This is a genomic window from Streptomyces sp. NPDC057438 (assembly GCF_042802995.1).
GTDB lineage: Bacteria > Actinomycetota > Actinomycetes > Streptomycetales > Streptomycetaceae > Streptomyces.
In genome coordinates this window covers 52,696-110,366 of sequence record NZ_JBHVDD010000013.1, presented here as the reverse complement: position 1 = coordinate 110,366, position 57,671 = coordinate 52,696, and the positions used below count along the sequence as shown (strand labels likewise).

50 protein-coding genes (1 of these 50 running past the window's edge) are annotated in these 57,671 nt (G+C 70.6%); 26 read left to right on the top strand and 24 right to left on the bottom strand.

The genetic code is table 11. The features are described 5' to 3' along the window. From ACFU5F_RS10860 to ACFU5F_RS10845, 4 genes are all read right to left on the bottom strand, one after another. Positions 1-431: the beginning of an FG-GAP repeat protein gene (locus ACFU5F_RS10860; RefSeq protein WP_383884998.1), read on the bottom strand. It extends 958 nt beyond the left edge of the window; the window shows 431 of its 1,389 coding nt (coding positions 1-431); it begins with the start codon at positions 429-431; its stop codon lies off the left edge, out of view. Between the two features lie 47 nt (positions 432-478). Then, entirely contained in the window at positions 479-1,903 is a 1,425-nt protein-coding gene (locus ACFU5F_RS10855; RefSeq protein WP_383884996.1) for an FG-GAP repeat protein, read from the bottom strand. A gap of 103 nt (positions 1,904-2,006) precedes the next feature. Next, the gene (locus ACFU5F_RS10850) at positions 2,007-3,485 is read right to left on the bottom strand and encodes an FG-GAP repeat protein (RefSeq protein WP_383884993.1); all 1,479 of its coding nucleotides are present in this window, start codon (positions 3,483-3,485) and stop codon (positions 2,007-2,009) included. Positions 3,486-3,661: 176 nt separating this feature from the next. Continuing rightward, positions 3,662-5,143 (bottom strand): FG-GAP and VCBS repeat-containing protein, encoded by a 1,482-nt coding sequence (locus ACFU5F_RS10845; protein ID WP_383884990.1) that lies wholly within the window; start codon positions 5,141-5,143, stop codon positions 3,662-3,664. Between the two features lie 289 nt (positions 5,144-5,432). Between ACFU5F_RS10845 and ACFU5F_RS10840 the strand changes: the two genes are divergently transcribed. Continuing rightward, the gene (locus ACFU5F_RS10840; RefSeq protein WP_383884987.1) at positions 5,433-6,308 is read left to right on the top strand and encodes a DUF6281 family protein; all 876 of its coding nucleotides are present in this window, start codon (positions 5,433-5,435) and stop codon (positions 6,306-6,308) included. A 141-nt stretch (positions 6,309-6,449) separates the two neighbouring features. Here the strand turns inward: ACFU5F_RS10840 and ACFU5F_RS10835 are convergent, their stop codons facing one another. Next, a complete protein-coding gene (locus ACFU5F_RS10835; protein WP_383884984.1) occupies positions 6,450-8,732 on the bottom strand; it encodes a heterodisulfide reductase-related iron-sulfur binding cluster in 2,283 nt (760 codons plus the stop codon). A gap of 300 nt (positions 8,733-9,032) precedes the next feature. Between ACFU5F_RS10835 and ACFU5F_RS10830 the strand changes: the two genes are divergently transcribed. From ACFU5F_RS10830 to ACFU5F_RS10810, 5 genes are all read left to right on the top strand, one after another. Beyond that, entirely contained in the window at positions 9,033-10,223 is a 1,191-nt protein-coding gene (locus ACFU5F_RS10830; protein ID WP_383884982.1) for an MraY family glycosyltransferase, read from the top strand. Between the two features lie 367 nt (positions 10,224-10,590). Beyond that, positions 10,591-12,444 (top strand): molecular chaperone DnaK, encoded by a 1,854-nt coding sequence (dnaK, locus tag ACFU5F_RS10825; RefSeq protein ID WP_005483619.1) that lies wholly within the window; start codon positions 10,591-10,593, stop codon positions 12,442-12,444. Then, positions 12,441-13,124: a nucleotide exchange factor GrpE gene (grpE, locus tag ACFU5F_RS10820; protein WP_383884978.1), complete on the top strand. Its 684-nt coding sequence runs from the start codon at positions 12,441-12,443 to the stop codon at positions 13,122-13,124. Before dnaK ends, grpE begins: the two co-directional genes overlap by 4 nt. Positions 13,125-13,166: 42 nt before the next feature. Beyond that, entirely contained in the window at positions 13,167-14,345 is a 1,179-nt protein-coding gene (gene dnaJ / locus ACFU5F_RS10815) for a molecular chaperone DnaJ (RefSeq protein ID WP_059083796.1), read from the top strand. 5 nt (positions 14,346-14,350) lie between these two features. Next, positions 14,351-14,821 (top strand): heat shock protein transcriptional repressor HspR, encoded by a 471-nt coding sequence (locus ACFU5F_RS10810; RefSeq protein ID WP_383885046.1) that lies wholly within the window; start codon positions 14,351-14,353, stop codon positions 14,819-14,821. 120 nt (positions 14,822-14,941) lie between these two features. Here ACFU5F_RS10810 and ACFU5F_RS10805 read toward each other — a convergent pair whose 3' ends face one another. Then, positions 14,942-17,701, bottom strand: a complete 2,760-nt coding sequence (locus ACFU5F_RS10805) for a hypothetical protein (RefSeq protein ID WP_383884974.1) — start codon at positions 17,699-17,701, stop codon at positions 14,942-14,944. 61 nt (positions 17,702-17,762) lie between these two features. Here ACFU5F_RS10805 and ACFU5F_RS10800 point away from each other — a divergent pair, with 61 nt between their 5' ends. Beyond that, positions 17,763-18,335 (top strand): hypothetical protein, encoded by a 573-nt coding sequence (locus ACFU5F_RS10800; RefSeq protein ID WP_383884970.1) that lies wholly within the window; start codon positions 17,763-17,765, stop codon positions 18,333-18,335. On the opposite strand, the gene ACFU5F_RS10795 is transcribed toward ACFU5F_RS10800, so the two are convergent. Further along, a complete protein-coding gene (locus ACFU5F_RS10795; protein WP_383884968.1) occupies positions 18,336-18,617 on the bottom strand; it encodes a GntR family transcriptional regulator in 282 nt (93 codons plus the stop codon). 460 nt (positions 18,618-19,077) lie between these two features. Here ACFU5F_RS10795 and ACFU5F_RS10790 point away from each other — a divergent pair, with 460 nt between their 5' ends. After that, positions 19,078-19,335 carry a hypothetical protein gene (locus tag ACFU5F_RS10790; RefSeq protein ID WP_383884965.1) on the top strand — a complete coding sequence of 86 codons (258 nt, stop codon included), beginning with the start codon at positions 19,078-19,080 and terminating at the stop codon, positions 19,333-19,335. A 210-nt stretch (positions 19,336-19,545) separates the two neighbouring features. Further along, positions 19,546-20,370: a hypothetical protein gene (locus ACFU5F_RS10785; RefSeq protein ID WP_383884962.1), complete on the top strand. Its 825-nt coding sequence runs from the start codon at positions 19,546-19,548 to the stop codon at positions 20,368-20,370. 50 nt (positions 20,371-20,420) lie between these two features. Here ACFU5F_RS10785 and ACFU5F_RS10780 read toward each other — a convergent pair whose 3' ends face one another. The 12 genes from ACFU5F_RS10780 to ACFU5F_RS10725 form a co-directional block, all read right to left on the bottom strand. Then, positions 20,421-20,690 (bottom strand): hypothetical protein, encoded by a 270-nt coding sequence (locus ACFU5F_RS10780; RefSeq protein WP_275457027.1) that lies wholly within the window; start codon positions 20,688-20,690, stop codon positions 20,421-20,423. Positions 20,691-20,718: 28 nt separating this feature from the next. Beyond that, positions 20,719-22,353, bottom strand: coding sequence for a WhiB family transcriptional regulator (locus ACFU5F_RS10775; RefSeq protein ID WP_383884959.1), 1,635 nt, complete (start codon positions 22,351-22,353; stop codon positions 20,719-20,721). A 133-nt stretch (positions 22,354-22,486) separates the two neighbouring features. Beyond that, positions 22,487-23,137, bottom strand: coding sequence for a hypothetical protein (locus tag ACFU5F_RS10770; protein ID WP_383884956.1), 651 nt, complete (start codon positions 23,135-23,137; stop codon positions 22,487-22,489). Positions 23,138-23,145: 8 nt separating this feature from the next. After that, the gene (locus ACFU5F_RS10765; RefSeq protein ID WP_383884953.1) at positions 23,146-24,360 is read right to left on the bottom strand and encodes a hypothetical protein; all 1,215 of its coding nucleotides are present in this window, start codon (positions 24,358-24,360) and stop codon (positions 23,146-23,148) included. Further along, positions 24,357-24,968 carry a hypothetical protein gene (locus tag ACFU5F_RS10760; RefSeq protein ID WP_383884950.1) on the bottom strand — a complete coding sequence of 204 codons (612 nt, stop codon included), beginning with the start codon at positions 24,966-24,968 and terminating at the stop codon, positions 24,357-24,359. Before ACFU5F_RS10760 ends, ACFU5F_RS10765 begins: the two co-directional genes overlap by 4 nt. A gap of 37 nt (positions 24,969-25,005) precedes the next feature. Continuing rightward, the gene (locus ACFU5F_RS10755) at positions 25,006-25,626 is read right to left on the bottom strand and encodes a hypothetical protein (protein ID WP_383884947.1); all 621 of its coding nucleotides are present in this window, start codon (positions 25,624-25,626) and stop codon (positions 25,006-25,008) included. 51 nt (positions 25,627-25,677) lie between these two features. Further along, positions 25,678-27,861, bottom strand: coding sequence for a hypothetical protein (locus tag ACFU5F_RS10750; RefSeq protein ID WP_383884944.1), 2,184 nt, complete (start codon positions 27,859-27,861; stop codon positions 25,678-25,680). 19 nt (positions 27,862-27,880) lie between these two features. Next, entirely contained in the window at positions 27,881-28,495 is a 615-nt protein-coding gene (locus ACFU5F_RS10745) for a hypothetical protein (RefSeq protein ID WP_383884941.1), read from the bottom strand. 59 nt (positions 28,496-28,554) lie between these two features. Continuing rightward, positions 28,555-31,551: an ATP-binding protein gene (locus ACFU5F_RS10740; protein ID WP_383884938.1), complete on the bottom strand. Its 2,997-nt coding sequence runs from the start codon at positions 31,549-31,551 to the stop codon at positions 28,555-28,557. Between the two features lie 75 nt (positions 31,552-31,626). Continuing rightward, positions 31,627-32,109 (bottom strand): hypothetical protein, encoded by a 483-nt coding sequence (locus tag ACFU5F_RS10735; RefSeq protein ID WP_383884934.1) that lies wholly within the window; start codon positions 32,107-32,109, stop codon positions 31,627-31,629. A 48-nt stretch (positions 32,110-32,157) separates the two neighbouring features. Continuing rightward, complete coding sequence (locus tag ACFU5F_RS10730) at positions 32,158-32,424, bottom strand: TrbC/VirB2 family protein (RefSeq protein ID WP_383884931.1); 267 nt, start codon at positions 32,422-32,424, stop codon at positions 32,158-32,160. Between the two features lie 59 nt (positions 32,425-32,483). Then, the gene (locus tag ACFU5F_RS10725; RefSeq protein WP_383884928.1) at positions 32,484-34,235 is read right to left on the bottom strand and encodes a conjugal transfer protein; all 1,752 of its coding nucleotides are present in this window, start codon (positions 34,233-34,235) and stop codon (positions 32,484-32,486) included. Positions 34,236-34,556: 321 nt separating this feature from the next. Between ACFU5F_RS10725 and ACFU5F_RS10720 the strand changes: the two genes are divergently transcribed. The 12 genes from ACFU5F_RS10720 (at position 34,557) to ACFU5F_RS10665 (ending at position 46,573) form a co-directional block, all read left to right on the top strand. Further along, complete coding sequence (locus ACFU5F_RS10720) at positions 34,557-35,162, top strand: hypothetical protein (RefSeq protein WP_383884925.1); 606 nt, start codon at positions 34,557-34,559, stop codon at positions 35,160-35,162. A 55-nt stretch (positions 35,163-35,217) separates the two neighbouring features. After that, positions 35,218-35,577 (top strand): DUF4913 domain-containing protein, encoded by a 360-nt coding sequence (locus ACFU5F_RS10715; protein ID WP_383884922.1) that lies wholly within the window; start codon positions 35,218-35,220, stop codon positions 35,575-35,577. Between the two features lie 294 nt (positions 35,578-35,871). Beyond that, positions 35,872-36,561, top strand: coding sequence for a hypothetical protein (locus ACFU5F_RS10710; RefSeq protein WP_383884919.1), 690 nt, complete (start codon positions 35,872-35,874; stop codon positions 36,559-36,561). Between the two features lie 6 nt (positions 36,562-36,567). After that, positions 36,568-38,655, top strand: coding sequence for a peptidoglycan DD-metalloendopeptidase family protein (locus ACFU5F_RS10705; protein WP_383884916.1), 2,088 nt, complete (start codon positions 36,568-36,570; stop codon positions 38,653-38,655). A gap of 56 nt (positions 38,656-38,711) precedes the next feature. Then, a complete protein-coding gene (locus tag ACFU5F_RS10700; protein WP_383884913.1) occupies positions 38,712-40,145 on the top strand; it encodes a PQQ-binding-like beta-propeller repeat protein in 1,434 nt (477 codons plus the stop codon). A 70-nt stretch (positions 40,146-40,215) separates the two neighbouring features. Beyond that, a complete protein-coding gene (locus tag ACFU5F_RS10695; RefSeq protein ID WP_383884910.1) occupies positions 40,216-41,946 on the top strand; it encodes a type IV secretory system conjugative DNA transfer family protein in 1,731 nt (576 codons plus the stop codon). Next, positions 41,946-42,200, top strand: a complete 255-nt coding sequence (locus tag ACFU5F_RS10690) for a hypothetical protein (protein ID WP_383884907.1) — start codon at positions 41,946-41,948, stop codon at positions 42,198-42,200. Before ACFU5F_RS10695 ends, ACFU5F_RS10690 begins: the two co-directional genes overlap by 1 nt. Positions 42,201-42,249: 49 nt before the next feature. After that, positions 42,250-42,384 (top strand): hypothetical protein, encoded by a 135-nt coding sequence (locus ACFU5F_RS10685; protein ID WP_383884904.1) that lies wholly within the window; start codon positions 42,250-42,252, stop codon positions 42,382-42,384. 64 nt (positions 42,385-42,448) lie between these two features. Then, positions 42,449-42,952, top strand: coding sequence for a hypothetical protein (locus tag ACFU5F_RS10680; protein ID WP_383884901.1), 504 nt, complete (start codon positions 42,449-42,451; stop codon positions 42,950-42,952). A gap of 276 nt (positions 42,953-43,228) precedes the next feature. Continuing rightward, complete coding sequence (locus tag ACFU5F_RS10675; protein WP_383884899.1) at positions 43,229-43,576, top strand: hypothetical protein; 348 nt, start codon at positions 43,229-43,231, stop codon at positions 43,574-43,576. After that, positions 43,573-44,868: a zeta toxin family protein gene (locus tag ACFU5F_RS10670; RefSeq protein ID WP_383884896.1), complete on the top strand. Its 1,296-nt coding sequence runs from the start codon at positions 43,573-43,575 to the stop codon at positions 44,866-44,868. The genes ACFU5F_RS10675 and ACFU5F_RS10670 overlap by 4 nt, the downstream gene beginning before the upstream one ends. Before the next feature lie 547 nt (positions 44,869-45,415). After that, positions 45,416-46,573: a sugar ABC transporter substrate-binding protein gene (locus tag ACFU5F_RS10665; protein WP_383884893.1), complete on the top strand. Its 1,158-nt coding sequence runs from the start codon at positions 45,416-45,418 to the stop codon at positions 46,571-46,573. A 67-nt stretch (positions 46,574-46,640) separates the two neighbouring features. Here ACFU5F_RS10665 and ACFU5F_RS10660 read toward each other — a convergent pair whose 3' ends face one another. Genes ACFU5F_RS10660 through ACFU5F_RS10650 form a run of 3 tightly spaced genes read right to left on the bottom strand, consistent with a single transcriptional unit; the run spans position 46,641 to position 49,998 of the window. Next, positions 46,641-47,510: a transglutaminase N-terminal domain-containing protein gene (locus ACFU5F_RS10660; RefSeq protein ID WP_383885043.1), complete on the bottom strand. Its 870-nt coding sequence runs from the start codon at positions 47,508-47,510 to the stop codon at positions 46,641-46,643. Positions 47,511-47,515: 5 nt separating this feature from the next. Then, the gene (locus ACFU5F_RS10655) at positions 47,516-48,451 is read right to left on the bottom strand and encodes an alpha-E domain-containing protein (protein WP_318812633.1); all 936 of its coding nucleotides are present in this window, start codon (positions 48,449-48,451) and stop codon (positions 47,516-47,518) included. Then, positions 48,448-49,998 carry a circularly permuted type 2 ATP-grasp protein gene (locus ACFU5F_RS10650; RefSeq protein ID WP_383884890.1) on the bottom strand — a complete coding sequence of 517 codons (1,551 nt, stop codon included), beginning with the start codon at positions 49,996-49,998 and terminating at the stop codon, positions 48,448-48,450. Before ACFU5F_RS10650 ends, ACFU5F_RS10655 begins: the two co-directional genes overlap by 4 nt. Positions 49,999-50,289: 291 nt before the next feature. On the opposite strand from ACFU5F_RS10650, the gene ACFU5F_RS10645 reads away from it, so the two are divergent. The 3 genes from ACFU5F_RS10645 (at position 50,290) to ACFU5F_RS10635 (ending at position 53,690) form a co-directional block, all read left to right on the top strand. Next, positions 50,290-50,676, top strand: coding sequence for a hypothetical protein (locus ACFU5F_RS10645; RefSeq protein WP_383884887.1), 387 nt, complete (start codon positions 50,290-50,292; stop codon positions 50,674-50,676). 159 nt (positions 50,677-50,835) lie between these two features. Beyond that, the gene (locus ACFU5F_RS10640; RefSeq protein ID WP_383884884.1) at positions 50,836-51,522 is read left to right on the top strand and encodes an ABC transporter ATP-binding protein; all 687 of its coding nucleotides are present in this window, start codon (positions 50,836-50,838) and stop codon (positions 51,520-51,522) included. Next, the gene (locus ACFU5F_RS10635; protein WP_383884881.1) at positions 51,519-53,690 is read left to right on the top strand and encodes a hypothetical protein; all 2,172 of its coding nucleotides are present in this window, start codon (positions 51,519-51,521) and stop codon (positions 53,688-53,690) included. Before ACFU5F_RS10640 ends, ACFU5F_RS10635 begins: the two co-directional genes overlap by 4 nt. A gap of 62 nt (positions 53,691-53,752) precedes the next feature. Here ACFU5F_RS10635 and ACFU5F_RS10630 read toward each other — a convergent pair whose 3' ends face one another. After that, positions 53,753-54,538 carry a LuxR C-terminal-related transcriptional regulator gene (locus ACFU5F_RS10630; RefSeq protein ID WP_383884878.1) on the bottom strand — a complete coding sequence of 262 codons (786 nt, stop codon included), beginning with the start codon at positions 54,536-54,538 and terminating at the stop codon, positions 53,753-53,755. Positions 54,539-54,795: 257 nt separating this feature from the next. Between ACFU5F_RS10630 and ACFU5F_RS10625 the strand changes: the two genes are divergently transcribed. Continuing rightward, positions 54,796-55,842, top strand: a complete 1,047-nt coding sequence (locus ACFU5F_RS10625) for a LuxR C-terminal-related transcriptional regulator (RefSeq protein ID WP_383884875.1) — start codon at positions 54,796-54,798, stop codon at positions 55,840-55,842. Positions 55,843-55,864: 22 nt separating this feature from the next. Here ACFU5F_RS10625 and ACFU5F_RS10620 read toward each other — a convergent pair whose 3' ends face one another. Beyond that, on the bottom strand, positions 55,865-56,818 hold the full coding sequence (locus ACFU5F_RS10620) for a helix-turn-helix transcriptional regulator (protein ID WP_383884874.1): 954 nt from the start codon (positions 56,816-56,818) through the stop codon (positions 55,865-55,867). A 375-nt stretch (positions 56,819-57,193) separates the two neighbouring features. Here ACFU5F_RS10620 and ACFU5F_RS10615 point away from each other — a divergent pair, with 375 nt between their 5' ends. Beyond that, complete coding sequence (locus ACFU5F_RS10615) at positions 57,194-57,529, top strand: hypothetical protein (RefSeq protein WP_013001918.1); 336 nt, start codon at positions 57,194-57,196, stop codon at positions 57,527-57,529. The last annotated feature ends 142 nt before the right edge of the window (positions 57,530-57,671 follow it).

Sequence of the window (57,671 nt, the reverse complement as noted above, 5' to 3'; positions counted from 1 at the left end):
AGGCCTTTCTCGCCGCCCCAGAGGATGGTGACGGTGCCCTTGTTCTTGTACGTGCCGACGTTCTCGCCGTTGGCGGAGACGGCGAGGTCGCCGTAGCCGTCCTTGTCGAAGTCCGCCGCCGTGCGGATCTCCCCGAAGAAGTCGTCCGTCTCGTCGGCGCCGGGGACGCCCGCGCTCGCCTGGTCGACGAACTGGGTCTTCGTACCGGGTCCGTCGGCCGTGCCGAAGGTGACGAGGACGCCGCCGCCTTTGCTGAAGCGGGTGTCGGTGCCGTGCGAGAAGACCGCGGTGTCGCGGTGACCGTCGCCGTTGAAGTCGTCCGCGTACTTCGCGGGCGCGGCGGAGGCGGGGCCCGCGGAGAGGGAGAGGGCGAGGGGGGTCACGGTGGCCGCCACGAGCGTCGCGGCCATCGTGGCACTACGGAAGCGCATGCATGTCCTTCGAAGTGGAAGAGAGAGGGGAGGGCGAAGGGGCGGGGCTACTGGGCGAGCTGCACGCCGAAGCTGTACGCGGTCTCCTCGAGCCCGACGTTCGCCGCCGTGATGCTCCTGGCGCCCTTGGTGCTCAGGCCGGAGGCCGTGCCCGTGAGGACGAGGAGCGCGCCCCGGATGTTCTCGCCGGGGGCCGCGACGACCAGTTCGGCCCTGCCGTCGCGGTTCAGGTCGATCAGGCGGACGGCGCCGCCGAAGGCGTCCTGGGTCTCGGGGGTGCCGGGGACGCCCGCGGTGGCCTGGTGATAGGACTTGGCGCCCTTGGTGGTCAGACCGGCGGCCGAGCCGTACAGGACGGTGACCGAGCCGGCGAACGGCGTGCCGCGCACGTCCTCGTACTGCGCGCCGACCGCGAGGTCGGCGTACCGGTCGCCGTTGATGTCGCCGACGGAGAGCGCGCCGCCGAAGAAGTCGCTCTCCTCGCCCGTGCCCGGGACGCCGGGGGTGTCCTGGTTGATGACCGTGGGTGTCTGGGTGAGATCGGGGCCGCCCTTGCCGCCGTACCAGATCTCCACCTGGCCGCCCAGATGGCCGGTGCCCTCCTGGAGCGCCGGGTCCTCCGGGTTGGCGAGGACGAGGTCGCCGTAGCCGTCGCCGTTGAGGTCGCCGACGGTGACGCGGCTGTCTCCCTCGGCCTTCGGCATGTCGACGACGGTGGTCTTCCCGCCCTTGTACGTGTGGTACCTGACCCGGCCGCCGGGGTCGTCGGCCGTGAACTCGGTGTAGACGCGCTCGGCGGCCCGGTCCCCGGTGAGGTCGCCCGCGCCGACGTCGCGCGTGGGACCGACGGTGCGGACGTAGCTCGCGCTCGCCGAGGCGCCGGTGCTCCTCTTGAACGGGCCGTTGTAGATCCGGGTCTGCCACAGGCCGGTGACGGTGAGGTCGGGTGAGCCGTCACCGTTGAAGTCGGCCGCCGCGAGGCCGTGGCTGTAACCCTGCTCGGCGGAGATGTCGGACGGCTGCGGCAGCGCGGTGCCGCCGGACAGGCCCTTCTTGCCGCCCCACAGGATGGTCACCTGACCCACGTACGTGTCGACGCCGACGCCCTCGCCGGTCGCGCCGACGGCCAGGTCCGCATAGCCGTCCTTGTTGAAGTCGGCGGAGGCGAGGCTGGCGCCGAAGGAGTCCTGCCGCTCGGCCGAACCGGCCACTCCGCTCGTGTTCTGCGTGATCACGCTCCGCCTGGCGGCCGAGACGCCCGACTTCGAGCCGTAGAGCACGATCACCGCGCCGGCCGCCGAAGCGCCGTCGACATCGGTGCCCGGCGCGCCCACCGCGAGGTCGTGGTAGCCGTCGCCGTTGTAGTCGTCCGCGTACTTGGCGACCGCCGCGCCGGCGGGGGCGGCCAGGGCGAGCGGCGTCAGACCGGAGGCGAGGAGAGCTGCGGCCAGGAGGAAGGGGCGAGTGCGCATGGGGACTCCAGGGTGGAGGAGGGCCGTGGCGGGCGGGGCACGCCCTGCGCGGGCAGGGCCCGCACCCTTGCCGGATGCGGGCCCTGCCCGGCGGACCGGTACGTCAGTTGGCCGCGTTCGCGCCGAAGACAGGCTGGCCGGCCGTGGAGACGCCGACCGCCGACGGGGCGAGGGAGCGGGAGCCGGTGGTGGTGATCTTCGTGCCGTTGGAGGGCAGGTAGAGCACCGAGCCGTTGAAGTCGTTCTCGCCGTACGAGCCGACCGTCAGGTCCGCCTTGCCGTCACCGGTGACGTCGGTGAGCTTGACCTCGCCGCCGAGCATGTCGTCCTTCTCGTCCGAGCCGGGGACGCCGGCCGTGGACTGGGCGAAGTACTGGTAGCCGGAGGTGGTGTTCACGCCGGAGGCCGAGCCGTACAGGACGGTGACCGCGCCGGCGTTGACGACACCGCCGAGGTTCTCGCCGGGCGAGCCGACGACCAGGTCGGCCTTCCCGTCGCCGTTGATGTCGCCGAGGGACAGCTCGCTGCCGAACCAGTCGCCGCGCTCGGAGGAGCCGGGGACGTTGCCGCTGTCCTGCGTCACCGCGACCGTGGTGGCCGGACCGTCGGCGGAGCCGTAGATGATGTGGACCTTGCCGCCGGTGGACGATCCGGGCACGCTGGGCTCGCTGCCGTCCTTGGACGGGTCCCAGTCCTGGCCGGTGACCACGTCGCCGAAGCCGTCGCCGTTGACGTCGCCGATGCCGGTGATGACACCGCGCTTCAGCTCCCGCACGCCGCCGTCCGAGCCCAGGCCGCCGGCCGCGCCGGGCACGTACCAGTTGGTGTTGTAGCCGTAGTCTCCGTCGACCTCGAAGCCGTCGGCCACCAGGTCGGTCCGCTTGTCGCCGTTGGTGTCGCCGGCGGTGAGCATGATCACGCCCGAGTTCTTGCCGGAGCGGAGGTCCAGCTTGATGCCGTACTCGTCGCCGTACGACCCGGACTTGGTGATGCCGTCGCCGATGACGTACACCTGATTCGACGAGTTGCCGATCGCCAGGTCCTCGGTGCCGTCCCCGTCGAAGTCGCCCGAGGCGAGCGACGTGCCCCACTCGTCGTGGGACGAGGGAGCCTGGTCCTTGATGGTGGTGGCGCCGGAGAGGCCCTTGGCCGAGCCCCACACGATGAGGACGGTGCCGCCGTCGGTGTCGCCGGACACGTCCTCGCGCGGCGCGGACACGGCGAGGTCGTCGAAGCCGTCGCCGTTGTAGTCGCCGTACGCGCTGGTCCAGCCGAAGCCGTCGCCGGTCTCGGCGTCACCGGGCACGCCGGTCGTGTTCTGGCTGATGGTCGTGCGCTTGGTCGCCGTCACGCCGCTCGCGGAGCCGTACAGGGCCACGATCTGGCCGGCGCCGCTCTTGCCGCCGACGGTGGCGTTGCCCGCCGAGTACGCGACGTCGCCGAAGCCGTCGCCGTTGAAGTCGGCCACGGGGTGGTGGACCGAGTCGGCCGCCGTGGCCGTGGCGGCCGAGAAGGTGAGCAGACCGCCGGTCAGCGCGGCCGCGGAGGCCGTCGCGAGGGCGAGTCGCAGGTGCTTGTGCATGCGGGAATCTCCTGCCGCATGCGGGACGCCTGGCAGACGTCCCGCAGTCAGATGGGGTGCCTTTCTGTCCGCGTTCGCCCGGATTTCACCTGGGCTTCACGGGAAAGTCGGTGACCAAGAGACCGGTGAGGCGGCAAGAGGGTTGTACGGGAGTTCGAGAAATCTTTCGCGCGCGGTCAGTTGGCCGCGTCGGCGCTGAAGTTCGGTGAGGCGTGCGTCGACACGCCCACGGCGGACGGGCCGAGAGAACGCGTGCCGGTCGTGGTGATCCTCGTGCCGTCGGAGGGCAGGTAGACCACCGAGCCGTTGGCGTAGTTCTCGCCGGCCCTGCCGACCGTGAGGTCCGCCCTGCCGTCGCCGGTGAGGTCGGTGAGCTTCACCTCGGAGCCGAAGTGGTCGTACCGCTCGTTCGTGCCGGGGACGCCGGCCGTGGACTGGGTGAAGTACTGCATGCCCGAGTCCGTGTCCAGGCCGGTGGCCGAGCCGTAGAGGACCGTCACCGCGCCGGCGTCGACGACACCCTTCAGGTCCTCGTCGAAGGTGCCGACCACCAGGTCCTGGAAGCCGTCGCCGTTGATGTCGCCGAGCGAGAGTTCGAAGCCGAAGCTGTCCTCACGCTCGGAGGTGCCGGGCACCCGGCCGGTGTTCTGGGACACCGAGGTGGACGTGGCCGTGACCGGGCCGGCGGCCGAGCCGTAGGTGATGTTGACCTTGCCGCCGGTGACGGAGTCGGGCGCGGAGAGCACGTCGGGGTCGTCGATCGGGTCCCAGTGCTGGCCGGTGACGATGTCGCCGAAGCCGTCGCCGTTGATGTCGCCGACGGCGCTGACGAGGCCGGGCTTCAGTTTCCGGGCCGAGGCGACGGACAGGCCGGTGGCCGTGCCGGGTACGTAGAAGTTGATGTTGTAGCGCCATGCGCCGTCGGCCTGGATGCCGCTGACGATCAGGTCGGTCCGCCTGTCGCCGTTGGCGTCGCCCGCGTGGAGGTCGAGCGCGCCCGTGAACTCCTCGGACCGGATGGGCGCCTTGAAGGTGCGGTACGAGCCGGGCTTGCCCGACCTGGCGATGCCGTCCCCGAACACATGGACCGTGCTCGACGCGGTGCCGATCGCGAGGTCCTCGGTGCCGTCGCCGTCGAAGTCGCCCGCCGCCAGCGACTTGCCCCAGCCGCCGTGCCTGGAGGGCGCCGGGTCCGCCAGCGTCGTACCGCCGGACAGGCCGCGCGGTGAACCCCAGACGATCGTGACCGTGCCGGTGTCCCGCACGCCTGCGGTGTCCTCCAGGCTCGCGGACACGGCGAGGTCGTCGAAGCCGTCGTCGTCGAAGTCGCCGTACGCGCTGACCCCGCCGAAGCGGTCGCCCTGCTCGGCGCTGCCGGGGATGCCGGGCGTGTTCTGGCTGAGCGTGGTGCGGTTCTCACCCGTCACGCCGTTCGGCGAGCCGTACAGGGCGACGATCTGGCCGGCGTAGGTCTTGCGGTCCACCGTGGAGACGGGGGCCGAGTACGCGATGTCGCCGTACCCGTCGCCGTCGAAGTCGGCCACGGGGTGGTGGACCGGGTCGGCCGCCGTGGCCGTGGCGGCCGAGAAGGTGAGCAGACCGCCGGTCAGCGCGGCCGCGGAGGCCGTCGCGAGGGCGAGTCGCAGGTGCTTGTGCATGCGGGGATCTCCTGCGGCATACGGGACGCCCGGCAGCGGGCGTCCACGTCGATGGGGTGCCGGTTCCGCCCGCGCACGCCTGGAGTCGGTCGGCGGTCGGGGAGGACGTCGGCGAAGAGGAGACCACCGGAGGGATGGGTGGGTTGTACGTGAACGCGGGTGGAATCTGCGGGGTGTTGGGTGCGTCGGGGGTTGGGGTGGGGGCGTGTCGGTGCTCCGAACGTTCTCCGGCGTTCGTGCGTCTGCGGTGCGAGGCAACGACAGACGAGCCGTCCAACCCGTGGGAGACATGATGCTGAGCGGTACCCGTGTACGGATCGCCCTGACCGTCCTCGCGCTGACACCCCTGGCCGTCGGGTGCGCGGCGCTGGAGACAGGGGGCACGAGCGCCGCCTCGTGCGTGTTCGCCGTGGACTACGACGACCGGAGCTACGTCGACGCGGGCAAGGTCCGCCACACCCTCGGCGCCGAGGTGGGCACCGCACGGGACTCGGTCTGCGAGGACCGGGGCGGTGGCGAGGAGGACCGGGCGGCGGCCGGGGAGCTGGGCGACTACACGGCCTACGCCATCAAGGGCGTCGACACCGAGGACGCGATCGCGGTCCGCGACTCCCCGGGGGGCGAGGTGCGCGTCGTGATCCACACGACCGGGGACGGAGGCGTGCGGGCGGCGGCCGAGCGCCTCTTCGGGAAGGACGCGCAGGGCGAGGACGACGGCACCCCCGTGAACGAGCCGGGCGACGACACGGGCGACAGCGCGGGGGACGCCGACGGAGGGGGTGAGGTGGTCGCCGGCGACGAGGTGCCGGAGGACGACCCCGGCGACGGCGGTTCGGACGGCGACGACGGCGGCAGCGCGCCTGCGGGGAAGTGCGCGCTCGTCGTGGAGTACAGGAACGAGGACTACGTCAGCCGGGGCGACGCGAAGATCGAGCTGGGGGACAAGGCCGGCCTGGCCCGCGCGGTGCCCTGCTGGGACACACCCGGCGAGGTGGATCCCTCGGCCGAACCGGAGGCGTTCCAGGCGTACGAGATCAAGGGGCTGGACCCGGCCGACGCCATGGCGATCCGCTACTCGGCGGACGAGGAGCCGTTCTTCATGGTCCGCGTGAGCGACGACCTGCCGCCGGAGGTCGAGGCCCTGCTCGCGGACGAGGAGGGCTGAGCGGCGCCGGGTCCGGCCCGTACGTCTCCTGAGCCGTGCCTGCCTGCCGTGGCTGCTTGTCTGCCGTGGTCTGCCGTGGCACGACGGTGCCCCCGGTCCGAGTGGACCGGGGGCACCGTGCCGACTGCCGTGTGCGGAGGGCTACTTGACCGGCTGGGGCTCCGGCTCGCTCTCCGTGTCCGCCGTGCCCGCCGGGGGCTCGTCCTCGTCCGGGACGGGCGTCTTGACGGACTCCAGCAGCAGCTGGGCGACGTCGACGACCGTGATGGACTCCTTGGCCTTGCCCTCGTTCTTCTTGCCGTTGACCGAGTCGGTCAGCATGACCAGGCAGAACGGGCAGGCGGTGGAGACGATGTCCGGGTTGAGGGAGAGGGCCTCGTCGACGCGCTCGTTGTTGATGCGCTTGCCGATCCGCTCCTCCATCCACATCCGCGCGCCACCGGCGCCGCAGCAGAAGCCGCGCTCCTTGTGGCGGTGCATCTCCTGCTGGCGCAGACCGGGGACGGCGGTCATGATCTCGCGCGGGGGCGTGTAGATCTTGTTGTGCCGGCCCAGGTAGCAGGGGTCGTGGTAGGTGATCAGGCCCTCGACCGGGGTCACCGGGATCAGCTTGCCCTCGTCGATGAGGTGCTGGAGCAGCTGGGTGTGGTGGATGACCTCGTAGTCGCCGCCGAGCTGCGGGTACTCGTTGCCGAGCGTGTTGAGGCAGTGCGGGCAGGTGGCGACGATCTTCTTGGCCGACTTGGGCTTCTTCGTCGACTCGTCCTCGTCGTCCTCGCCGAAGGCCATGTTCAGCGCGGCCACGTTCTCCATGCCGAGCTCCTGGAAGAGGGGCTCGTTGCCGAGGCGGCGTGCGGAGTCACCGGTGCACTTCTCGTCGCCGCCCATGATGGCGAACTTGACGCCCGCCATGTGGAGCAGCTCCGCGAAGGCCTTGGTGGTCTTCTTGGCGCGGTCCTCCAGGGCACCGGCGCAGCCGACCCAGTAGAGGTACTCGACCTCGGTGAGGTCCTCGATGTCCTTGCCGACGACCGGGACCTCGAACTCGACCTCCTTGAGCCACTCCAGGCGCTGCTTCTTCGCCAGGCCCCAGGGGTTGCCCTTCTTCTCCAGGTTCTTGAGCATCGTGCCCGCCTCGGACGGGAACGCGGACTCGATCATCACCTGGTAGCGGCGCATGTCGACGATGTGGTCGACGTGCTCGATGTCGACCGGGCACTGCTCGACGCAGGCGCCGCAGGTGGTGCAGGACCACAGGACGTCGGGGTCGATGACGCCGTTCTCCTCGACGGTCCCGATCAGCGGGCGCTCGGCCTCGGCGAGCGCGGCCGCGGGTACGTCCTTGAGCTGCTCCTCGGAGGCCTTCTCCTCGCCCTCCATGCTCTTGCCGCCACCGGCGAGCAGGTAGGGGGCCTTGGCGTGCGCGTGGTCCCGCAGCGACATGATCAGCAGCTTCGGGGACAGCGGCTTGCCGGTGTTCCAGGCCGGGCACTGCGACTGACAGCGGCCGCACTCGGTACAGGTGGAGAAGTCGAGGATGCCTTTCCAGGAGAACTGCTCCACCTGGCTGACACCGAAGACGTCGTCGTCACCGGGGTCGGTGAAGTCGATCGGCTTGCCGCCCGAGGTCATCGGCTGCAGACCGCCCAGCGCGGTGGCGCCGTCGGCGTTGCGCTTGAACCAGATGTTCGGGAAGCCGAGGAAGCGGTGCCAGGCGACACCCATGTTGGTGTTCAGCGAGACCGTGATCATCCAGATCAGCGAGGTGCCGATCTTGATCATCGCGGTGAGGTAGATCAGGTTCTGGAGGGTGCTCGGGTCGAGGTCCCTGAAGGCGAGGACGAGCGGGTACGAGGCGAAGTACCCGGCCTCGTAGTGGTCCACGTGGTGGATGGCGCCCTCGAGGCCGCGCAGGGTGTAGATGGCGAGGCCGATGGTGAGGATGACGTACTCGACGAAGTACGCCTGCCAGGCCTTGGAGCCCGCGAAACGCGACTTGCGGCCGGCCCGGGAGGGCAGGTTGAGCAGCCGGATGGCGATCAGCACCAGGATGCCGAGGGTCGTCATCACACCGATGAACTCGATGTACATCTCGAACGGCAGGAAGCCGCCGATCACCGGCAGCGTCCAGTCGGCCTCGAACAGCTGGCCGTACGCCTGGGCGAGGGTCGGCGGCAGCGTCAGGAAGCCGATCGCGACGAACCAGTGGGCGAAGCCGACGATCCCCCACCGGTTCATCCGGGTGTGGCCGAGGAACTCCCGGGCCAGGGTGATCGAGCGCGCCTTCGGGTCGTTGGTACGGCTGCCCGCGGGCACCGGCTGACCGAGCTTCACGAACCGGTAGATCTGCGCCACGGCTCGGGCGATGAGCGCAACGCCGACCACGGTCAGGACCAGCGACACGATGATCGCGGCGAGTTGCATTTCGGGGCTCCTCGGGCCTGCGAGGGGGTTTTTCTCCGGGGGTTCTCCGGGGTACCCGTCGGGCACCTCGAAGATCACCGGAGATCATTACTAAGCGGTAACTTATGGGGTCCGTCTGAGACTACCCAGTTCTCCTGCCGCACTGTAGCCAGGAGGGCGGTGATCTGCGTCGCTGAGGGTTGCCTGAGTGCGGCCTGTCGGACCCGGGGTGGCCGCGGGCGGCGGCGGTCGCGGACGCGCTGTTTCAAAACGATCGTGTTATTCATGAGAAATTGTGACATTCCCGCCTAACTTGGATCCGTGCTGTACGGAATCCTCGCCGCCGCCTCCGCCCTGTTGCTGACCGCCGTGCTCTCGGCGGCCGTACGCGTGCCCGCGCTGCGGCTGGGGATCGTGGAGCGTCGGCGCGGACGGCGGGTGCCGGTGCTCGGCGGTGTCGCGGTGATGGCCGGGGTGGGGGCCGTGGCGTGGGTGGGGGAGTGGAGCGGGGTCGCTCCGCTGGGGGAGGAGGCCGGACGGCTGATCGTCGCGGGGGCCGGGCTCGGGCTGCTCGGGCTGGTCGGTGACGTGTGGCGGCTGCCGGCGGTGCTGGCGGCGGCGGGGGTCGTCGCCGCCGCCGCGCTGGTGGTGCCGTACCGCGAACTGGGTGTGCTGGGTGGTGTCTCGGGGATCGCCTGGATCGCTCTCGTGGTGCACGGATTCAAGGGGATGACGCGCTCCGACGGGGCGCTCGGGGTGGTCGGGGCCGTCACCGCGTTCGCGCTGAGCGGGTGTGCGGCGGCCGAGGTCATGGACGGTCTGGCGACGCTGTTCAGCGTGCTGGCCGCCGCGCTCACCGGGTTCCTGATGCACAACTGGCCGCCCGCGCGGGTCGTGCTCGGCACGTGCGGGGCGCTTTTCGTGGGCTTCGTGCTCGCGGGGGGTGTCCTGCACGTGTACGCCGTCGGGTACGGGGCGGGTGTCGGGGCGCCCTTCGCCCTCACGGCCGTGGCGACCGTCGACGCGGTCCTCGTCCTGGTCTCGCGGAAGCGGGCGGGGCGGGAGCTGTGGCGGGGCGGGCCCGACCATCTCGCCCACCGGCTGCGGAGGATCGGTCTCACACCACCGGGGGTGGTGGTCGTGCTGGGGGTCCTCGCGGCGGGCTCGGCGGGGGTGGGGCTCGCCATCCACATGCTGTGGACGGAGCCGGGGTCCGCGTGGTGGGTCGCGGGGGCGGCCGGGGTGGTCGTCCTCGGGATGCTCTGCGTGCCGGTGGGGCCGCCCTGGGGTGCGCGGGCCGGTGCGGGGTCCGTTCCGGCCGCGGCCGGTGCCGCGGCCCGCGGGCGCCGGGCCGCGGCCGCCCGGGCGGTCCCGACGGGCGTCCACCGGGTGCCCGGCGCTGCCATCCCTCGCTCCATCCCGGGGGGCCGCGCCCCCGGTTCCTCGCCCCGGCCGACGCACCTCGGCCGCCAGGAGGCGGCCGAGCTGGGGCGGCGGGGGTGGGTGGGATAGGTGGGGCGGGGGGTGAGTGCTGGTGGGCTGTGGGCGGGTCCTGGTGCTGCGTGGTCGGGTGCGGGTGGGTGAGGGCTGGTCGCGCAGTTCCCCGCGCCCCTTGGCGGTGCCGCTCCCGGCCGGGGTCATGACATCGCTTCCCTGGCCCGGTCCCAGCCGTCGGCCTCCGCGCCCCGTCATTCGCTCCGCCCAGCGACCGCGACCCCTACGCCCCGACCCTGTCACCCGTATACGCGCAGGTCAGCGACCAGTTGCGTATAAGGAAAACATAAGAGTTGAGCCTCCTCGACTCAGCTCTGTTGACCCATCGGGGGCCGTCGTGCACACTTGAGTCCGTTCCACTCAAGTCATTGTTGGAGGAATTGAAATGGCACGTGCGGTCGGCATCGACCTGGGCACGACTAACTCCGTCGTCAGCGTTCTTGAAGGCGGCGAGCCCACCGTCATCACCAACGCAGAGGGCGCCAGGACCACGCCGTCCGTCGTCGCCTTCGCCAAGAACGGTGAGGTGCTCGTCGGCGAGGTCGCCAAGCGCCAGGCGGTCACGAACGTGGACCGGACCATCCGGTCCGTCAAGCGTCACATGGGCACCGACTGGAAGATCGAGCTCGACGGGAAGCACTTCAACCCGCAGCAGATGAGCGCCTTCATCCTGCAGAAGCTGAAGCGTGACGCCGAGGCCTACCTGGGCGAGAAGGTCGCGGACGCGGTCATCACCGTCCCGGCGTACTTCAACGACTCCGAGCGCCAGGCGACGAAGGAGGCCGGTGAGATCGCGGGGCTGAACGTGCTCCGTATCGTCAACGAGCCGACCGCCGCCGCCCTCGCCTACGGCCTCGACAAGGACGACCAGACGATCCTCGTCTTCGACCTCGGCGGCGGCACCTTCGACGTGTCGCTCCTGGAGATCGGTGACGGCGTCGTCGAGGTGAAGGCCACCAACGGTGACAACCACCTCGGTGGTGACGACTGGGACCAGCGTGTCGTCGACTACCTGGTGCAGCAGTTCCGCGCCGGCCACGGCGTGGACCTCGCCAAGGACAAGATGGCCCTGCAGCGTCTGCGCGAGGCCGCCGAGAAGGCGAAGATCGAGCTGTCCTCCTCCACGGAGACCTCGATCAACCTGCCCTACATCACCGCCTCCGCCGAGGGCCCGCTGCACCTGGACGAGAAGCTCACCCGGGCCCAGTTCCAGCAGCTGACGGCCGACCTGCTGGAGCGCTGCAAGACGCCGTTCCACAACGTCATCAAGGACGCCGGCATCGCCCTCTCCGAGATCGACCACGTCGTTCTCGTCGGCGGTTCCACCCGTATGCCCGCCGTCGCCGAGCTGGTCAAGGAGCTGACCGGCGGCAACGAGGCCAACAAGGGCGTGAACCCGGACGAGGTCGTCGCCATCGGCGCCGCCCTGCAGGCCGGTGTCCTCAAGGGTGAGGTCAAGGACGTCCTGCTCCTCGACGTGACCCCGCTGTCCCTCGGTATCGAGACCAAGGGCGGCATCATGACCAAGCTCATCGAGCGGAACACGACGATCCCGACCAAGCGGTCCGAGATCTTCACCACCGCCGAGGACAACCAGCCCTCCGTGCAGATCCAGGTCTACCAGGGCGAGCGCGAGATCGCGGCGTACAACAAGAAGCTCGGGATGTTCGAGCTGACCGGCCTGCCGCCCGCCCCGCGCGGTGTCCCGCAGATCGAGGTCGCCTTCGACATCGACGCCAACGGCATCATGCACGTGACCGCGAAGGACCTGGGCACGGGCAAGGAGCAGAAGATGACCGTCACCGGCGGCTCCTCGCTGCCGAAGGACGAGGTCGACCGGATGCGCCAGGAGGCCGAGAAGTACGCGGAGGAGGACCACGCCCGCCGCGAGGCCGCCGAGTCGCGCAACCAGGGCGAGCAGCTCGTCTACCAGACCGAGAAGTTCCTCAAGGACAACGAGGACAAGGTCCCGGGCGACATCAAGACCGAGGTCGAGGCCGCCGTCGCCGAGCTGAAGGAAGTCCTCAAGGGCGAGGACACCGCCGAGATCCGCACGGCCACCGAGAAGGTCGCCGCCGTCTCGCAGAAGCTCGGCCAGGCCCTGTACGCCGACGCGCAGGCCGCGCAGGCCGCGGGCGGCGAGGCCGGCGCGGGCGCCGGTGACGCCAAGGCCGACGACGACGTCGTCGACGCCGAGATCGTCGACGAGGACCGTGAGCGCAAGGACGGTGCCGCGTGACGGAGGAGACCCCGGGCTTCGACGAGCAGCAGCCGCAGTCGGCTCAGCCGCAGCAGCCTGATGTCCCCTCCGGCTCCGAGGACGCCGAGCCGAAGGCCGCCCCCCAGGAGGGGGCGGCCCCGGCCGGGGACGCGGCGGCGACGGCCCAGGTGGCCGGTCTGACGGCACAGCTGGACCAGGTGCGTACGGCGCTCGGTGAGCGCACGACGGACCTCCAGCGCCTCCAGGCCGAGTACCAGAACTACCGCCGCCGGGTCGAGCGCGACCGGATCACGGTCAAGGAGATCGCCGTCGCGAACCTCCTGACCGAACTCCTGCCCGTGCTCGACGACATCGGCCGGGCGCGGGAGCACGGCGAGCTCGTCGGCGGCTTCAAGTCCGTCGCCGAGTCGCTGGAGACCGTCGCGGCGAAGATGGGCCTGCAGCAGTTCGGCAAGGAGGGCGAGCCCTTCGACCCGACCATCCACGAGGCCCTGATGCACAGTTACGCGCCCGACGTCACCGAGACGACGTGCGTGGCGATTCTCCAGCCGGGGTATCGCATCGGCGAGCGCACCATCCGCCCCGCGCGGGTGGCCGTGGCCGAACCGCAGCCCGGCGCGCAGACCGTCAAGGCCGAGGAGGCAGAGGGTGCCTCCGGTGCCGACGACAAGGAGAGCGGTGGCCCGGACGAGGGCTGACGCAGGCGGCATGCAGGGTGAGCGGAAGGAGGGACGTCGCGGATGAGTACCAAGGACTTCATCGAGAAGGACTACTACAAGGTCCTCGGCGTCCCCAAGGACGCCACCGAGGCCGAGATCAAGAAGGCGTACCGCAAACTCGCCCGCGAGTTCCACCCGGACGCCAACAAGGGGAACGTCAAGGCCGAGGAGCGCTTCAAGGAGATCTCCGAGGCGAACGACATCCTCGGTGACCCCAAGAAGCGCAAGGAGTACGACGAGGCCCGCGCCCTCTTCGGCAACGGCGGCTTCCGCCCGGGGCCGGGCGCAGGCGGCGGCTCGTTCAACTTCGACCTGGGCGACCTCTTCGGAGGCGGCGCCCAGGGCGGGGGACAGGCGGGCGGCTTCGGCGGGGGCATCGGCGATGTCTTCGGCGGCCTGTTCAACCGGGGCAGCTCCGGCACCACGCGGGTGCAGCCCCGGCGCGGCCAGGACATCGAGTCCGAGGTCACGCTGAGCTTCACCGAGGCCATCGAGGGGGCGACCGTACCGCTCAGGATGTCCTCGCAGTCGCCCTGCAAGGCCTGTTCCGGCACCGGCGACGCCAACGGCACACCCCGCGTGTGCCCGACGTGCGTCGGCACCGGCCAGGTCGCGCGGGGCTCCGGCGGCGGCTTCTCCCTGACCGACCCGTGCCCCGACTGCAAGGGCCGGGGCCTGATCGCCGAGGACCCCTGCGACATCTGCAAGGGGTCGGGCCGCGCCAAGTCCTCCCGCACCATGCAGGTCAGGATCCCGGCGGGCGTCTCCGACGGCCAGCGGATCCGGCTGCGGGGCAAGGGCGCGCCGGGCGAACGGGGCGGGCCGGCAGGCGACCTGTACGTCGTCGTGCACGTCGACCCGCACCCGGTGTTCGGCCGCAAGGACGACAACCTCACGGTGACCGTCCCGGTGACCTACGCCGAGGCGGCCCTGGGCGGTGAGGTCCGGGTCCCGACCCTGGGCGGACCGCCGGTCACCCTGAAACTGCCTCCGGGCACCCCCAACGGCCGTACGATGCGGGCCCGGGGCAAGGGCGCCTTCCGCAAGGACGGCACCCGCGGGGACCTGCTGATCACCGTCGAGGTGAGTGTTCCGAAGGACCTGTCGGGGAAGGCTCGTGACGCCCTGGAGGCGTATCGCGAGGCGACCGCGGGCGAGGACCCGCGGGCGGAGCTGTTCCAGGCCGCGAAGGGAGCATGAAGGTGATGGACGGCCGCCGTAGGCAGAACCCGTTGGGCAGAGCGTACGAGCTGACGGAAGAAACACCGGTGTACGTCATCTCGGTGGCCGCCCAGCTCTCCGGTCTGCACCCGCAGACCCTGCGCCAGTACGACCGTCTCGGCCTGGTCTCCCCGGACCGCACCGCCGGGCGCGGCCGTCGCTACTCGGCCCGTGACATCGAACTGCTGCGCACCGTGCAGCAGTTGTCGCAGGACGAGGGCATCAACCTGGCCGGCATCAAGCGCATCATCGAGCTGGAGAACCAGGTCGCGGCCCTCCAGTCGAGGGTCGCCGAGATGGAGGCCGCCCTCGACGGCGCCGCCGCGACCATGCGCCAGCGCGAGGCGGCCGTCCACGCCTCGTACCGGCGCGACCTGGTGCCGTACCAGGAGATGCAGCAGAGCAGCGCGTTGGTGGTGTGGCGGCCGAAGGGGCGTCAGACGCCGTCGGACTGACCATTACCCGTACACGGAAGGGCCCGGAGGTTCACCTGAACCTCCGGGCCCTTCCGCGTCGAGCGTCAGCTCTGGGGGCCCAGTTCGGTCGCGGTCACGACCTCGGCCTCGCCGGTCCGCTCAGTCGCCCATGCCGAGGCCCGGATCGGGGCGCTCGTGGCCGGGGGGCGGTTGCTGAGGCCGCCGGGTGGCGGGATCGGGTGCGCGGGCGGCGCCGCGCTGGGGCATGCCGACTTCCCAGAGGGGGGTGGCGGGTGCGGGCCGGTCGGCTGCGGGGCCGGTGGGTGCCGGTCCGCCGGGGGTGGGAGCGCTCGGAGTCCGCTCGGCGGTGGGCGCCTGCCGGCGCGGCTCGGTCTCCTTCTGTGGTGGGGCGGTGTTCGCGGGGCCCCCGCCCCGCGTCCCCGGCTCCGTCTCCGCAGCCGTTTCCCGGGTCAGGTCCGGGCGGCGCCAGCGTTCCGGGACGGTCGACCTGTGGTGCACGGCGCTCTCGTCGCCCGCCTGAACCGCTGCCACGGCCCGTGCGCGCAGCGCGCTCTGGCGGGCGACGGGGGCGAAGCCGGGGGCGGCGTTGCCGGTTTCGGAGGGCAGACCTCGAAGGCCCATGTCGTTCAACTGCTGCTGGAGGCCGGACTCCGGGGCGAAGATCTCGCGCGGCAGCTGCCAGGAGGCCGCGCCGTCCACGTCGACCCTGTGTTCCTTGCCGTCGACGGTGAAGGTGAGGCCGTAGCCGATGTACTGGTCGTCCTTGTCGAACTGCAGGTCACCGGAGATCTCCCCGCCCCGCTCCCGCACTTCGTCGGCCAGGACCTGGAGGGCGGGCGGGAGCGGGTTGGTACGGCCGAGGCTGGTGACGTAGCCCTGCGCCTGGAGCACCTTCCGCTGCCTGTTCTCCCCCTCTCCCTCCTCGTAGGGGATCTGGAAGCGGGTCTCGCCGGACTGCTCGTCCCGATAGGTCTCGATGGCGCCCACTCGGGCCCTGATGAACGTCAGACGTCCGTCACCGCGCGGCCCGTACGCCTCCTCCATCGCCGGGAACTGGACCTGGTGCCGCAGCGCCGGTGGCGGCGCCGAGCCGATGATCGTGACGTGGGCGTCCGGGTTCTGCATGAGGATGATCTCGGCGTTGGCCACTCCGGTGCCGCCGGAGCCCGCGACGACCCAGTCCTTCGCCCGGCGCGCGTCGAAGCGGTTCTCGGCGACCTCGTCGCCGAGCAGCGCGCGGCCCGGTGCCTCCTCCCGTGCGGTCTCCCATGTAGCGGTCGCGCCGAGGGCGCCGAAACAGTTGTCGATGCGGGCCTTGTCGGGGCCGAGGCCGGTGGTGAGGGCGTCCATCAGCGGTGAGGATTCAAGGACGCCGAGTACCGTACGGGCGTCCGTGCCGCCCCGCTCGGCCTGGGTCAGCCAGGCCCGCAGCTCGGCCGCGTAGGGCAGGCCCTCGTCCTCCAACTCCCGCAGGCGGTGCCCGATCAGCCGCACAGCCTCGCTGCGGCTCTCCACGGCGTGTTCGCCGCGTGGCATGCCGGGGACGACCTCGGGGGTCAGACCTGTGGCGATGCTCGGGGTGCCGTCGCAGGCCACCCACAGTGGGGGCGGGGTCTCCTTGCCCTCCTCGGTCGGCCTCTGGATCTCGGCGAGGAGCTCGCCGTTCCGGCCGAGCCGCAGGCGCGCGTGGCCGTTCACCACGTCGCCCCGGGTGGCGAGTTGGTCCTCCCAGATCCGTACGGCCTCGACGGGCAGGCGGTCCCCCGGGTGTTCGACCGTGGAGTACGGATCGACTCCCATCCACTGGGCGAGGTCCCGGTCCTGGTCAGCCGACTGCACGATGCCCCGGCCGGGGTCCAGGTGCCACCGGCCCGCCCCGTCGATCAACAGCGCGTCCGTGTCCCGCCCGGTCAGGCTCGCACCGCCGCCGATCACCACACGGCGGGTCGGGAACTCGCCCTGAGCCAGATGCCCTTCGATCGCCTGCTCGGTGCGTGTGCTGATCTGAGCGCGGTACTCCGCCCATTGGGTGGCCGCCGTCGCCAGCTGGTCGCGGGGGAGGGGGAGACCGTTCTGGTCGTAGCCCGGCATGGGCATGGTGACGTCACGCCGACCGATGAAGGCCTCGACCTGACGCTCGGCGCGCAGGGCGGCGTCGCGGGAGGCTTGGAGGGCGGTGGCGTCGGTGGGGGTGAGGTGTTCTATGGGGTGGGCGAGGGTGGCGATCAGGCGTTTCGCATCGGATGAGAGGAGGCCGTTCGACACGGCGTACCGTCTGTTCGCGGCCCGGGACTCGGTCGTGAACCGCTCCGAGTCGGCCATGGGCGCTACCGGCCGGAGACCACACTCGTCGAGCAGAGCCGAGAGGTCGGCGCGTGCCTCGGCCTGTTGCGCACCCGCAAGAGTAGGTTCGGACGTGCGGGCGGCGAGCCAGTTCAGCTCGGCGATACGTCCGTGATCCCGGCTCGACAGTTCGTGCCGGTTGCCGAGGTCGGTCTCCTGGCTCAGGAGGTTCTCGCGAATGGGTGCCAGACCCTGATTCGACCGGTCACGAGTGGCGATGAGTTCGCCCACCTCGTGGGCCAGCACACGGGTCAGGAATTCGCTGGGCAGACGGTCGGATATCTGCACGACGTACTGATCCGTCGTCGTGTTCGTCATCGTTCTGGAGACCACCCCGGAGACCATCGGAATGGCGTCCAGCCACAAATGAGCCGAGCCGCCCTGGGCGTCCTCCAGGGCGAAGTACTCTCTTCCGTCCTCCGATCGTCTCTCGTCGATCGACTTGAATCGCTCTCCGAGTACGACGGATGCCACGGCCGGAAGTTCGTGTTTCACCGCCGCGATCAGAGCGGCTTGCCGGGCTCGCAACCGCGTGTCGGTAGCCGTCGTGTCCACGTGATGTTCCTCCCCCGTATCCGCGCAGACGAATGCGCCGAACAACCCTTAGGATCATGTCATGTTGACAGCGCGCTCATCGGCCGAAGCACACCTGTACATGGACCTGCATCGTTGTGAGTGCGGGTCGGGGGACTTTGACCGTCAGCACAGGCTGGAGCTGCGCGGCGACGTCCTCGTCGCGGTGTACGAGGGTGCTTGCAGGCAGTGTGGAAGCACCCGCCGTTTCGAGTTCCGCATGGCGGAAGAGGTTCCCCCGCCGCCGCCTGCGTTCGGTGGTCCGGAGCCGTCGCAGATCATCGACCCGGGGGAGTTTGAGGCGGTTGCAGGTCGACTTGCTGAATCCACTGGAATTCAGCTCCTCAACACGCCTGAGTCCGAGCATTACCAGTTTCGCGGCGCGATCGCCTATGCCGTCGCAGCGTACGAGGAGATGCTGAAGTTTCTCCCGCCGGGCGAGGATTCCATTCCGGCCAGCGCCTTCACGTCCGAGGTGGGTAAGGCTCGCTATCGACGCGATCCGGGAAATTATGACCGCGACATTCTGGAGCTGAATGTGCGGGTGGCGCGAGCGGTCCTCAACGACATCGACGAGGTCAGCGCCAAGGGCGGAGACGCCACCTCCGGCACCTGATCAGGCGTTTCCGTTCGATGTCTCGGACGCGGGTGGCACGGGGTCGCTGACGAACCAACCCCGCTGCGGTACGGCGTACACCCACCCTTCATCGGCCAGCAGGCCGAGCCCCCGGCGCACGGTCGTGCGGGCGATCCCGTACCGCTGCACGAGCTGGGCCTCACTCGGCAACATCCGCCCGGGCTGCCAGTCGCCGCGCAGAATCTGCGCGCGGAGGATCTCGGCCAGCTGCCGGTACGGGGTCAGTGGCGCGCCGTGGTCGATCTCAGCGTCAGGGTTCATGGAGTCGACGCTAGGCAAGTGCACTGATAGCCGCACCGGCAGATACGTCTCGGGACTAAGCGATACAAGTCGATACAAGGCGCTACCATGGAGGCGATGAAACGCCCTGGCCGGAAGGGTGAGAGCTTCTGGCCAGGGCTGAGCCGACTGAATGGAGTCGACCCATGCGCAGCCTACTGGCCGCGATTCTGAGCCTCTTCCTGCCTGCTCGTGGGGTGCATCGCGCTGTTGCGCCGCCCCTGACCTCAGCTCCCGTGTCTCCGCCCGAGTGGCGGCCCGCACCCCCGTGCCCGTTCCTCGGTGACGTCATCAGGGTCGATGGGGCGCCGTTGGTCCGGCCGTACGTCGTGCTCTGGGAGCGCGAGCGGGACGAACTCGATCGGCGGCGGCTTCAGCGGGCGCGGCGTCGGGCGGCGGTTCTCGCGACGATGGGACAGGACTGCCCGTGGGAGGCCGCCGTATGAGCGCGCCGCGTCTCCGCGGCCTCGGCGTCGATCCGGCGACCGGCCGCGAGGCCCTCGCGGACACACGTCCCGGCGGTCTGCTCAACGCGCTCGCCGACGCGCACGCGCTGCGGGCCGCCGCCGTACTGGTGACGGTCGTGGGCGCCGTCCTGGACGCGGGCAAGGCATCGGACGCCGAACTCGCTTCCTTCGTGCCGGCCTTGTGTGCGGCGCTCGAAGAATGCGTCGGCATCATGGCGGCGGACGGGCGGTGACGGGGGAGGGCGCCGACCGTAGGGCCGTAGCGGCGGTGGGGGCGTAGCGGCGGTGGGTGGTCGGGGAATTCCCTGGGCACCCACCTGCCGGCAGGTGCCCCGCGGCAGCACCCCTGAGGGAGATGGATGACGTGACCATGATCGAATAGGGTCGGGTGTGGTCGCGCGCACGCGCGCGCGAAACGTGGGCCGACTCGGGGGAGAACGCACGTGGACACGGGAACGGGGCTGCGGGGGTTCGTCCGCCTGGCGTTCGCCGGCCCGGTGGTGCGGGCCGCTCCGATCCGTCCCGACCGGATATCGGACCCGGTCATCGACCGACTCCAGCGGGCCCGGACGATGCTGGGGCTACTGGCCGGCGTCTGGCTGGTGATGGCCTACCCGATGCGGAAGGGCCGGGAGGACTTCGTCCTGGGCAAGGTGGAGCACCTGATGATCGGCTGCGCCGTCCTGGTGGCCGCCGGAGCCGTGGGCATCACGGTCTTCATCGTCGCCGCGCGCCCGCCGCTGCGCCGCCTGTACGCGCGCCGTCTCGTCAGTCCGCTGACCGTGCTCGGCGTCCTCGCCCTGGAGATGGGCATGTTCTGGCTCATGCTCCAGGCGGTGCGGGGCAACGTGCTGTCTCCCGACGGCCTCAACGCGTGGTTGTCCGATTCCGACGACTCGGAGGCGGGGGCCGGTACCGTGCTCCTCGGCCTGGTGCTGGGCCTGCTGGCCCTCTTGGCCCCCATCGCCTATTTCCTGCTGATGCTCGTCTCCGCGGTACTCATTCTGGTGACCACCTACTCGGCGCTGAACTCGTGTTTCCGCGTCGGTGATGTGCACGAGCTGCTGCCCGGACTCCTCTCGCCCCTGCTGTTCTGGTCGTTGTTCTTCATCAGCCTCTCCGACGGTCCCGACGTCTCGGCTCCGCCGGAGGTGCTGTACGCATTCCTGCTCGGCGGGCCGCTGTCGGTGACAGCGCTGTCGGTGTGGGAGATACGGCGTCTGCGCACGAAGTACGGCATGAACTTGCGGACCGCGTTGGCCCGTTAGGGCCACCGCCACCGCGCGCGGACGAAGGCCCGGAGCGGACCGGGCTCAGCTCAGTCCAACTGTTCCGTCGTCCCGTCCGGGTGGATCAGGAGGCGGATGGCGCCGCCGTAGCGGTTGTCGGTGATCGTCGCCGGGGTGGGGGCGCCGAGTTGCTGGGCTCGTTGTTGCAGGATCGACAGGACGACGTCCTGGATGTCGCCGTAGGGCGGGGCGGTGACCGGGACGCCGTCGATGAGGCCGGCGTTGGGGGAGAAGACGTGGACCTGGGCGTCGGGCACGGCGGCGGGTGCCGGGCCCTGGCTCGGGAACGGTTCGGTCATCGGGGGCTGGGGTTCCTTCCGGCTCAGGTCAGGCGCTTTTCGCCTCTCCCCGTTCGGGGAGGAGGCTGTCGTCGACGTCATGGACGTCCTCGACACGCAGGACGTCCAGAACGCGAGCGTACGTGCCGCGCGAGAGGCGTTGCAGACGGCCCGACTTCACCAGGGCGGACAGGACGTTGCTGATCGTCTTCGACGGGTCGCCGTAGACCCCGGAGGGGAGGGCGCGCAGGACGTCGCGGGCGGAGAAGGCGCCGGGGAAGCCGGCGACGGCCTTCTCGACGGCCGCGCGGATGCTGGGGGTGGAGGGGGTGCGGCGGGTCTGCCCCGCTGAGGTGGCCGCTCCGGTCCCGACGAGATGGTGGCCGCCGTGCAGGGGGTGCGCCGCCGGGTGGGCCGCGGGCGCGACCGATCGCGGGAGGCAGTCGTGGAACTCGCGCACGGCTGTGCGGATCGTGCCCAGGGGAGCGTCGACGGTTCCGTCGCCGCCGGCCGCCAGCATCGTCGCGACCTTCTCTATGTTCGCGAGGGTGGCGGCCAGTTCGCGCAGCAGCGGTTCCAGGAAGTCGCGGCGGAGCGCGGTCACCGGGTCGCTGGTGGCGAGTTCGACGGAGACGGAGCCGGTGAGGGGGCGGCGGGGCGGGAGGGGTGTGCCTGCGGCGTCCTCGGGGGCGTCGGCGGCGTCCGGGAGCAGTGACTCGACGGCTTCTCGTACGGCGGACAGGTCCCGCGGGGCTTCGGTGGCCGGATCGGCGACGCCGCCGGGCATGCACGTCAGCAGCGTGACGAGCTGTTCGAGGCTGGTGAGCGCGGGGAGGGCGGAGCGCACCAGCGGGCCGAGCACGGCCTGCCGTACGGCCAGGGCGGGATCCTCGTACGAGAAGGTGATCCGTTGCCCGGCCTCGGCCGCTGCCATGGGTTCCTCGCTCCTGTCGTTCGCCGGTCCGGGCGTGTGTGGCGGCGCGCCCGGTGCGGGCGGCTGTCTGTGTGTTGGCTGTGAGCTGGTGTGCGAATGCAACAGCGATGTCAAAGCGGGGCGCTGCGGTTGTTCTCTCAACAGGCCTTGATCATGCGCGAGTTGCCCTTGAAGCAGGTCGAACGCGTCGAGGACTCGCTCCAGTTCGGGAAGATCCGGCGCGGGTGGACGACGGGTTCCGGGGTGCGCCGCGGAGTCGTCCGCGCGGGACCGGAGACGGGTCAGCCGGCGGGGGACGGAGCCGGAGTCGAAGGGGACCGCGGCGTGGGCCGGGAGGTCGCCGTTCTCGTCGCCGAGGCCGAGCGCGCGGCGCAGCGCCCGCCGGTCCTCCCGGGTGGTGGCCGCCGTGTAGCCGTACGGCTCGGCGTACGCGACCGCGTCCTGGAGACATTCCGCCCAGAGCGGGCAGGATGCGCACAGGTCGCGTGCGGTGCGGAGGAGGACGAGGTGCTGGCGGCGCTGATCGGGTGCGACGCCCGCGGCTGTCGCCATCGCCGATGCCGCTGCCGCCGCTGTGGCGTCGGGGCCGTGGAGGCCCTGCGGGTGCTCCGAGTTGTCCAGCAGTGGGTGTTGAAAGACGTCCGGCCGACGCCGACAGGGCAGAGCCGCGTCGGGTATGTGGGCCTCCCGTACGACCGCCTTGCGGGCGGGTCGCGCGGGCAGCCTGGCCAGCGTCGTATGGCTCGCCATACGCATGAGTAATAGCCCCCGTGGTGATCTGTGATCGCGGGGGACTCTAGAACAAGTTGTCAAACTCATGCAACGCATGTGCAAAGTACTGGCCAGAAACGAACAGTGACGCGACGAATCATTCACAAGAGCCTCAACTGTCCGCCGTTTCACGGGTGTCACGCCGACGCGACCGCCCGATGACCTGCAAGGCCTTTCTGCCCCGGGCCGTCAGGGCCTTCGCGGTTGCGCCGCGTACGGCGAGCACTCCGAGCACGCCCACGAAACCGATCGGCACGCCTGCCTCCGGCACGAACATGCCGACGATCGACCCGATGACCAGGATCACATCGGCGAGCACGACCGTGACGCCGCGCCGGCCCGGATGCTCCTTCACCATCCAGGCGCCGAGCAGGGCCATTCCGGCCAGCGCCCAGTAGCCGAAGGCGGCCGTTCCGGTGACGGCGGCGCTCGTGTTCATGCGTGCCGTGTCGCCTGCCGCCGAGAAGTAACCGCTGAAGGCGGCCGCGAGGATCGTCGAGGCGAGGGCGAGGAGGAGCTGGGTGCGGCGGCGCAGGAGCCAGATCACTCCCGCGAGCAGCAGGACCACGCCGACCATCACGAACGCGGCGCCGCTCTGCGAGGCGATCGCGAAGAGGGTGTAGGCGGCGGCCAGGCCCAGGACGATGCGGGGGAGGAGGCGGACGGCCCAGACGTCGTTCTTGTCCTGGTGGAGGAGGCGGCGGAGACGAGATGCGCCGCGACTGCCGATACTGCTGGTACGTGTCTCTGGAGTGCGGCTCATGGGGCCGGTCACTCTCCCATGCCGGCGGCCTGCGCCTGCTCGGGGGTGGGTGGGGTTGGGACGGACGTCGCCGGAACCGAAGGCGCCGATGAGGGCTTCACGGTCACGCCGGGCAGGAAATGCATGCCGGGGGCGGTCTGCGGCGCGGCGTCCAGTGGTGGGGTGGGGCGGGCGGCCACCTTGGCGTTCACTTCCACGCCGGGGAGGTAGACGCCGTGGGTGCTGGCGACGGCGGGTGGCCCGGACTTCGCGGCGGGAGGCGTTGGAGTCTGCTCGGCGTCCAGAACCGGCGCCGGCTGTTGCTCTCCGAGGCCGGGGGCGGTGGCTTCCTGCTCCGCTCCCAGGTCTGGATTCCGCTCGGCAGCCTTCTCGGCTTCGGCCTCGGCCTGCTGCTGGTCCAACAGCGTGACCTGTTCGCACACTTCGAGAATGGCGGCGCGTTGGGCCTCCGGGGTGGACAGTGACTTGAGGTGATCCAGGTCCAGGTATCCGGACTCCCAGTACTTCTGGGGCGGGGGACTTTCGGGGTCGGGCGCGAAGAAATGAACGTGCGAGCGGACCCGTGACTCGGAGAGGAGCTGCTGACTCTCGGGCGGCAGACCTTGCAGGGTCTGCTCCGAGAGGTCGTACATGAAATGGATGTTGTCGGCGCCGATCGTCTTGCGCAGTTGGGGCAATTCGGTCTCGTAGGCGACGCTCCAGGGCGCGAGTTCCCCCGCGAAGAGGATCGCTTCGCCATCGGTGGCCTTGGCGTAGTTCTCCGACAGGGCGCCCCAGGCTTGGCGAGCCAGGGCGTTGCCCTTCGTCTTGTCGAGGTGCAATGCCTCTTGCACCTCGGGGTCCCACAGGTGCAACAGTCCCAGAGCGTGCCCGCCCGGTGTGCCCTCCAAGTAGCGCGCGCTGCCGGGCCTGCTGTCGTTCTCCATATCGGACCAGATGGCAGCGAGGAACTGGCTGCTCAGCACCTTGTCCGTCGGAAGGTCTGGGTGAGGAATGCCGTAGGACCAGAAAGCCGACTTCATGCCCGTATGCGGAGCCTGGACGTCCAGCTCCTTGGCGTAGTCGACCACGTATTCCTCGATGGTCTTGCCGACAGCTGCAGCCGCCTGGATAACGTCGTTGGCGATTCGCTCGACGTCGTCCTCGGTCAGAGGACTGTCCGCCTCGACCTGGAGACCGAGGGCTCGTTGAATGGGTGTTTGGACGGCGGTACCCGCAGTCACTCGGCCTCCCGTGGGTAACAGTCCACATTGATCATTACTCCGCGCACGCCCACCCCGCTCGGGGTGACTCCGCCGCTGAACGCCTTGAGCACGATGACCGGATCTTCAGCACCCGTGCCCCTCCAGAAAGTGAGCCGGTACGGGTTGTGGGTGCGGAGGCGCCGCTCGCGTGAGGGGAGCCAGCGTTCGTTGCCCCGAGGCTCGGGAAACGCGGGATCGTCCCAGGCACCGGAGAACTCCGGAGTACCGAATACTTCGCGGGCTGCCGCTTCGTACCTGGGCCAAACCTCAGCCGCCGTCTCCAGCACCTGATCGTTCTCGTCGGAGTTGTTGGCCGTGATGTTCCAGGTTGTCCAACCCAGTGACCGGACCGGACTCCAGCCCCCGCCGATCAGAGGCGTCAGGGTCAGCCGGCCTCCCGTCGCGGTGCGCACGGCGAGGACCCGGTCCTCCGGCAGCGGCTTCCAGCCGAACAGCGCGCACCAGTCGTTCAGGGCGGGTCCCGGGTTGGGCGGCCCCGCCCAGATCGCGGGCCAGTCCACGTGCTCCAAGCCGTCCAGTTCCTCGGCCAGGCGCTGCGGTGATTCGTCGATCTGGATGGTCGGCATGTCTGCTCCTGCGTCTTTCGCTCGTGTGTCGGCTCTGTCAGGCCGGTCCGGGACGTCCCGCGACCTGCGGCGCGTGACAGCTGAGCCCGATCCTCGCATCGGCCGGTGTCGGCTCGGCCGGTGAGCCCGTCCCGAGCGTCATCTTCAGCTCGATCACCGGAGCCTCCGACGAGCTGAACCACCACACCGCTACCCGGCGCGGATCCCGGTTGGCCAGGCGCCATTCAGAGCTGTACCAGGGACCGCGGCCGGGCAGTTCCGGGAAGCCCGCGGCGTCCCATGCGCCGCTCCAGTACGGGGCGCCCATGAGGCCCTGCAGAGCGTCGAGGTAGGTGTTCCAACGGGTCTCCGCCAGGTCAGTGACTCGCTGGTTCTCGGTCGTGCCGCTCGCCCGGGCCGACCACACCGTGTGCTCCACCCGGGTCACGGGCTGACTCGGCGCGGTGGATGCCAGATGCAGGCGGCCTCCCAACGCCGTACGCACCCGCAGCCCCGCCTCGAACCACAGCGGACGCCAGCCGAAGCCCGCGCACCAGTGGGCGCGCTTGGCCTCGTCCTCGGGCACGCCCGCCCATACCGTGGGCCAGTCCACGCCGAAGAACCGCTGGAGTTCCGCGACCAGCTGGTCGGGCGTGCGGTCGGCGGTCAGGGCGGGCATGCAGTGTCTCCTCGGAGTGGGCCGGTGCGCCGAGCGGGCGGACCGGGTCGGCTAGACGCGGCCGCTCGGGCCACGGGGGTCCCGTGGGGCAGGCGACGGAGCGGGCGGAGTGGGGTCCGCCTGAGCGGGCCGCCGCGGGGACGGCTGCGGCTCCTGGCGTGGTGCGGGAGCAGCGGGCGCGGGGCTCGGCGCGGGTGCGGGTGTGGGCGACGGCTGTGGGGTCTGCGTACCGCTCGATCCGCTGACGCGTCCGCTGCGCCTGGGCGCGGTGGACGTCTGCCCTTCCGGCTCCGGCTGTGCGCCCTCGCCGTGCCGCTGCTCGCGGAGCTCGCGCGCGTCCTCCCTCGCCAGGTAGGCGTCCTTGCGCTGCTCGCGCCTGGACTGGCCGAGCCAGCCCTTGCGCTGCATCGCGTCCCGGTACTTGCCCTTGAACGCGAGCTTGTCCACCGCCCAGGCGCCGTTGCGTGCCGCGCTGCCTGTTGCCCGGCCCATTCCCTTGGCGGCGGTGCCTGCGACTCGGCCGGTCTGGCGGGCAGTGGTGCCGGCCGTGGAGACGGCGAGTCCGGGAGCCACGGCGGCCGCCTTGTTGAACGTGGCGCTCGCGGCGTCGCCGACGCCCAGCGCGTCCTCCGCCCCCGCGACCTGCGGTGAGAACTTCCCGGACAGCAGGTTCTTCAGCAGCATGACGACGGAGATGGTGACCAGCAGCAGCATCAGCAGCTGCATGCCCAGCGGGACCGGCAGAGGCAGGATCAGCTGGTAGAAGAGCAGCAGGACGGTCAGGATGACGCCGAAGCCGGCGCGCAGTACGAAGCTGTGCACGAAGGTCTGCCACCAGCCCCTGAGGAGCTTCTGCTGGGTCGGGTGGATCGAGATGATCGCGACCAGCGGCAGCAGGATGATCATGATGAGGGTGACCGAGTGCCACAGCAGCGTCAGCGCGCTGAGCACGACGACCATGATGCCGACGATCAGTGAGGCGATGAGCGCGTAGACGCCCATGGTGATGCGGTTGCCGGGTTTGTGGCCGCTCCACTGCTCGTACACGCGGGACTTCTCGTTCTTGGCGATGTAGTTGCGCAGTTCTCCGTACTGGTTCTCCTTGTGCTTCATGACACCGCCGTCCACCTCCGACCAGTTCTTGTAGTAGTCGAAGTTGGTCACTGACTGGACGTTGACCTGCTTGACCCGCAGATCGGTGCACCGCGCCTTCTCGCCGAAGTCGCATGTCGTGGAACCCTTGTACTCCATGCGCTTCTTGCCCGGATCGCCGAACTGGCCGATGGCCCACGGGCGGAACGCCAGCGTGTCGTACATGGCGCAGCTGGATATCCGCATGCCGCGCTGCGGCGCGTTGGCGGCCAGGTCGCAGGGCGGTTCGATGTCGTCCACCGCTCCGCCCAGTACCGCCTCGGTCAGTGCGGCGTTTCCTTGGGCGATTCCTGAGTCGGCGGTCTCGACCACGCGCGTGTAGTTGTTGTCGACCAGGAACGCCGACACCGCGATCACGACGAACGCGGCCCAGCCCACTCCGGCCCAGACCTCGCGTACGTCGCCCTTGCGCCACTTGCCGAACACCCAGAGCCCGGTGAGCAGGATCATGGTGGGCACGGCGATCTGGAAGACGTTCTTGTTCAGCCGGTCGACGACACTGTTCTTGCCCTCGACGGTGCCCTCGTACAGTGCGGCGAGCGGGCTGGGGTTGGAGGAGATCTCCTTGATGCTGATGGAGGCGCGGGTGATGAATTTGCTGAGGTCGAACACCATCTGGGCGATGGAGTTGTAGATCTCGTTCTGGATGCTGCAGTCGTCGTCATCCGCGTTCTCGCCGCGCTCGCCCTGCTTCGCCTGGTCCTGGCTCTGCTGGGTCGAGGCCCAGTTGAGCCCTCGCAGCGCGCCGAGTTCGTAGACGGTGTAGTCCCCGGGGGCCCCGTCCAGGCGGACGGCGCCGGAGACCAGCTCACGCTTGCCGGCCCACTGCTTCACCGAAGGGAAGATGTTCTCCGAGGCCCCCGGCATGTCGGCTTTTTGGTTGATGCTGTCCGACGTCCAGTCACAGGTGTCGAAGAGGGCCTTCGCCGACTGCGGTGTGGAGAGCGAGAGCGCGATCACCCCGAGCGCCACGAACAGCGCGGCGCGTGCCGCGACACCGGCGCTGACCAGTGTTTTGAGGAGGGGGCGCCTCGGTCGGCGCCGTGCCGGGCGGTCGGCGCGGGGCCGGCTGAGGGTCAGCATGAGAATCCTTCGGAGCGGATCAGACGTCTGCGGGGATGTACGTGGTCACAACGCACCCGTCGGCCTGCGCGGGCTTCTTCTCGTAGCCGCTCGGCACCTCGAACTCGGGGTCACACGCCAGGTACTTGAGGCCGGACGTCCGCAGAGCAGTGGCCGTCTGGTCGTCCTGCGGGTACACCGCGAAGTCCTTGCCGATGAGGATGCCGCTGTAGCCCTTCTCCTTCATGGTCGTCTGGAACTGCTTCATGTCCGAGATCAGCAGCAACGTGTTGGGGTGGTCGTACTGGTCCATGCAGACGGCACGGTCCTTGATCGCCCAGACCGGGTCGGTCGACTGGTCCTCCTCGAGCCAGGCGGCGTACCGATCCGCCTGTGTGGAGGCGTCGTACTCCTTGCCGGTCTGGAGGTCCAAGCAAGCGGCGTGCTGGTTGAGGAAGTACTCGATGGACGCCATGTCCGAAGCCGACGGGAGGTCGTCGGGCTGCTTCTCGCCGGTGGACTCCTCGCTCCCCTTGCCGGCCTCCGCGCTCGCCTTGCCTGAGGGCTTCTCCGCCTCGTCGTCGCCACCGCATGCCGCGACCGACGTGGACATGAGCAGGAGGGCGCCGACGGTGAGTGCTCGTTTGATTCGCATGGTCCTTCTTCGGCTGTGGGGCTTCGAGTGGGGGGAGCAGCTGCTCGGACGCGTGGAGGTCACACCGTGGCCGTCTCCGTGGCCGTCGTCTCCGGGGCCGCGGGGCGGGCCGGGTCCTCCGTCATCTCCTGGAGGAACGTCCAGTCCCACACGCTCAGCGGTGGGTTGACGCCCTGGCGGGCCGGGCGGGTGGTGCCGTTGGTGTCCGTGGCCGCGAGGATCTCCTTGAAGACCAGGTCGACGGCGACCGTGCCGACGCGCTTGTCGGCGTCGCGCTGCAGGCAGACACCGGTACGGAGTTCCTGGAGCGCGGCGATGACCTTCGGGTCGTCCTCGGGGCGGCCGAGGAGCGGGGCCACCAGGGACGCCTCCTGCGCTGACTTCTGCTTGAACGCGAAGACCGTGTGGATCTGGTTGGCGCCACCGCTGCGGGCCTCGGAGTCCTCGATCTGGACGAGGTCGATGGCCTGCTGGGTGATCAGGACGGTGACCGCCAGGTAGGAGCGGCCCTGCTTCAGGGCGCGGCGCATCAGGTCGCGGCCCGACTCCGTGGCCGTGACGACGTACGCCTCGTCCACGAACAGCGCCTTGGGGCGCAGACCGATCTCACCGGTCACCGGGTTCTTCTCGTAACCGACGTCCAGCATCTGGCTGCCGAGTTCCACGACCGCCATCAGGGCCGTCGCCGCGAGCCGTTCCGCCGGGTTCCAGCTGCGCGGGTCCGAGGCCGCGGGGGACTGGAAGCCTCGCAGGGTGATGACCGTACGGCGCTTGCGCATCGCGGACAGCGGCTGCGGGCGCTCGGCGAAGGCGAGCCGGGCGTAGGGCAGCGTGCGCAGCTCGGTGAGGAGCATCTGCGCGAGCTTCAGATCCTTCACGGCCTCCCGGTCCCCCGTCGCGATGGCGTGGTCGTACGCCGCCACGACCTCGTCGACGACCTGCCACAGCGTCGGGCGCGGCACCTGCTGGTCGGCGTCGCGGGCCGTGAGGCCCTGGTCCACCGCCTGCCGGATCGCGGAGTTGTAGCGGCCGATGACCGTGGCCATCCCCTCGATGACGGGCAGGCGTACGCGCTGGTAGTCCTCGTCGCCGAGGAAGCCGCGCAGCATGGACTCGGCGAGGAGGCGGCCGGCCGGGACGTCACGGGCGATCACCCAGGGGTCCAGCACACCCGCCTGGCCCTTGAGGAGGTCGACGACCTCGGTCTCCGCCCAGAACTCGGGGTTGACCGGCTGGAATCTGCTCTGCGCGGTGCCGAGGAGGCCCGTCTCCGCGTCGCCGGCGAACTCCGGGTCGTTCACCTGGGAGCCGAAGGCGAGGTAGTAGCAGAGCTGGGCGAAGTCGGTCTTGGGGTCGATGACCAGGCAGCGGACGCCCGACTCGGACTCCTCGTAGAACTTCTGGAGCGCGAGGGAGGACTTGCCACCGCCGGACGCGCCGACGATGGCGAGACCGCCGCCGTCGTTGCGGGCCGGGCCGACGTGCAGGGAGTAGTGGACCGGCATCTTGCCCGCCCAGCCGACCAGGTTGCCGACCCAGCCGAGACGCTTGCCGGAGCGCTGCTCCGGGTTGTCACCCAACTCCGTTCCGGCGGTGGGCAGTCCGGCACCCAGTTGCTCGACCTCCTGCAGCCGGAGATACGGAGCGATGGGGAGCTTCGGCGCGTCACCCGGGAGCTGGGACTGGAGCAGGCGCCACTGCTGGCGGGTCGGGCGCAGCAGGGTGACCTTCAGGTCCTGCTTGAACTGCATCTCCAGCACCCTGCGGCGGCGCTCCAGTTCCTTCACGCTCGGAGCCGAGATGGTGAAGCGGATCTGCGCCTCCATCCCCGGCATCTTGTGCTCCTCGATGTCGTCGACGAGCTCCTGGGCGCGGGTGACCTGGGTGGCCAGCTTGGTGTCGGGGCTGCGGCCGGAGTTGGCCATGTCGTTCATCTCGTCGACGAGGTTGCCGCGGATCTTGTCGGCGCGGTCCTTGAACTTCAGGTACGGGATGAGCGTGAACCGCATGTCGATCTCGACCGGGAAGTCCACGTGCTGCGCGGCGTACCGGGCCCAGGCCGTCGACTGCCGGAAGCGGGTCTCCGCGGGCCAGTTGGCCGCGACCAGGGTCGTGGTGTAGCTGGTCTGCTGCTCGCCGGTGACCTCGTCGTACTGGTTCAGCACGATGTGCGTCTTGCGGTTCTCGCCGGAGAAGTCGACGACGAGGTCGAAGGCGTTGGGACCCCAGGCGCGGGAGCCGAGCACCGGCTCGGGCGGGACGGGCAGGTCGCCGTGGAGGGGCTTGCGGATCAGCCAGACGAGCTCTTCGCGGGTGAGGGGGGTGCCACGGAGGTTCTCCAGACTCTCGTGGACCTCTGAGGCGACCTGCGTCCACTCCGCGACCACGGACGGGGACAGGTACTCGTCCGCGACGCCGGTCGCGGCGGCCGTGACCTGGTCGGCCGCGCCGTTCACGCCCTTGAGCAGCCCGGCGTCGTCGTGCGGCTCGTCGTCCTGCGACAGCACGCCCGTCCCGCCGCCGGAGCGCTTCACCGACCCCAGCTTCACCAGCAGGATGTTGCGCTCCCGCTTGGCGCCGATGCGCTCCTGGTACTCGGCCTTGCGCAGGTTGTACGCCTTGTAGTTGTCGGTCGGATCCCAGGCGACCGCGTTGAGGTCCTCCGCCCAGGTCAGCGCGGTGATCGGCTGGTACACCTTGCGGTAGTGGCATTCGACGTTGCGGTCACCGCGGGCGAGGTTGAGCAGACCGCGGGGCGGACCCTCGGCCATCGCCTGCAGTTCGCCCGCGTTCAGGTACTCGTCGATGGCGGTGGGCAGGACGAGCCCTGTCCATACCGAGTCGCCGTGGACGAAGATCATGTCGTCGGCGTAGCGGTACGGGAGGCGGAGGTCCTCGCGGCGTGCGGAGGCCGTGGAGCCGGAGGACTTGGAGCGGGAGGAGGACGAACTCCTGCCGCCTCCGCCCTGGCCCTGCTTCTTGCCCGACGAGGCAGCCATGATCATGGCGACCACGAAGAAGGCGGCCGCCCCGCCCAGAAGGATCATCATGAACATGGAGGAGTCACCTGCGGTAGATCGAGGTCGGTTTGCGGTGGGTCGGTGCTGGGCCGGTCGGGGCGCGGTAGTGGCTCAGCGGTGCGCGGCGAACGCGCTGCCTCGTTCGGCCGCCGCCCGGCGCGCGGCGTCGTATCGTGCCTGCCAGCGTGGTGAACCGGGGGCCCAGAGGATGACCTGCCAGTGCAGTTCCTCCGGTTCCTGGTCGGCGGAGAGCCCTTGGAGCCGCTTGGGCTGGAACCACCAGTCGGTCCACACCACCAGCTGCTGGCTCAGGGTGAGCGCCGAGGGCAGGGGGCGCCCCCAGACGAAGTAGACGGCGAACGGCGGCCCGAAGTAGAGGATCGACGTCCACATCGACATACCGAGGAACGGCAGGAACGCGGACAGGGTGAACAGCGCGATGAGCCAGACCAGGCCGAAGCCGAAGGCCGCACCCAGCGCGGGCAGCAGCAGGCCGGGCAGCGGGATGTTGCCCCAGTTCCAGATCCGCTTGGGGCGGTTGACCAGATCGGTGTGGTCGTACGCGACCAGCGGCTCGGGTGCCTCCTGGGCCATCGCGGCTGACTCCCCTCGTTCCTAGGACGGCTGACGATCCGGCGGCCGTCAGTTGCCGCCCTCGCCGCCGCCGATCTGGCTGCCGAGGTCGATCAGCACACCGGCGAGGCCGCTGGCACCGCCGATGATCAGGGCGGCCAGCGCGATCATGCCGAAGCCCTGGAAGGCCTCGCGCATGCCGTCACCGCGCTTCATCGACAGCAGCATGCGGATGCCGAGGACGAGCAGGGCGATGACGGCGACCATCGTGCCGGCGTTGGTGAGGATGTCCTGGATCTCTCCGAACATCGAATCCAGGGTGGCTGCCAGGTACACGGGTGGTTCCTCTCGATCAGGTGGTGAAAAGCGTGGTGAAGAGGGGGACGTGATCCCGCTCAGGACTTGTCGGCCTGCTTGTCCTTCGAGGACCGGGGCGACTTGGAGGCGGACGGTGACGGGGAGGCGGTGCCGCCCTCGTCGGGCGCCGTGTCCTCGTCCCCGGCGCTGTCCTCGTCGGGCGCCGCGGTCTCCTCGTCGACGTCGGCCCGGCCGCCCTCCGCGTCCAGCACGCCGCCGCGGACGTCCCTGATGAACCAGCCCTGGGCCGTGCTCACCACGGTCATCCGGTACGAGCGGTTCACAGCCCCGCCGGCCGGGTCGGTCCAGGCGACGACAACCCGGAGCTGTACGGCCTGGCCGTCGGAGTAGGCGTACGGGTCGGTGCCCTGGACGTTCTTCGGTACCAGCGCGTCGACTTCGCTGACGGTGGGGTCGGACAGTTCGCCGGAGAGCCCGGTGGTCGCGGCCTGGGTGGCGTCGGACGTGGTGAAACGGTCCATGGCCGTGGTGTCGGACGCGCCCCACGCCTTGAAGTAGCCGGGCAGCACCTGCTCCCGCAGCTGGTCGGACAGAGTGTCGTCCACGACCTCGGCGTCCTGGTCGACCGGCGGCACGTCCGCGCGGGGCGGCAACGGCATCTGGCCGACGTCACCGGCGACGCGCATGCCCTCGCCGCTCCCGAGGTCCTTCACATAGACGGGCACGGTGAGCGTGGTCAGCTTGCCGCCCTCGCTGCGGACCTGGACGCCCAGGTAACGGCCGTGGTCGCCGTACTCGGGCAGCGTCTCGGCGGTGCCGTCCCAGGTGGCGGCCACGGCCTTGTTCGTACCCTTGCCGTCCCAGCCGCACTCGCCGTCGACGCCGGAGGACGTGTAGCGGGCGAGGTCGTCACGGCGCGTGGACGCGGTTTCCGGGGAGTACGTCATGCACAGCATCGCGTACTGCTCCGCGAAGGTCGCCGCCTGCCGGGTGGGGAACTCGCTGAGGCGGAACTTGGCCGCGTCGGCGGGGTCGAGCCCCGCGGTCGCGGGCGTCGAGGACTTGCCGATCACGAGCCCCATCACTCCGCACGAGCCCAGCGCGAACACGCAGGTGGTGATCAGCAGGGTGGCCCGCAGGGCGACATGTGTACCGCGGCCCCCGGCAGGGATACGGCCACCGGGCCTGGGCACGGCGAAGTCGCGAGCGGGGCCGGCCTTGGCGGAAGCGGAGGGCCCGCCGGCGGTGGCCCCGGTCGCGCCGGCGGGATCGGCCCTGAGGGCGGGGCGGGCGTTGCCCGGGGCGTGAGACTGGTGCGTGGTCGTGGGGGCAGCGGCGTGGGGCGTGGCGAGGGTGCCGACGGCCGGGGGAGCGGACAGGGCAGCGGAACCCGTGGCCGCACCACCCTTCTTGCGCTGCTCCTTCGCCGCCTTCTTCTGCTCGTACGCCGCCTTGCGTGCAGCCCGTTCCCGCTCCCGCTTCTCCTTCTTCGACTCGCTCGCGGGGCGCGTCTCGCGCGGCGGCAGCGCTGGTACGGCGGCCTGACCGGCCTGGGGTGTGTTGCGCACCCAGGCTGCGGCGACCTGCGCGCGGGCCGCGTCGGAGGGAAGCTGCTGCGGCTGGGGGTGGGAGGCATGGGGACCGGCAGACTGCCCCTGGTGCGGGGCGGGCGCGTTCTGGCCCTGCGCCTGCCACGCCTGCTGCTGCGGCTGGTGGGGCTGTTGTGGCTGGTGCTGCTGTTGGGCGTTCTGGGGAGGACCGAAGGACCCGGGCTGCCCGGTGGGCTGGCCTCCGCCGACCGCGCCAGCAGGGCTGTTGTGGTCTGTCATCGAGTCGGTTACTCCAGCGAGTCGGTTCCCCGTCCGCCTGGGCGGGTCACGACCGCACCGCACGACGGGCCCTGGCCCAGCCAGGTGCGCAGGCAGTGTGACAAAGACCTGTCACCGGACCGCCGTCGCTTTCCTTGCCGGGAGAGCAGGAATTCCCGTCAGGCGGACTACGGGAAAACGTTCGGGAAATGGGCCAGGGCGCGAGGGGAAAGGAGGCTCGCTGTGCTGACCCTCCTTGGGCCCACAATGCGCGGGGCATGTCTGCCGTACGCGGGACGCCCCGGAACCCCTGCATCCGACGGACCCGGCGAAGGACGAGAGTTGACCGACCACAACGGGCACCCGCAACAGCCCGACCCGCGTGCCTGGGACGGCCCCCGGCAGACCGTACCGGTCGAGCCTGTGCAGCGGACACCGGGGCAGGACCCCTCGCCGGTGTGGCAGGCACCCGCCCCGGCTCCCGCTCAGGGCCCCGCACCCGCCGCTGTGTCGGCGCCGCAGGCACCACAGACTCCCCAGGCCCCTCAGGTCTTTCAGGCCGACCAGGCATGGATCGACGGCTACGAGCCCGGCAACCCCTGGCAGGCGAGGCTGTGCATGGAGACCCCGTACGGCACTTTCACCTATCCCCTCACTCCGCACACGATGCCCGAACTCCTGGAGCAGATGGTCCTGGTCGCCCAGGAGCAGCAAGGACTTCCGGTCGGTTTCGACACCGGCCCCGAGTTCGGGGCGCTCCCGGAGGACGGTGAGGACGTCGACGAGGACCAGCAGGGCCAGGCTTCTGGTCTCCACGGCGGCCGGGCTGCCCGGCTGACCGGCTGGGCCCTCGTCCACGACCTGTGGGAGCGCGAGGACCCGACGGCGCGGATCGTGATGGGCGCGGTCGTCGTGGTGCTCCTGCTCCTCGGCATCGTCCTGACCTGATTCCTTTGCCTTCCACCGGCCCCGGCCCCGAACAGCAGCCCGCAGGAGTGGAACGATGAGCGGTACCGCATCCTCCGAACAGCCGGAGTTCTACTTCGCGGACGTCCACGTGTTCGTCTCCGACTACCTCGCCCAGATGGTCCGCCGCCGGGTCAACGGCTCGTCGGCGACCTGGTGTCCCCGGTGGTGGGAGCATCCCGAGGCCGGCGCCCGTCTCTCGGCGCTCTGGCTGGCCTGGGAACACCTGCGTCAGGATCCGGCACTCGGTATGTCGACGTGGTGGCTGCACCACGCCGACCCTCATCTGAGGGTTCTGATGGATGCCGATGCGGGCCCGTTCGCGGCGTGTTCGCCCAAGGACGGGCACACGGCGTATCCCTTCGATCCGCTGCCGGTGGACGCGCGGCCGGAGTGAACGGGTGGACGGGGCGCGGGAAGGGCGCGGCCGACACGGGGCCGAGCACGTGGGCGGACGTACGCACCTTCGGCCCGGGCCGTGTGCCCGGCGTCCGTCGAGGCGGTGACGCGGGACGGCCCGCCCGGCGAGCGCGTTCTGCCCTCCCCACCCGGATGTCCCGCTCTTTCCCGAAGCCGCACCGCGGTTTCCCCTCCGGGAATCCCCTCGGTTCCGCTGCCCGCACCTCCCCCTACCGTGTCCCGGTCACCCGTCGACCGCCGTACCGGCTCAGCACAAGGGAGGCGCGGGAGCGTGGAGTTGCCTGAGGAGAACAAGCGCACGGGGCTGTTGGCCCTGGGGGTGCTCGGCGTTCTCCTGATCGCCGTCCTGACCGTGTTCACCGTCTTCGACGGGGACGACGGGAGCGACGAGGCCGGTGACTCGACGGCCCCCACCGCCACCGCCGGCCGGAACGGGACGGGATCGGGTGGACAGGAGGCCTCCGACTCCGACGAGGACACGACGGAGACAGGCCGCGGCGCGGCGACCGTGCCGATCGTCTCGGTCGCCGAAGCCGCCGAGGCCCACGGGATCATGACGCGGTACATGGCCGGCATCAACACCTACGACCACACGTCCAAGTCGGCGGCCTGGCGGGCCCCGCTCCTCGAACTCACCCTGAACGACGAGCGGATGAAGGAGCTGACGGCGCTGCCCACCGGAAAGGCGTGGGCCACCTGCCAGGCCGAGCAGTGCACCTCCAAGGGCACCGCTGTCGTGGAACGCGACGCGGTGGTCTCGGACGACCTGGTGCGCGGCAGTGGCCGTTCCATCTCCAGCCTGGTCGAGGTGAAGGCCACGCGCACCGAGGGCGGCGGGACCACCACCGAGTCGAACCAGTGGCTGGTGAGCGTGCAGGAGGTCAACGGCAAGTGGGTCGTCTCCGGCTTCGACATCTTCGGGCTCGGTGACGTGGGCGCCTCCGACGACTCGGGGGCGTGACGCGCGATGGTGGCACCGGCGGTACTGGCCGCCGCCGCGAAGGCGGCGAAGGTCGCCAAGGCGGCCAAGGCAGCGGCCCAGGTCAAGAACGGCTCGGGCGGCGGCAAGAAGAACAACAACAAGAAGTGGCTGTGGATAGCCGCCGGTGTCGGTTTCCTGCCCCTGGCCGGGATCGGCACCCTCGTCCTGGTGCTGCTGGGGTCGCTCCTCGGAGGAATGGGGGCGGGAGCCGCAGCGGCCTCCTGTGAGGACTACGCGGACAACGCCGAGGCAGGCAACACCGACGACGCGGCGGCCACCAACCCGGTCATGCCGGCCGGGAAGATGTACACGCCGAGCGAGACCGCGCGCAACGAGATCCCGCCGAAGATGATTCTCGCAGCAATGCGTGCAGCCGCCCGCTACGACGGTCTCGACTGGACCATGATCGCCGGGCAGATGTACCAGGAGACCAAGTACGGCCAGGACCCCTCGGCCGCGCCCGGCGGTGCCAACTCCCTCGGATACATGGGCATCCTGCAGTTCGGCAAGCCGGCCTGGACGGACTACGGCGACGACGGCAACGGCGACGGCAAGAAGGACCTGTACAACATCGACGACGCGGCCTATGCCGCGGCCAACTTCCTGCACGCCAAGAAGGCGGAGACCCAGCCCTTCAAGGCCCTCCAGATCTACTCCGGTTCGGCCTCCTCCAACAGCGTCTACCCGCGTGTCGTCCTCACCCAGTCCGCCCGCTACCGAGGCGCGCTCACCGGTGACAAGGACCTCATCAAGCGCTGGTACGCCCATCTCAAGGAGACGATCGAGAAGAACCCCGGCTTCCCGACCCTGGGCAAGCAGTCGGACATCCCGGAGCCGGTCGGCAACGACGCCCAGCCCAGCCGGGCCCTCAGCGTCGCCGCGACCCCGGCCCGCTCCTGGTCGACGCCCCCGCTGGACGACAGCGGTGACGACACCACCACCGCGATGTCCCTGGCCGCGTACTCCGCAGACACCGACGCCGGCACCGCCTCGACGACTCTCGCGCTCCCCGTCGCCAAGCCCGTGACCGGCGGCAAGGACTGGCAGTGGCCCATGAAGAAGGGCACCTACCAGGTAGGTACGCCCTACCACAAACAGGGCAACATGTGGAGTCTCGGCTACCACACCGGCCTCGACCTGACGGCCACCACCGGCACCCCGATCTACGCACCGGCCGACGGCGAGGTCGTCGTGGCCGGGCCTGGGGGGTCGTACGGGAACATGACGAAGATCCGGCACGCGGACGGCGTCATCACGCTCTACGCGCACCAGACCTCGATCAAGGTGTCCGTCGGTCAGTCCGTGAAGCGCGGTGACCAGATCGGGACCATCGGCGCGACCGGGAACGTGACGGGCCCCCACCTGCACTGGGAGGTCCTCGTCCCGGGCGTCGACAACCCGTTCGTCGGCGGCCAGGACCAAGGCCCCGGCATGGTCGACCCCGCTGAGTGGATGGCGGGCCGGGTCACCGCCAACCCCGACTACGGCACCGTCCCGGGCGACAGCAACGGCGAGGGCCGGAACGCCCAGTACGAGGAATGTGCCGAGGACAACGGCGGTGCGGCCGTGGCCCCCGACGGTGCCGGGGCCTCCGGTGTCCTTCCCGACTCCGACGACCCGGTGATACGCGCGGTCCTCGGCTGGGCGCAGCGCGGCGTCGGCGTCCCGTACGTGTACGGCGCCCCGCGCCTCCAGGGCCGCAACCCGACCAGCTTCGACTGCTCCAGCTTCACGCAGTGGGCGTACTACATGGCCAGCGACGGGAAGATCAACATCGGCGCCACGACCCGTGACCAACAGCCCCGGCTCCGCAAGTACAAGGTGCCGCTGTCCGAGGCGCAACCCGGTGACCTGATCTTCTTCCGGCCCGAGGGAGGCGGTTTCTCCGGACACGTGGGTCTCGTCTGGGACGCGAGGACGAAGAAGATCATCCACGCCCCGCGGCCCGGCAAGTCGGTCTCCTTCAGTACCTGGGACGTCCAGGACGAGATCACGGGCGTCTACCGCGTCCCGATCCCGGCCGGTACGAACGCGGTCGAGGGCGACGGCAAGACCGGTACGGAGGACGCATGAGGCGCGGTTCCTGTCCCTCGTCGTCCAGCCGTCGAATGACACGCGGAGCAGGCACGTTGACGAGAACCCGCACGTTCCTGGTGGCCGGGACGATCCTGGCCCTGGGGCTCGTCACCGCCTGCGGCGGGGACGGCGACCCTGAGGCCACGGACGCGACCGGCAGGGCGAAACCCACGGCGTCCCCGTCCGCCGGGAAGCGCTCGGGTCCCGCATACGAAGGGGCCGAGCTGCCGGGCCTGTCCGCGGAACCGGTGTGGAGTCTGCGGGGCGGTGGTCCCAAGAGCTGCGCCTACGATCCGGCCAAGGCCGCGGCGACCGAGGTCGTGAACTTCGACGCGCGGACGTGTGTGCTGGGCGACGCCGTCGTCCTGACCGAGGACGTGTCGGAGCAGTCCCGGGCCGAGCAGACCGAGAGCCGTTTCCGGGCACGTCTGTACGACCCCGCCACCGGCGAGATCCGCCGGACCGTCGACGTCACGGTCCCCGCCGAGTGGAACGGAGCTCGCGAACGCACCCCGGACCGGTTCATACAGATCTCCGAGTGGAAGGACGGCTCCCCGGCCCTCCTGGTCGTCTCCGGAGACGTGGTCGAGGGCGACGGTCTGAAGAAGTCCTCGATCACCACGACGTACACCATGTACGCCCCGTCCGGGGAGAAGCTGGGCAGGTACACCTTCAGTGGCGAGGATGCCTCCGATCTCGCAGCCGAGGCGGGTCATCTGCAGGTGAAGGAGGCGGACAAGAGCGACACGTACGCCCCCATCGACGGTGGTACTCCCGTCGAGGTCCGCGACCGGGGCCTCGACCAGGAGCCGCTGGGCGCCGGATTCGGTTACCGCGTCGCCTCGACCTGGTCCGTGATCGACGGCAGCGGAAGCCGCCTGGTCGTCAGCGATCGCCTTACGGGCAAAGAATTGTGGGACCTCGGGGACGTCGACCGGCCGGCTGCCCTGGCCGGGGTCCAGGACTCCGGCGACCTGGACGCCCGTCTGCTCCCGCTCACCGACGACAAGGGCATCCTCGCCTGGGACCAGCCGGGCGACCACGCGCACGACGAGATTCTGACAGTCGTCGATCTCAGGAGCGGCCGGCTGATCGCCGAAGGGCCGGAGCAGGACCTCGACGAGCTGTCCCGAGGGTCGGGGAACATCGTCCTGGCCGCGGACGGCGGCACCGTGGTCACGCGTTTCGGCGGCGGTGCGGTCGCCTGGGACACCGAGACGGGCGCCGAGCTGTGGCGGCAGACGGAAGACGAGCACACCATCGAGCCCTGGGGGCTGACCGCCGGGGGCGTGCTCTACGCCTCCGTCGACAGCATGGGGCTCACCGCGCTGGAGTTGAGGACCAAGAAGGTCCTGGACTCCGACCTCGCCCCGGACCTGCCCCCCGGCCTGACCGCCGATGCCGAACCCCTGCAGTTCACCACGGACGGCTACGCGGTGCTGGCGGGCCCGGACCTCTTCGTCTTCGCCCCGGAACCGAAGCGATAGGCGCGAAGGGTTCGGTGGCGCACACCGGCCCCACCCCCAACCCCCACCCCCAGAAAGGACGGACCCGCGGGTGACCGCAGAACAGCAGAAGAAGCCCCGCGCCGAGGACGACTGGACGATCGAGATCGTCATCGTGGTCGCGATCGTGCTCCTGGGGGTCGTCGGGGCCTGGCTCGCGGCGAAGATCGGTGCCCCCTTCGCGGACGCCCCGGCGCCGGCGTCGAACCCGTTGACGTTCCTCGTCGCCATGGTCAAGGGCGACTACAGCTGGCCGGGGTCCCCGGCCAGCGCGGTGGCCGCCGCGGAGGCTCTCCTGCTCGGCATTCTCGGGACCGCCGTGTACCGCGTGGTGCGTCGGTTCAGGAAGAAGCCCAAGGTGGACGGTGCGGCCCAACACCTGGCCAAGGGCGAGGAGTTGGGCAAGCTCACCATGAAGGGTGCGGCGGCCACGGCGGAGCGGCTCGGAGTCAAGGCGCGGACGCCTGGCGTCTTCATCGGACGGTCCGTCAAGGGCCGCCAGCCGCTGTTCGGTTCCTACGAGGACATGCACGTCGACATCTGGGGCCCGCGCACCGGAAAGACGACCCGACGGGCGGTCCCGGCGATCCTCGACGGGCCCGGCGCGGTCCTCGTCACCTCCAACAAGCGGGACATCGTGGACTCCACCCGGGGCCCCCGTTCCGCGCGCGGGCCGGTCTGGGTCTTCGACCCGCAGCAGGTCGCCGCCGAGGCGCCGAGCTGGTGGTGGAACCCGCTGTCGTACGTCACCGACGTCGCCAAGGCCCGCAAGATGGCCGACCACTTCGCCAGCGGGTCCCGCGACGCGAACGCCTCCACGGACGCCTTCTTCGACCCGGCCGGCCAGGACCTGCTCGCCAACCTCCTCCTCGCCGCCGCCTGCGGCAAGATGCCGATCACACAGATCTACACCTGGCTGTCCAACCCCAAGGACGACACCCCGGAACGGATCCTGCGCGGCTCGGGGCACCTCATGGCCGCCGACGGGCTCAACGGCGTCCTCACCGCCCCCGACAAGCAGCGCAGCGGCATCTACGGCGTCGCCCAGCAGATGGCGTCCTGCCTGATCAACCCCGAGGTCAACCGCTGGGTGACCCCGCCGGCCGACCCGAGCGCCCCCGAGTTCGACCCGCACGCGTTCGTCCGCACCGCCGGCACCCTGTACTCCCTGTCCCGTGAGGGCCGCGACTCCGCCGGACCGCTCGTCACCGCGCTCACCGTCGCCGTCGTCGAGGCGGCCGAGGAGTACGCCACCACCCAGCGCGGCGGCCGGCTCGCGCTGCCCCTGGTCGGCGTCCTCGACGAGGCCGCCAACGTCTGCCGCTGGCGCACCCTGCCCGATCTGTACTCGCACTACGGCTCGCGCGGCATCATCCTCATGACCATCCTCCAGTCCTGGGCGCAGGGCATCGAGGTGTGGGGCGAGCGCGGCATGGAGAAGCTGTGGTCGGCCGCGAACATCCGCGTCTACGGCGGTGGTGTCTCCGACACCCGCTTCCTGGGCGACCTCAGCGAGCTGGCCGGCGAGTACGACCAGCGTGAGTACCAGGCGAGCCGCGAGTCGGAGTTCGGCGGCTGGAGCGGCAACCGCACGGTCAGCGAGTCCGTCAGCCGGCAACGCGTCCTCGGCGTCTCCGACCTCGGCGCCATGCCCCCGGGCCGCGCGCTCGTCCTCGCCTCCGGCACCAAGCCGGTCCTCGTCGAGACGATCCCGTGGTGGGAGGGGCCGTACGCCCAGGAGGTCCAGGCGTCGCTGCGGAAGTACGACCCCGGGGCGCGCTGATGGGGGAGGTCGTGGGCATCGCGATGGGTGGCGTGCTCGGGCTGACCGTTCCGAACCGGCCCGATCTCATCAGAGACCGCGTCATCACCTGGCTCCAGCGCGCCCGTACGACGCTGGGCCTGCTGGCCGGCGTGTGGCTGGTGATGGCCTACCCGCTGCGGAAGGGGCGCGAGGAGTTCGTCCTGGACAAACTGGAGAACCGTCTCCGACGCCGACATCGGTCGTTTCGACCTCACGCTCGGCCTCTTCGGTGAGTCGGCCGGCACGGCGATCACCGCCCTCGGCTTCTCCGACACCCCGGATGTGGCCGCCCCGCCCGCCGTGATCCTCTCCTTCCTCCTGGGCGGCCCGCTGACGGTGACGGCCCTGTCCGTGTGGGAGGTACGGCATCTGCGGGTCCGGCACGGCGTGACCTTGCGGACGGCCCTCGGCCGCTGAACCATTCTTCGTGGGACAACGTCTCACCAGGGGAAACGCACAGGTCGCCGAAGGGGAGGCACTCATGGCCATGGTCGGACTGTTCTGGATCGCCGAGGACGGTGGGGTGTACGTCGGGGCGCAGCCGGAGGGGTTCGGGCCCGGGGTGCGGCTCACGCGGGACTGGGTGGAGGGCCTCGGGACCGGCCAGAGCGCGGTGTGGGGGTGGTCGGAGATCCGGTCGGTCGCCGTGCGGTACGTACGGGTCCGGTCCAACGCCCGGCTGCTCGCCACGACGGCCGTCGACCTCGTCACCAACGCCGTCGTGGGCGGCGGGGAGGCCGCGGCCACGTTCGAGGTGCACCTGGAGACCGCCGACAGGACGGTCGAACTGAACGCCCAGTCCGCCGCCGCCCTCGGCGGCTACGTCCAGTCCGAGTACGACCTCTCCGTCACGTTGCTGGAGCGCCTCGTGGCCGGCACGGCGGAGGTGGAGACCCTGGCGGGCTGGGGCCGCGCCCACGCCGCCGAGGGCACCCCGCGACGCGAGGAGCGGGAGGCCCTGCTGCGGGAGTGGAGCGGCGCCTGAGCCGCCGGTGGAACGCCGAGGCGTTAGTGGGACGCTGAACCGGCGGTGGCCGGAGGGGAGTTGCGGGAACCCGATTCCCTCCGTCCGCCGTCCCCCACAATGACCACGGAACCACCAGACCACGGAACCACCAGACCACGGACCACGGACCACGGACCACGGACCGCGGACCGCGGACCGCGGACCGCGGACCACGGACCACCAGACCACGGAACCGCTGGCAACGGTCACCGGGTCACCGGGGCCACCGGGGTCACCGGCACACGGAGGGGACACATGACCGCACGGGACACGCCGCAGAACGCTCCACGGGACACCGCACGCGACAACGCCATCTCGGTGACCCATGACCTGGAGCCGCACGACTGGTCGAACGAGGAGACCGCGGCGTACGAGGCGGCGATCGAGGCGGTCAACGGGGCGGTCGGCGCGTACAGCGCGCAGATCGCGGCGGAGGAGGCCAAGAGCGCCCCCGACGCCGCCGTCATCGAGGCCGCGCGTGCCGCCCAGGGGCGGCTGGCGAAGGAGCGTGAGCTGCTGCGCTCGGCCGACCGTGAGCAGATCGCCGAGGCCCGCGCACGCTACGCCCGGCTCGCCCGCGAGGTCCTGGCGAGCCTGGCATGACCGACCCGACCGAGCGCACGACCCGCCCGGGCGATCGGGTGCCCGAGCCGCCCGCGCGCGCGATCGATCCCGCCGAGGTGGAGCGGTACCGGCTGTCCGACGCCGAGAACCGGCGGATCTTCCGCGAGCGGATCGTCCCCGACCTCCTGGCGGGCCGCGCCGGGCAGGAGACCCCCACCGTGGTGTTCCTGATCGGCCAGCCCGGCGCCGGCAAGAGCCGGGTCACCGAGATGGTCGCCGGCGCACTGAACCGGCACGGCGGCTTCGCGGACGTCGACAGCGACCTCTACAAGCCCTACCACCCGGCGTACGCCCGGCTGATGGCCCAGGACGACACCCTGATGGCCGCCTACACCCGCGCCGACGGGCGGGCCTGGATGGCCCAGGCGGAGAGCTACGTCCGTGAGCACGGGCTGCACGCGATCATCCAGGAGACCTCGCAGAACGCGGCGGCCGTGGAGGAGAAGATGCGGGCGTACCGCGACTCCGGCGCGCGCGTGGAGGCCCTGTTCATGGGGGTGCCGCAGGCGATGAGCAACCAGGGCATCGTCAACCGCTACTTCGAGCAGCTCGCCGACCGGGGGCAGGGGCGCCTGACCGTGCAGTCCAACGCCGACGAGTCCTACGCCGGCATCCTCGAACTCGCCGACCGTGTCGACCGGGGTGCCCTCGCCGACCTCGCGAGCGTCTACCGCCGGGGCGAGAGCAAGCCGCGCTACGGCAACGCGCTCGACGGCACCGGCAACTGGACCGGCCCGCCGGAACTGCGCCAGGCGCTCGCCGCGGAACGGGCCCGCCCCTGGACACCGGCCGAGAGCGACTCGTTCGTCACCACGCAGCTGCGTCTGCGGGAGACCGCCCAGGCGCTGGGCCCCGAGTGGCCCGGCCGGCTCACCCGTATCGAAAACCAGGCCCGCCCCCTTCTGACCCCGGCGGCAGCGGCACGGCTCCCCGCACCGCCGGCGCCGGCCACGGCAGCGGCTCCGGCTCCTCCGCCGGCGTCCGCGGCTCCGGCTCCTCCGCCGGCGTCCGCGGCTCCGGCTCCGGCGGCGAGCCCGTCGACAGCCCCCACCGCCTCGTCGGCCCCTCCCACCTCACCGACATCCGCGGCCGCTGCCGCCGCGCGCTCCCGCAGTACGCCCCGCCCCGCCGGCCCCGGCACACCGCAGCCCCCGAGCGGCCAGGGCCCCCGCCCGGCCCCCGGCCAAGGTTCCGGCCCTGGCCCTGTCCCCGGCCGGGCGACCCCACCGCAGGGCCCGAACGGCCCCGACCCGAACCGACGCGGCAGGTAGGCGGCAGGCAGACAGAGCCCGCCGGCCCAGCCCACCGGGCCCGCCTGCCGGTCCGACGTCGGCTGGTCGACCCCCACCCGTCCACCAGCCGGCGTGGACGGGCGTGAGGTCCGCCACCCGGCCCTCCCGTCCCCTCCCCACCCCGCCGCCCGGACAAGGACCCGGCGGTCTCCCTGGGACCGGCGCGGCCTCCTCGCCGTGGGCCCGGCACGAGCCGTCCGCGGGCCGCCGCCGGCCACCCCGCTGACCTGGCACCCCACCCCCGACGGCCCCGGAAACCCCCGCCGCGGACCCCCTCCGCCGCCAACACGTGCCCCCGCCGGGGCCATTGATCGACGGCGGTGACTCGCCCCGGCCGCCGGCCCCCGGGGCGTGAAGGGCGGGCGGCGACAGGGGGAGCCCTTTGCTTTACCCTCTTCACACCGAGACCACACAAGGCTGTTGTCATCTCGTTAAGTGATTAGTCCTTGACGCTGAGGTGATCACCGCGTTGGCTTTCAGCCACATGGGTCGCAGTTGCTGCGCCCACGCCCGGAAGGCCCTTGATGTGAACGCCCGTACCACCAGCAACACCCCCGGCATTCGTCCACGTCGTCGCACCACTGCTCTGCGCCGCACCGCCACCGCCCTCGCCGCCTCGGCGGCGGCCGTCTCCCTAGCCGCCTGCGGGGTCGTGGACGTCGGGGACAGCGCGGAGGCGAGCCCCACGAAGGGCGACGACATCACGGTGGGCGTGCTGTTCCCCGACAAGGACACCAAGCGGTACGAGCAGTTCGACTACCCCAACATCAAGAAGAAGATCGCCGAGCTCACCGACAACAAGGGCGTCACCAAGTACGCCAACGCGGAGAAGGACCCGGAGACCCAGACCGGCCAGATGAAGCAGATGGTCGAGGACAAGGTCGACATCATCATCGTCGACGCCGTGGACTCCAAGGCCATCGCTCCCGCCGTGCAGACCGCGCACGACGCCGGCATCCCCGTCATCGCCTACGACCGGCTGGCGCAGGGCCCGATCGACGGCTATGTCTCCTTCGACAACGAGCTCGTCGGGCAGGTGCAGGGCCGCTCACTGGTGGAGGACCTGGGCGACAGCGCCGCCAACAAGATCGTCATGATGAACGGGTCGCCCACCGACCCGAACGCCGCCATGTTCAAGGAGGGCGCGCTCTCCGAGCTGCAGGACAAGGTGACGATCTCCGAGACCTATGACACCAAGGACTGGGACCCGGTCGTCGCGAAGGCGAACATGGAGAAGGCCGTCACCAGGCTGGGCGTCGACAACATCGACGCCGTCTACGCCGCGAACGACGGCATCGCCGGGGCCGTCATCGACGTGCTGAAGACCGCCGGTGTCGCCAAGGTGCCGCCGGTCACCGGGCAGGACGCCGACCTGGACGCCGTGCAGCGGATCCTCACGGGCGAGCAGTACATGACCGTGTACAAGTCGTTCCCGACGCAGGCCGCGGCCGCCGCCGAGATGGCCGTCGCCAAGGTCCAGGGCCGCTCCATCGAGTTCGACGCCCTCGCCAAGGACAGCGTCGACTCCCCGACCACCAAGAAGATCCCGGCCCAGCTGGTGCCCCCGGTCGCGCTGACCAAGTCGAACATCATGGACACGGTCGTCGCCGACGGCATCTACACGGTCAAGCAGATCTGTACCTCGGCCTTCAAGGCCAGGTGCGACGCGGCCGGCGTGAAGTGACCGCCGACGGCCCGGGGGCCCTGCCCCCGGCCCTCGTCCCACCTCCGGTCCCCCGTCCCCCTCAAGCTCAAGCCACCCGCGTGAACTCGATCGTCACCTCCGGCGGTCCGCCGGCCACTCCCCGGTAGATGCCCTTGTGCGGGGTCACGTCGTCGTAGTCGCGGCCGCGGCCGACGACGACGTGGGATTCGTCGGCGGGGACACGGTTGGTGGGGTCGTAGCCGGTCCAGTCGCCCGCCCAGTACTCGATCCAGGCGTGGCTCTGGCCGGCGACCGGGCGGTGGAGTTCGGCCTCGCGTTCCGGGTGGAGGTAGCCGGAGACGTAGCGGGCGGGCAGGCCGAGGGCGCGGAGCATGCCGAGAGTGAGGTGGGCGATGTCCTGGCAGACCCCGGCCCCCTGCTCCCACGCCTCGGCCGCGCTGGTGTGCACCCCGGTCGCGCCCGGCACGTACGCCACGTGGTCGGCGACCATCGCCGACACCGCGGTCGCCGTCCCGTGCACGTCGAGACCGGCGGACACCTCCCGGGCCCGGTCCAGCAGCGCGGCCGGCAGGGTCGTACGGCCGGTCGCGGCCAGGTACTCCAGCAGACGGGAGCCGGCGCTCGCGCGGTGGACCTCCGCCCACCCGGGCGCGTCCGGCAGCGGCTCCGGCGGGGCTGTCTCCACCAGGCTGGTCGCGGTGATCGTCAGGTCGGAGTGGGGCTCGATGAGGTCGAAGCCGGTGACCTGGGTGCCCCAGTAGTCCCAGTACGACCAGGTCGGCGTCGAGGGGTTCACCAGCACCCGGGCGTCCAGGGTGGTCTGGCCCGGCAGGGTCAGCGGGGTCATGCGGACCTCGTTGTGGGAGGAGGCCGCGGGCTGCGCGTACGCGACGCGGGTGATGTGCCGGATGCGCAGGCGCCGGGTCGCCCGTACAGCCGCTCCAGGCAGGTTCATCGTGCTCACGCGCCTTCCTGGGCCCATTCGACGGGCCCCTGGTACGGGAAGAACTTCTCGGCCACTGCCTCCGCCGAAGCCATGCACGCCTGCTGCAGATCCCGCAGCAGCGTGGGCAGGCCCGCCTCCAGCGACTCGGAGTCGAGGTATTCGAGGTGGGTGCGCAGGGCGCCGATCGGGCGGCGGGCCGGGTCCTGGCGGGGGCGGCCGAGCGCGGCCAGGCACTCCTCCGCCGTGGTCAGCGCGTGCAGCGCCGAGCGCGGGAAGTCCCGGTCGAGCAGCAGGAACTCGGCGACCTTGGGGCTGTCGCCGAAACCGCCGTGCACGCGCGCGTACGCCTCGTCCGCGCCGCTCGCGCTCAGCAGGGTCGGCCAGTCGGGCGCGTGCGCCGCGTCCAGCACCCGTACCGACAGCAGCCGCACGGTCATGTCCACCCGCTCCAGGCTGCGGCCCAGGACGACGAAACGCCAGCTGTCGTCCCGGCTCATCGTGGAGTCGGCGAGCCCGAAGAAGAGGGCCGCGCGCCGTCGTACCAGCTCCAGATAGGCGTACGGGCCGCCCGTGCGGCGCGCGGCCGTGCGCTGGTCGGCGAGCGCGTGCCAGGTGGAGTTCAGGCACTCCCACATCTCCGACGACACCGCCTCGCGGGCGCTGCGGGCGTTCAGCCGGGCCGCCCCGAGCGCGCCCTCGATCGAGCCGGTCGAGCGGGCGTCGAAGGCCAGCCGGTCCAGTACCTGCTGCATGTCGCAGTGCAGCTCGGGCGCGTCCACGCCGAGGATCGCGTACAGCGAGCGGCAGGCCGCGTCCTCGTCGCGCCAGGGGTCTTCGAGGAGGCGGTGGAGGTAGGCGTCGAGGATGCGGCCCGTCGCGTCGGCCCGTTCCACGTACCGTCCCGTCCAGGTCAGGGCCTCGGCTATCCGGGAGAGGATCACGTCGTTCACTGCTGCTGCGCCCCTTCCTGTACGACCGTACGGGTGCCGTCGGGGCCGAGCTGGCGCGGCGCCTTCTCCGGCAGCGGACCCGGCCCGCGGGTCTCCTCGAAGCGCTGCTCGGCGGTCCCTTCGGCGAGCACCCAGGTGTCCTTGGAACCGCCGCCCTGGCTGGAGTTGACGATGAGGTTGCCCTCCTGGAGGGCGACCCGCGTCAGCCCGCCGGGCAGCACCCACACGTCGCTCCCGTCGTTCACGGCGAAGGGCCGCAGGTCGATGTGGCGCGGGGCCATGCGTTCGCCGGCAAGGGTGGGGGAGGTGGACAGCGCGACCGGCCGCTGCGCGATCCAGCCGCGCGGATCGGCCCGTACGGCCTCCCGGGTGCGCTCCAGCGTCTCCCGGTCCGCCTTCGGCCCGATGACGATGCCCTGCCCGCCCGCCCCGTCGACCGGCTTGACCACCAGCTGGTCGATCTGGTCGAGGACGGCCTCCAGCTGCCCGGGTTCGTCCGGCCGGAAGGACTCCACGTTCGGGAGAACCGGTTCCTCACGGAGGTAGTAGCGGATGAGGTCGGGGACGTAGGTGTAGAGCAGCTTGTCGTCCGCGATGCCGTTGCCCACCGCGTTCGCCAGCGTGACGTTCCCCGCCATCGCGGCGCCCATGATCCCCGGGCAGCCGATCACCGAGTCGGGCCGGAAGTGGAGGGGATCGAGGAAGTCGTCGTCGAGCCGCCGGTATACGACATGGACGGGCATCTCCCCGCGGGTCGTCCGCATCCACACGCGGTTGCCCCGGCAGACGAGATCGTGCCCCTCCACCAACTGCACGCCCATCAGCCGGGCCAGCAGGGCGTGTTCGAAGTAGGCGGCGTTGCTGGGGCCGGGGGTGAGGACGACGACCCGCGGGTCCCCGATGCCGCCGGGCGCGGCGGCCCGCAGCGCGGCGAGCAGTCGCTGCGCGTAGCCGTCGACGGGCACCACGTGCTGCTCGGCGAAGAGGGACGGGAACACGCGGGTCATCGCTCGCCGGTTCTCGATGACGTACGACACGCCGGACGGCACCCGGACGTTGTCCTCCAGCACCCGGAAGTCGCCCGCCTCGTCGCGTACGAGGTCGATGCCGGCGACATGGATACGGACCCCGCCCGGCGGCTCCACACCGTGCGCGGCCCGGTGGAAGTGGGGGGAGTTGAGGAGCAGCCGCCAGGGCACGACACCGTCCTCGAAGGCCCGGCACGGCCCGTAGGCGTCCGCGAGGTACGCCTCCAACGCCCGTACGCGCTGCGCCACTCCGCGCTGGATGAGGTCCCATTCCAGGGCGTCCAGGATTCTCGGCACCAGGTCCAGCGGCCAGGGTCTCTCCTCGCCCGCGAAGGCGTACGTCACGCCCCGGTCGGTGAACGCGCGGGCCATCTGGTCGGCCCTGAACCGCAGTTCGCCCGGCTCGATGGGCCGGAGCGCCGCCAGCACCGGCTCATAGGCGGTCCTGACCTCACCCGGCCGCTCAAACATCTCGTCCCACGCGTCGGCCAACGCGTAGGCGTCAAATATGTCCGCCATGGGCCGACGGTAAGCGCGCTCCGTAACACCCCGGTCACCGCCGCGTTTCCGCCGGCTTGCGGCGGCGATCGCGACCTGCGGAAACGGAGGGTTTGACGTACGGCCGGACGGGGGAGCCACTGCGTCGTCCCACCCCCCCGGCCGGGTGTGGGACCCCCCGCCCGGTGGATTCTCCCGGAGATCGCCGGCGGGCAGAGTGATGTCCACAGGGACCGCACGCAACGCATTGTGCGGACAGCCCTGTTCGTCCACCGCGGGGACGGCTGAGACATCCGGAGAGAGGAACATACTGTGAAGGTCACCATCGCACGACGTCTGGGCGTCGGCGTCATCGCCGCCCTGGCGTTCGGCACTGCGGCGCCGGCCATGGCCTACGAGATCGGTCCGCACTCGTACCCCGGCGAGCTGAGGTTCTGGACCGAGGGCACCCCGGACCGCGGGATCATCAACATCAAGGACACGGGTGAGGACCACTGGGTCAAGGCCGAGTACTACCGCATCGCCCACGAGGACGACAAGCTGACCCTCTGGAACAAGGACGGCCCGAACGGTCCGGCCGACGACGACGGCAACAGGGGCACTGTGGAGAGCGGCGAGCACTCCGAGATCTTCAAGGCACGAGGCACGGTGTCGCGCAACAACCTGCCCGACTGGCACACCGAGTGGTACGCGGACTGACCTTCCTGCTTCGGCCTCACGGATCGTTCTCCCGATCCTGAGTCCCGGCAGCCCGACCTGACCGAGAGGCCGAACCGTGCCTCTCGGTCAGACGTGTTCGCCGTCCCCGCAGTCCCCACCCGAACCTCCCCATATGCCCTCCCGAACCAGGAGCCCCGTGTGACCCCACCCCCCACTCAGCCCGTCCTGCGTCTGAGCGATGTCGTGTACGGCGTCGCCGAACGACGGCTGCTCGCGGGCGCCGACCTCACCGTGCCGGCCGGCCGCTCCGTGTCCGTGATGGGGCCGTCTGGCAGCGGTAAGTCCACGCTGTTGATGTGCCTGATGGGACTCATACGTCCCGCGTCGGGCCGGGTCGAGGTGATGGGAGAGGATCTCGCCCGGCTGTCGTCCCGTGCCCTCGCCGCCCACCGGCGCCGACACATCGGCATGGTGTTCCAGTTCGGCGAATTACTGCCCGAACTCACCCCGGTGGAGAACGTGATGATCGCGAGTCTGCTGGCCGGTGCCCCCGCCGACACCGCCCGATCACGCGCCCAGGAACTCCTCGACGGACTCGGGGTGCCGCACCGCACGGCCACCCACGACCTCTCCGGTGGTGAACGCCAGCGCGTAGCCGTTGCCCGCGCCCTGGTGAACACGCCCGAACTGCTGCTGGCGGACGAGCCGACCGGCTCCCTCGACGGGGAGCACCGGGAGGCTGTCGCGGACCTGCTGTTCAGCACGCCCCGGGAACACGGGTGCGCTCTGATCGTGGTCACACACGACCCCGCGGTGGCGAGTCGTGCGGACGTGCGACTGCATCTGCACGAGGGCCGGCTGGTGCAGGTCGAGGAGGCGCGGTGAGCGGGGGTGGGCTGCGCCGGCAGTTGCTGCGTATGGGCCGGGCGGCTTCCTGGACCGCCGAGGCGAGCCGGATCCGCTTCTTCGCGCTGCTCGCGGCGACGACCGTGGCGGTCCTCGCCGTGTGCGGCCATCTCCTCGCCTCCGCCTCGTTCGACGGTCGGGCCGAGCGCAGTGCGGACCGCTGGCCACAGGTCACCGAGGCCGGGGCCGGAACCGGCGAACTGCTGTGGAAGGCGACGGTCGCGACCGTCGCCGACCGGCAGTACGACGTGGTGTACATCGAACCCCGTACGGCCGACGCCCCGTTGCCGCCCGGTCTGAGCCGCTGGCCCGGACCGGGTGAGGCCGTCCTCTCCCCGGCGCTCGGGAACGCCCACCCCGAGGTACGCCACGAGTACGGCAAGCCGGTGGGGACGATCGGTGCGGCCGGACTGGAGGCACCGGGTGAGTACTTCGTCTATGTACGGCCGTCCGCCGAGCGTCTCGACCCCTCCTCGATGGTCGAGGCGACCGGCTTCGGCGTCTCTTGGTCACCGCCGCTCGGTGAGCACTTGTACAACTTTGGGCCTGGAGAGTTCCGGTGGGCCTATCTGGCGTTGGTCGGCCTGCCCGCCGGGCTGTTCGTCGTGATCGCAGCCCGTGTCGGCGCCGCCGCCCGCGACCGGCGCACCGCGGTTCTCACGGCGCTCGGCGCGTCCACCCGCGCACGTGCCTGGTTCACTCTGGGCGAGGCAGTGGTGCCCGTGGCCCTCGGCGGGCTGCTGGCAGCGCTTGCCGTCGTCCCCGCATTCGTCTCCGACATCCCGCTGCCCGGGGTCGACTTCGTGCTGTACCGGCCCGACGCCCGTGCCGCACTGGGCGCCCTGCTCGTCGCCACGCTTGCCGTGCCATCGGCCGTGCTGGGTGCCGTGGTGCTGCTTCAGCCGGCTTATCGGCCCGGCCGTTCCACCCGGCCCACCGCCTGGCGGCAGCGCCGGGAGTGGACGCTGTGGCTGTTCCCCCTCGCTCTGTTCGGCACGGTCCAGGGCACCGGCCTGGCACCGTACGATCTACGGCTGCCCGTTCTGGCAACCGGCTCGGTCGTCACCATCGCACTGCTCCCGGGAGTAGTGGGGGCGGTCGTGGCGGCGACCGGTCCGGCGATGGCTCGGGCGGGGGCGGCGCGCGGCCGGATCGGCATGCTGATCTCCGGGCGACGGCTCGCCGCCGGGGCACGTCCGGTGGCGAGGCTGGTCGCCGCGGTGGTCGTCGCGATCGGGCTGGCGGCCCAGGGCCAGATCGCCATCAGCCTTTTCACGGAGATGAGCGACCGTGCCGACGCGATGGAGGAACACCTGGGCACCAGCGTTCTGCGGGTCTCGACCACGATGGACACCAGGTCGGCCGACGTGGTCGCCTTCGAGCGCGCGCTGGGCTCGGGGACCGGGGTCCTCGCGGTGCGACGGGACCCGCGTAAGGACCGGATGGACCTCGTGGCCTCCTGCCCGGTGTGGCGCGGACTCGGTCTCCCCTGCCCGAACACGGCCACCGCTCTGCGCACCACCCGGCATCCTGGCCTCGCGCGGGCCGTGGAGCTGGAGCGGTCGGTGGGCGTGGATCTGTACGCCGCGACGGGGGACGTCGCCAGGGCCGTGCGCACGACCGAGGACCCGGTCCTGATGGTTCTCGCGGACGACGGACGCGAGTTGTCCACAGCCTGGGTGCACCGGACCGCCAACGAGCATCTGGCGATGGCGACGAAGGTGACGGTGTTCGCCGGGACCGGCACCCTCAGCGGCAGCGGTGAAGGCATTGCGGCACAGCAGTGGCTCGAACTGCTCTCCGTCGCCGGGGTGCTGGTCATCGTGGTGGTGGCCGGAATCGGGTCGGTCGCCCAGTTCGTGCGTGCCGGGCGCGAGTTGGGGCCGGTCTCCGTGCTGACCGGTGATGTCCGGGTGTACTACTCCGTCTCCGTGTGGTCCCTGCTGGTGCCTGTCGCCTTCGCGGTGTGTGCGGCGGTCGCCGTGACCTGGTTCGTGACCACGCCGCTCATGGCCAGCTCGGCGAGCCGGCTGTCCGCGCTGTCCGCGGTGGGCGGTGCGGGACTGCTCTGCGCGGCTGCGATGGCGTGGTGGGGCGCCCGCACGGCGGCGGCGACGGGCTCGGTGTGGCGCCCTCGTAACGACTGACACGACCGTTGTGGGCCGTGGGGACGGGCCCGTGGGCTTCGTGGCCCACGGCCCACAAGGCGTCAGTGGGGATGCGGGACAGGTGCGCCGCTCGGCCGGAACCCTGTCCCGCCGCCGGTGACCGTGCGCAAGGGCCCGGACCACACTCCCGCTCTCGTACGCGCTCGGGCTACGGCATCCGCTCCGACGGCACGCACGTCCTGAGCCTGCCAGGCGATCCGGGCGGCCTGTACGCGGTTGTCGACCGCCAGCTTGGTGTAGACGGCGCGGATGTGGTCCTTGACGGTGTGGCCGCTGATGTTCAGTGCCTCGGCCATCTCCACGTTGGCGGCGCCTTGTTCCAGCAACCGCAGGATCTCCTGCTCACGAGGGCTCAGCGTGGCCACCAGTCTCCTCGCGGTGACCGTCGCCTCAGTCAGCCGCTCGGGCCTGATCAGCCGGGCCGCCACCAACGCGGCCGCGGTGGGATCGAGCGCGAGGCCACCCGCGGCGGCGGCTCGCACCGCCCAGTGCAGATGGGCGACCGAGTCCTCGCGGAGCAGGATCCCGTTTGCACCCTGGTGCAGCAGCATCCTCGCGGATTGCTCTGACAAGTGGCTGACCAGCACGATTCTCGGTAAGGGCGGTCCGGACGACGGCAGTGTGCCGAGGGTGTCGTCCGGATCGTCGTGGAGGGATACGAGCAGGTCCGGCCGGGACGCCCGCACCAGGCGCGCGAACCGGCCCACCGGTCCTTCACCGACGACCCGGATGCGCTCGTCCTCCTCCAGAACGCGCCGCACCCCGGCTCGTTCCAAGGGCCCGTCTCCGAACACGCAGACACGCAGCATCTTCTCTTCCCCCGTCATGACTGTCACAGCCCTTCACCAGGGATCGCGCGATATCTCATCGCGGGGGCGATCTCACTGAGTTCACTCACCCTGTACGGCATGTACATCTCATCGCTATCTTCAGCTTGTTGCAGGGCGTACTGCCTGAGGGGTGGAGATAACGGGATGTAACCTCTGTTATAGGGACGTAAACAGGTCAGGGCTCTGTTGCGGTGTGGGTGCGCGCCGCGCATAGTTGCGCTGCGAACAGGTCGGAACCGGGGGTGACGTGGGTGATGGCCGGGCACGCGACCGAGGAGCATCCGCACGGGGCCGACCGGCTCTGCGCCGCCGGGGACCGTGTGTACTCCCGAGCCGTACGCCGGGGCCGTGTCCCGCGCGAGGACGCCGACGCCGTGCCCTGTCTCCTCGAACTCGCCCTGCTGCACCCCGACCCCGACGACATGGGCTGGCTGGTGCCCACCTCCCCGCAGGAGGTCATGACGCGTCTGCTGCGCGGCGTCCACGCCGAGGTCAGCGCCAGCCAGGCCCGGATGGGCGCGGCGGTCGACGCCGTCGAGTGGTACGCGGGCCTGGGGGGTTCACGCGCGCGGACGCCGACGGAGAGCTCGGCGATCCGGGTGCTCGACGGACTGTCCCGGATCCGGGCGGCGATCGACGAGGCCACCGACCGCTGCACCTCCGAGGTGCTGACCGTGCAGCCGGGCGGCATCCGCCGCGAGGACGAGCTGCGCGAGGGGCTGCACCGGGCGCTGGCGATGTGCCGCCGTGGGGTGCGGATGCGGGACCTGTACACGCATGTGGCCCGGCACGGGCAGGGCCTGCACAACTACATGGAACTGATGGGGGAGTCGGCGGAGGCCCGCACCCTGGACGAGGTCGTGGAGCGCCTCATCGTCTTCGACCGGACGGTGGCCTTCATCCCCGCCAACGCCGACCGCACCATGGCCCTGGAGATCCGCCACCCGGCGCTGGTGGAGTACCTGGTCACCGTCTTCGAACGGCTCTGGCGCCTCGGAGTCCCGCTGGCCGCGTCCCTCCCGTCGGCCGGCGTCGCGGGCATCACGCACCGGGAACGGTCCATCGCGGCGCTGCTGGCGGAGGGCCACCAGGACGCGGTGGTCGCCGAGCGGCTGGGCATCAGTGTCCGCACCTGCCGGGCCCACATCGCCCGCCTCTCCGAGCGCCTCGGCGCGGCCAGCCGCACCCAACTGGGCGTCCGCATCGCCCAGGCCGGCCTCGACGGGCCGCCCCGCACTCCGCCGCCGGACGCCCTGCCCGCCGCCGCGGCGCCCGCGCCGGAGGCGCCGACCGCCCTGTGAGGCAGCCGGGTCCGCGCGGCGCCTACTGTTCCAGGTTCTCCTGCTTGAGGATGCCGGACTCCGCGATGCGGTAACCGAGCTGCGCCCGGCTGCCGCTGCCCAGCGCCGTCGCCAGCTTGGCTATGTGGGCGCGGCAGGTGCGGACGTTCATGCCGAGACGCCGGGCGATGGCCTCGTCGACGTGGCCCTCGACGAGGAGTTTGGCTATGGAGTGCTGGATGTCTGTGATGCCGTCGGGGGCGGTTTCGTAGGGGGCGCCGGCGGTGAGCGGGACCGCTCGGCCCCACATGAACTCGAAGACCTTGACCAGGTAGCGCACAAGCCCCGGGTGTCTGAGTTCCAGGGCGACCTGTTGGTCGTCTCGGGTGGGTATGAAGGCGACGGTGTCGTCGCAGATGATGAGGCGCTCCACGAGCTCGTCGATGGTGCGGTATTCCACCTTGCCGTCGGACAGCCGGGCCACATAGGCCAGCTTCTCCGGGCTGTGCCGGGCGGTGTGTTGATAAAGGGTGCGGATCCGCACACCACGTTCGATCAACGGTCTGTCACGTTCCAGGCCCTGGAGCAGATTGCGCTCCGATATGCGGTTGCTCGGCTGGACCGTGAGTACCTCGGTCTGACATTCGGCGGTAGCGAGGTTCAACGCCGCCTGGATCCGCTCGCCGCCTTCCAGGACCGTGATCGCGTGGGTCGGGGTCGCCACCTGAGCGCTGAGAGCCATGAACGGTTCGAAGGCGTCGGTGAGCTCGATCGAACGCCGCCGGTACTCGGTGATTTCGCGCTCTATCGGGTTGAGCCGTTGGGCCAGTGCGACCGAAGGGGGAACGGGGCGGAGCCAGTTCGCGTCATCTGGGTCGGGATGGAGGAGGGGGAACTCCATGAGGCAGGGTGCGGCACCCGCCTCCTCACGTGCGATGCGTCCCGTCCGCAGCGCGTGTGCGTAGAGACGTGCTCCGTCGTCGCACAGATCAGCCACCGTGTGGGGATGTGCCGATTTAGCCCGATTTTCCACCTAATCTCCACCCCCCAGGGTCCTGAACATGCAGGAACATGATGCATTGATTATGTGGCCATGACGTGCCCGAATGAGCCATCGTCGTACTCGACGGGGGAAGAGGGGACCTTCAAGTGAGGACGAAGCCGACTATGCGCAAGAGAATGCTTCGCTCGGTGCTTGTCGCCGCCTTCTCCACCGTATTCATCTTCGGAGCACTGAGTGGTTTCTCCGATGCGAAGGGTGATATCCGCGCGGACACCAGTTGGCCGGCGGGGGCGGATTCGACAACACAGGCGCGGGCCGTGGACACCAGCTGGCCGGTGCCTCCGGCTGACGATGGTGCAGGGAGCTGATGTGACCACTCCTCCCGACGACCGTTCCTTCCGCCGCGAAATGGCCACCGCCTATCGCTCCGGTTGGCACTTCATCGACCTGGCCACCGCCATCCCCCACAGCGGTGACTCGTTGATGGTGACCGTGTTCGGCGAACCGGTGGTGGTGACCCGGGACGAGGACGAGGACATCCGGGCGTACCGGTGTCTGCGGCGACCGCGCGGCGCGCCGCAGCCAGTGCGGTGTGCCGTTCGGTACGGGATGGTCTTCGTCAATCTCGACCAGCGCGACCACCGGCTCGCCGAGCCGGAGACCCCGGCCTCCACGGCCGTTACAGCCACCCCCCGCAGTGCCTGAAGCGATTCCCCCGTCGTTTCAAATCGCTCAGGCGCTTCCCCCCAGCAGCGGGGGGGCCCGGGACCGGAAAACCGGGACGCCCCGGGGGGGGTAGGGGGGCATTTTGGGGTGGCGCCCGGGGACGGGGGGGGCCCCCCCGGCG

Coding starts and splice junctions, on each gene's coding strand:
- ACFU5F_RS10840 (WP_383884987.1), top strand. CDS start 5,433: ATGATGCTGAGCGGTACCCGTGTACGGATCGCCCTGACCGTCCTCGCG.
- ACFU5F_RS10795 (WP_383884968.1), bottom strand. CDS start 18,617: ATGAACCCTGACGCTGAGATCGACCACGGCGCGCCACTGACCCCGTAC.
- ACFU5F_RS10725 (WP_383884928.1), bottom strand. CDS start 34,235: ATGACAGACCACAACAGCCCTGCTGGCGCGGTCGGCGGAGGCCAGCCC.
- ACFU5F_RS10790 (WP_383884965.1), top strand. CDS start 19,078: ATGAGCGCGCCGCGTCTCCGCGGCCTCGGCGTCGATCCGGCGACCGGC.
- ACFU5F_RS10810 (WP_383885046.1), top strand. CDS start 14,351: ATGGACGGCCGCCGTAGGCAGAACCCGTTGGGCAGAGCGTACGAGCTG.
- ACFU5F_RS10680 (WP_383884901.1), top strand. CDS start 42,449: ATGGCCATGGTCGGACTGTTCTGGATCGCCGAGGACGGTGGGGTGTAC.
- ACFU5F_RS10690 (WP_383884907.1), top strand. CDS start 41,946: ATGGGGGAGGTCGTGGGCATCGCGATGGGTGGCGTGCTCGGGCTGACC.
- dnaJ (WP_059083796.1), top strand. CDS start 13,167: ATGAGTACCAAGGACTTCATCGAGAAGGACTACTACAAGGTCCTCGGC.
- ACFU5F_RS10760 (WP_383884950.1), bottom strand. CDS start 24,968: ATGCCGACCATCCAGATCGACGAATCACCGCAGCGCCTGGCCGAGGAA.
- ACFU5F_RS10845 (WP_383884990.1), bottom strand. CDS start 5,143: ATGCACAAGCACCTGCGACTCGCCCTCGCGACGGCCTCCGCGGCCGCG.
- ACFU5F_RS10670 (WP_383884896.1), top strand. CDS start 43,573: ATGACCGACCCGACCGAGCGCACGACCCGCCCGGGCGATCGGGTGCCC.
- ACFU5F_RS10835 (WP_383884984.1), bottom strand. CDS start 8,732: ATGCAACTCGCCGCGATCATCGTGTCGCTGGTCCTGACCGTGGTCGGC.
- ACFU5F_RS10800 (WP_383884970.1), top strand. CDS start 17,763: ATGTTGACAGCGCGCTCATCGGCCGAAGCACACCTGTACATGGACCTG.
- ACFU5F_RS10775 (WP_383884959.1), bottom strand. CDS start 22,353: ATGGCGAGCCATACGACGCTGGCCAGGCTGCCCGCGCGACCCGCCCGC.
- ACFU5F_RS10675 (WP_383884899.1), top strand. CDS start 43,229: ATGACCGCACGGGACACGCCGCAGAACGCTCCACGGGACACCGCACGC.
- ACFU5F_RS10780 (WP_275457027.1), bottom strand. CDS start 20,690: ATGACCGAACCGTTCCCGAGCCAGGGCCCGGCACCCGCCGCCGTGCCC.
- ACFU5F_RS10850 (WP_383884993.1), bottom strand. CDS start 3,485: ATGCACAAGCACCTGCGACTCGCCCTCGCGACGGCCTCCGCGGCCGCG.
- ACFU5F_RS10660 (WP_383885043.1), bottom strand. CDS start 47,510: ATGAACCTGCCTGGAGCGGCTGTACGGGCGACCCGGCGCCTGCGCATC.
- ACFU5F_RS10740 (WP_383884938.1), bottom strand. CDS start 31,551: ATGTTCATGATGATCCTTCTGGGCGGGGCGGCCGCCTTCTTCGTGGTC.
- ACFU5F_RS10855 (WP_383884996.1), bottom strand. CDS start 1,903: ATGCGCACTCGCCCCTTCCTCCTGGCCGCAGCTCTCCTCGCCTCCGGT.
- dnaK (WP_005483619.1), top strand. CDS start 10,591: ATGGCACGTGCGGTCGGCATCGACCTGGGCACGACTAACTCCGTCGTC.
- ACFU5F_RS10625 (WP_383884875.1), top strand. CDS start 54,796: ATGGCCGGGCACGCGACCGAGGAGCATCCGCACGGGGCCGACCGGCTC.
- ACFU5F_RS10750 (WP_383884944.1), bottom strand. CDS start 27,861: ATGCTGACCCTCAGCCGGCCCCGCGCCGACCGCCCGGCACGGCGCCGA.
- ACFU5F_RS10755 (WP_383884947.1), bottom strand. CDS start 25,626: ATGCCCGCCCTGACCGCCGACCGCACGCCCGACCAGCTGGTCGCGGAA.
- ACFU5F_RS10770 (WP_383884956.1), bottom strand. CDS start 23,137: ATGAGCCGCACTCCAGAGACACGTACCAGCAGTATCGGCAGTCGCGGC.
- ACFU5F_RS10745 (WP_383884941.1), bottom strand. CDS start 28,495: ATGCGAATCAAACGAGCACTCACCGTCGGCGCCCTCCTGCTCATGTCC.
- ACFU5F_RS10705 (WP_383884916.1), top strand. CDS start 36,568: ATGGTGGCACCGGCGGTACTGGCCGCCGCCGCGAAGGCGGCGAAGGTC.
- ACFU5F_RS10650 (WP_383884890.1), bottom strand. CDS start 49,998: ATGGCGGACATATTTGACGCCTACGCGTTGGCCGACGCGTGGGACGAG.
- ACFU5F_RS10735 (WP_383884934.1), bottom strand. CDS start 32,109: ATGGCCCAGGAGGCACCCGAGCCGCTGGTCGCGTACGACCACACCGAT.
- ACFU5F_RS10715 (WP_383884922.1), top strand. CDS start 35,218: ATGAGCGGTACCGCATCCTCCGAACAGCCGGAGTTCTACTTCGCGGAC.
- ACFU5F_RS10630 (WP_383884878.1), bottom strand. CDS start 54,538: ATGACGGGGGAAGAGAAGATGCTGCGTGTCTGCGTGTTCGGAGACGGG.